Source organism: Halobellus sp. (genome assembly GCF_042218505.1).
Taxonomy (GTDB): Archaea; Halobacteriota; Halobacteria; order Halobacteriales; family Haloferacaceae; genus Haloquadratum.
Window position 1 is genome coordinate 1 of record NZ_JBDGQZ010000013.1, and the last position, 57,671, is coordinate 57,671.

At 60.3% G+C, this 57,671-nt stretch carries 48 protein-coding genes and 1 pseudogene (1 of these 49 running past the window's edge); 26 read left to right on the forward strand and 23 right to left on the reverse strand.

Annotated elements, in window-relative coordinates; all coding sequences use genetic code 11:
- The 3 genes and pseudogenes from ABEI27_RS03445 to ABEI27_RS03455 all read right to left on the reverse strand — a co-directional run.
- A pseudogene (locus tag ABEI27_RS03445) lies at window positions 1-288 on the reverse strand (transposase); the annotation flags it as partial.
- Between the two features lie 27 nt (window positions 289-315).
- Entirely contained in the window at window positions 316-729 is a 414-nt protein-coding gene (locus tag ABEI27_RS03450) for a hypothetical protein (protein ID WP_375798016.1), read from the reverse strand.
- Between the two features lie 94 nt (window positions 730-823).
- On the reverse strand, window positions 824-1,282 hold the full coding sequence (locus tag ABEI27_RS03455; protein ID WP_375798017.1) for a hypothetical protein: 459 nt from the start codon (window positions 1,280-1,282) through the stop codon (window positions 824-826).
- Between the two features lie 2,696 nt (window positions 1,283-3,978).
- On the opposite strand from ABEI27_RS03455, the gene ABEI27_RS03460 reads away from it, so the two are divergent.
- The 8 genes from ABEI27_RS03460 to ABEI27_RS03495 all read left to right on the forward strand — a co-directional run bounded on the left by ABEI27_RS03460 (window position 3,979) and on the right by ABEI27_RS03495 (window position 11,227).
- Complete coding sequence (locus tag ABEI27_RS03460) at window positions 3,979-4,689, forward strand: ferredoxin--NADP reductase (protein ID WP_375798018.1); 711 nt, start codon at window positions 3,979-3,981, stop codon at window positions 4,687-4,689.
- Between the two features lie 354 nt (window positions 4,690-5,043).
- Window positions 5,044-5,457, forward strand: coding sequence for a universal stress protein (locus ABEI27_RS03465; RefSeq protein ID WP_375798019.1), 414 nt, complete (start codon window positions 5,044-5,046; stop codon window positions 5,455-5,457).
- Window positions 5,458-5,847: 390 nt separating this feature from the next.
- Window positions 5,848-6,903, forward strand: coding sequence for a methyltransferase (locus tag ABEI27_RS03470; protein WP_375798020.1), 1,056 nt, complete (start codon window positions 5,848-5,850; stop codon window positions 6,901-6,903).
- 171 nt (window positions 6,904-7,074) lie between these two features.
- Window positions 7,075-7,371 carry a hypothetical protein gene (locus ABEI27_RS03475; RefSeq protein ID WP_375798021.1) on the forward strand — a complete coding sequence of 99 codons (297 nt, stop codon included), beginning with the start codon at window positions 7,075-7,077 and terminating at the stop codon, window positions 7,369-7,371.
- 76 nt (window positions 7,372-7,447) lie between these two features.
- On the forward strand, window positions 7,448-8,860 hold the full coding sequence (locus ABEI27_RS03480; protein ID WP_375798022.1) for a DUF6895 family protein: 1,413 nt from the start codon (window positions 7,448-7,450) through the stop codon (window positions 8,858-8,860).
- A 706-nt stretch (window positions 8,861-9,566) separates the two neighbouring features.
- Window positions 9,567-10,460 (forward strand): UV DNA damage repair endonuclease UvsE, encoded by an 894-nt coding sequence (gene uvsE, locus ABEI27_RS03485; RefSeq protein ID WP_375798023.1) that lies wholly within the window; start codon window positions 9,567-9,569, stop codon window positions 10,458-10,460.
- A 76-nt stretch (window positions 10,461-10,536) separates the two neighbouring features.
- Window positions 10,537-10,860, forward strand: coding sequence for a hypothetical protein (locus ABEI27_RS03490; protein WP_375798024.1), 324 nt, complete (start codon window positions 10,537-10,539; stop codon window positions 10,858-10,860).
- A 121-nt stretch (window positions 10,861-10,981) separates the two neighbouring features.
- On the forward strand, window positions 10,982-11,227 hold the full coding sequence (locus tag ABEI27_RS03495) for a hypothetical protein (protein ID WP_375798025.1): 246 nt from the start codon (window positions 10,982-10,984) through the stop codon (window positions 11,225-11,227).
- A gap of 612 nt (window positions 11,228-11,839) precedes the next feature.
- Here ABEI27_RS03495 and ABEI27_RS03500 read toward each other — a convergent pair.
- Window positions 11,840-13,075, reverse strand: a complete 1,236-nt coding sequence (locus ABEI27_RS03500; RefSeq protein WP_375798026.1) for a nitrate/nitrite transporter — start codon at window positions 13,073-13,075, stop codon at window positions 11,840-11,842.
- Window positions 13,076-13,208: 133 nt separating this feature from the next.
- On the opposite strand from ABEI27_RS03500, the gene ABEI27_RS03505 reads away from it, so the two are divergent.
- On the forward strand, window positions 13,209-15,011 hold the full coding sequence (locus ABEI27_RS03505) for an L-aspartate oxidase (protein ID WP_375798027.1): 1,803 nt from the start codon (window positions 13,209-13,211) through the stop codon (window positions 15,009-15,011).
- 45 nt (window positions 15,012-15,056) lie between these two features.
- On the opposite strand, the gene ABEI27_RS03510 is transcribed toward ABEI27_RS03505, so the two are convergent.
- The gene (locus ABEI27_RS03510; protein ID WP_375798028.1) at window positions 15,057-15,755 is read right to left on the reverse strand and encodes an NAD(P)-binding oxidoreductase; all 699 of its coding nucleotides are present in this window, start codon (window positions 15,753-15,755) and stop codon (window positions 15,057-15,059) included.
- A gap of 102 nt (window positions 15,756-15,857) precedes the next feature.
- Window positions 15,858-16,256, reverse strand: a complete 399-nt coding sequence (locus tag ABEI27_RS03515; RefSeq protein ID WP_375798029.1) for a DUF4864 domain-containing protein — start codon at window positions 16,254-16,256, stop codon at window positions 15,858-15,860.
- 217 nt (window positions 16,257-16,473) lie between these two features.
- On the opposite strand from ABEI27_RS03515, the gene ABEI27_RS03520 reads away from it, so the two are divergent.
- On the forward strand, window positions 16,474-17,097 hold the full coding sequence (locus tag ABEI27_RS03520) for a peptide-methionine (S)-S-oxide reductase MsrA (protein WP_375798105.1): 624 nt from the start codon (window positions 16,474-16,476) through the stop codon (window positions 17,095-17,097).
- Between the two features lie 124 nt (window positions 17,098-17,221).
- On the forward strand, window positions 17,222-18,709 hold the full coding sequence (locus ABEI27_RS03525) for a carotenoid oxygenase family protein (RefSeq protein WP_375798030.1): 1,488 nt from the start codon (window positions 17,222-17,224) through the stop codon (window positions 18,707-18,709).
- A 253-nt stretch (window positions 18,710-18,962) separates the two neighbouring features.
- Here ABEI27_RS03525 and ABEI27_RS03530 read toward each other — a convergent pair whose 3' ends face one another.
- From ABEI27_RS03530 to ABEI27_RS03565, 8 genes are all read right to left on the reverse strand, one after another.
- Window positions 18,963-20,477 (reverse strand): FGGY family carbohydrate kinase, encoded by a 1,515-nt coding sequence (locus ABEI27_RS03530; RefSeq protein ID WP_375798031.1) that lies wholly within the window; start codon window positions 20,475-20,477, stop codon window positions 18,963-18,965.
- A 37-nt stretch (window positions 20,478-20,514) separates the two neighbouring features.
- Entirely contained in the window at window positions 20,515-21,843 is a 1,329-nt protein-coding gene (locus ABEI27_RS03535) for an ABC transporter substrate-binding protein (protein WP_375798032.1), read from the reverse strand.
- A gap of 92 nt (window positions 21,844-21,935) precedes the next feature.
- Window positions 21,936-22,715, reverse strand: a complete 780-nt coding sequence (locus tag ABEI27_RS03540; RefSeq protein WP_375798033.1) for an ABC transporter ATP-binding protein — start codon at window positions 22,713-22,715, stop codon at window positions 21,936-21,938.
- Window positions 22,712-23,509, reverse strand: a complete 798-nt coding sequence (locus ABEI27_RS03545) for an ABC transporter ATP-binding protein (RefSeq protein WP_375798034.1) — start codon at window positions 23,507-23,509, stop codon at window positions 22,712-22,714. Before ABEI27_RS03545 ends, ABEI27_RS03540 begins: the two co-directional genes overlap by 4 nt.
- Complete coding sequence (locus tag ABEI27_RS03550; protein ID WP_375798035.1) at window positions 23,502-25,490, reverse strand: ABC transporter permease; 1,989 nt, start codon at window positions 25,488-25,490, stop codon at window positions 23,502-23,504. Before ABEI27_RS03550 ends, ABEI27_RS03545 begins: the two co-directional genes overlap by 8 nt.
- A gap of 1,153 nt (window positions 25,491-26,643) precedes the next feature.
- A complete protein-coding gene (locus tag ABEI27_RS03555; protein WP_375798036.1) occupies window positions 26,644-27,435 on the reverse strand; it encodes an IclR family transcriptional regulator in 792 nt (263 codons plus the stop codon).
- 322 nt (window positions 27,436-27,757) lie between these two features.
- Window positions 27,758-28,894: a dipeptidase gene (locus ABEI27_RS03560; protein WP_375798037.1), complete on the reverse strand. Its 1,137-nt coding sequence runs from the start codon at window positions 28,892-28,894 to the stop codon at window positions 27,758-27,760.
- A gap of 81 nt (window positions 28,895-28,975) precedes the next feature.
- Window positions 28,976-30,604: a BCCT family transporter gene (locus ABEI27_RS03565; RefSeq protein ID WP_375798038.1), complete on the reverse strand. Its 1,629-nt coding sequence runs from the start codon at window positions 30,602-30,604 to the stop codon at window positions 28,976-28,978.
- Between the two features lie 147 nt (window positions 30,605-30,751).
- Between ABEI27_RS03565 and ABEI27_RS03570 the strand changes: the two genes are divergently transcribed.
- The 5 genes from ABEI27_RS03570 to ABEI27_RS03590 all read left to right on the forward strand — a co-directional run bounded on the left by ABEI27_RS03570 (window position 30,752) and on the right by ABEI27_RS03590 (window position 36,557).
- On the forward strand, window positions 30,752-31,147 hold the full coding sequence (locus ABEI27_RS03570; protein ID WP_375798039.1) for a universal stress protein: 396 nt from the start codon (window positions 30,752-30,754) through the stop codon (window positions 31,145-31,147).
- Between the two features lie 76 nt (window positions 31,148-31,223).
- On the forward strand, window positions 31,224-32,942 hold the full coding sequence (locus ABEI27_RS03575) for a hypothetical protein (RefSeq protein ID WP_375798040.1): 1,719 nt from the start codon (window positions 31,224-31,226) through the stop codon (window positions 32,940-32,942).
- A complete protein-coding gene (locus ABEI27_RS03580) occupies window positions 32,942-33,892 on the forward strand; it encodes a hypothetical protein (protein ID WP_375798041.1) in 951 nt (316 codons plus the stop codon). The genes ABEI27_RS03575 and ABEI27_RS03580 overlap by 1 nt, the downstream gene beginning before the upstream one ends.
- A 142-nt stretch (window positions 33,893-34,034) precedes the next feature.
- Window positions 34,035-35,483, forward strand: a complete 1,449-nt coding sequence (locus ABEI27_RS03585; protein ID WP_375798042.1) for an aldehyde dehydrogenase family protein — start codon at window positions 34,035-34,037, stop codon at window positions 35,481-35,483.
- A gap of 93 nt (window positions 35,484-35,576) precedes the next feature.
- Complete coding sequence (locus ABEI27_RS03590) at window positions 35,577-36,557, forward strand: ornithine cyclodeaminase family protein (RefSeq protein ID WP_375798043.1); 981 nt, start codon at window positions 35,577-35,579, stop codon at window positions 36,555-36,557.
- A 247-nt stretch (window positions 36,558-36,804) separates the two neighbouring features.
- On the opposite strand, the gene ABEI27_RS03595 is transcribed toward ABEI27_RS03590, so the two are convergent.
- A complete protein-coding gene (locus ABEI27_RS03595; RefSeq protein ID WP_375798106.1) occupies window positions 36,805-37,203 on the reverse strand; it encodes a LysE family transporter in 399 nt (132 codons plus the stop codon).
- A 484-nt stretch (window positions 37,204-37,687) separates the two neighbouring features.
- Between ABEI27_RS03595 and ABEI27_RS03600 the strand changes: the two genes are divergently transcribed.
- From ABEI27_RS03600 to ABEI27_RS03610, 3 genes are all read left to right on the forward strand, one after another.
- Window positions 37,688-38,467 (forward strand): IclR family transcriptional regulator, encoded by a 780-nt coding sequence (locus ABEI27_RS03600; protein WP_375798044.1) that lies wholly within the window; start codon window positions 37,688-37,690, stop codon window positions 38,465-38,467.
- Window positions 38,468-38,959: 492 nt separating this feature from the next.
- A complete protein-coding gene (locus ABEI27_RS03605; protein WP_375798045.1) occupies window positions 38,960-40,630 on the forward strand; it encodes a class I adenylate-forming enzyme family protein in 1,671 nt (556 codons plus the stop codon).
- Window positions 40,631-40,701: 71 nt separating this feature from the next.
- Window positions 40,702-41,634: an SDR family NAD(P)-dependent oxidoreductase gene (locus ABEI27_RS03610; protein WP_375798046.1), complete on the forward strand. Its 933-nt coding sequence runs from the start codon at window positions 40,702-40,704 to the stop codon at window positions 41,632-41,634.
- 73 nt (window positions 41,635-41,707) lie between these two features.
- Here the strand turns inward: ABEI27_RS03610 and ABEI27_RS03615 are convergent, their stop codons facing one another.
- The 3 genes from ABEI27_RS03615 to ABEI27_RS03625 form a co-directional block, all read right to left on the reverse strand.
- Window positions 41,708-42,118 carry a Zn-ribbon domain-containing OB-fold protein gene (locus ABEI27_RS03615; protein WP_375798047.1) on the reverse strand — a complete coding sequence of 137 codons (411 nt, stop codon included), beginning with the start codon at window positions 42,116-42,118 and terminating at the stop codon, window positions 41,708-41,710.
- Window positions 42,115-43,290, reverse strand: coding sequence for a thiolase domain-containing protein (locus tag ABEI27_RS03620; protein WP_375798048.1), 1,176 nt, complete (start codon window positions 43,288-43,290; stop codon window positions 42,115-42,117). The genes ABEI27_RS03615 and ABEI27_RS03620 overlap by 4 nt, the downstream gene beginning before the upstream one ends.
- 206 nt (window positions 43,291-43,496) lie before the next feature.
- On the reverse strand, window positions 43,497-44,315 hold the full coding sequence (locus ABEI27_RS03625; RefSeq protein ID WP_375798049.1) for an enoyl-CoA hydratase/isomerase family protein: 819 nt from the start codon (window positions 44,313-44,315) through the stop codon (window positions 43,497-43,499).
- A gap of 113 nt (window positions 44,316-44,428) precedes the next feature.
- Here ABEI27_RS03625 and ABEI27_RS03630 point away from each other — a divergent pair, with 113 nt between their 5' ends.
- Window positions 44,429-45,814 (forward strand): aspartate aminotransferase family protein, encoded by a 1,386-nt coding sequence (locus ABEI27_RS03630; protein ID WP_375798050.1) that lies wholly within the window; start codon window positions 44,429-44,431, stop codon window positions 45,812-45,814.
- Complete coding sequence (locus tag ABEI27_RS03635) at window positions 45,804-46,991, forward strand: NAD(P)/FAD-dependent oxidoreductase (protein WP_375798051.1); 1,188 nt, start codon at window positions 45,804-45,806, stop codon at window positions 46,989-46,991. The genes ABEI27_RS03630 and ABEI27_RS03635 overlap by 11 nt, the downstream gene beginning before the upstream one ends.
- Before the next feature lie 35 nt (window positions 46,992-47,026).
- Here ABEI27_RS03635 and ABEI27_RS03640 read toward each other — a convergent pair whose 3' ends face one another.
- The 3 genes from ABEI27_RS03640 to ABEI27_RS03650 all read right to left on the reverse strand — a co-directional run bounded on the left by ABEI27_RS03640 (window position 47,027) and on the right by ABEI27_RS03650 (window position 50,987).
- The gene (locus tag ABEI27_RS03640) at window positions 47,027-48,163 is read right to left on the reverse strand and encodes an acyl-CoA dehydrogenase family protein (RefSeq protein WP_375798052.1); all 1,137 of its coding nucleotides are present in this window, start codon (window positions 48,161-48,163) and stop codon (window positions 47,027-47,029) included.
- A 70-nt stretch (window positions 48,164-48,233) separates the two neighbouring features.
- A complete protein-coding gene (locus ABEI27_RS03645; protein WP_375798053.1) occupies window positions 48,234-49,223 on the reverse strand; it encodes a C-terminal binding protein in 990 nt (329 codons plus the stop codon).
- Window positions 49,224-49,304: 81 nt separating this feature from the next.
- The gene (locus tag ABEI27_RS03650; protein ID WP_375798107.1) at window positions 49,305-50,987 is read right to left on the reverse strand and encodes a thiamine pyrophosphate-binding protein; all 1,683 of its coding nucleotides are present in this window, start codon (window positions 50,985-50,987) and stop codon (window positions 49,305-49,307) included.
- 162 nt (window positions 50,988-51,149) lie between these two features.
- On the opposite strand from ABEI27_RS03650, the gene ABEI27_RS03655 reads away from it, so the two are divergent.
- The 3 genes from ABEI27_RS03655 (at window position 51,150) to ABEI27_RS03665 (ending at window position 53,903) form a co-directional block, all read left to right on the forward strand.
- Window positions 51,150-52,280, forward strand: a complete 1,131-nt coding sequence (locus tag ABEI27_RS03655; RefSeq protein WP_375798054.1) for an amidohydrolase family protein — start codon at window positions 51,150-51,152, stop codon at window positions 52,278-52,280.
- Window positions 52,277-52,636, forward strand: a complete 360-nt coding sequence (locus ABEI27_RS03660; protein ID WP_375798055.1) for a Rieske (2Fe-2S) protein — start codon at window positions 52,277-52,279, stop codon at window positions 52,634-52,636. Before ABEI27_RS03655 ends, ABEI27_RS03660 begins: the two co-directional genes overlap by 4 nt.
- Window positions 52,637-52,766: 130 nt before the next feature.
- The gene (locus ABEI27_RS03665; RefSeq protein WP_375798056.1) at window positions 52,767-53,903 is read left to right on the forward strand and encodes an amidohydrolase family protein; all 1,137 of its coding nucleotides are present in this window, start codon (window positions 52,767-52,769) and stop codon (window positions 53,901-53,903) included.
- 7 nt (window positions 53,904-53,910) lie between these two features.
- On the opposite strand, the gene ABEI27_RS03670 is transcribed toward ABEI27_RS03665, so the two are convergent.
- Window positions 53,911-54,300, reverse strand: coding sequence for a hypothetical protein (locus ABEI27_RS03670; protein WP_375798057.1), 390 nt, complete (start codon window positions 54,298-54,300; stop codon window positions 53,911-53,913).
- A 46-nt stretch (window positions 54,301-54,346) separates the two neighbouring features.
- Window positions 54,347-55,234, reverse strand: coding sequence for a DMT family transporter (locus tag ABEI27_RS03675; protein ID WP_375798058.1), 888 nt, complete (start codon window positions 55,232-55,234; stop codon window positions 54,347-54,349).
- A gap of 90 nt (window positions 55,235-55,324) precedes the next feature.
- On the opposite strand from ABEI27_RS03675, the gene ABEI27_RS03680 reads away from it, so the two are divergent.
- Window positions 55,325-56,746, forward strand: a complete 1,422-nt coding sequence (locus tag ABEI27_RS03680; RefSeq protein WP_375798059.1) for an aldehyde dehydrogenase family protein — start codon at window positions 55,325-55,327, stop codon at window positions 56,744-56,746.
- 303 nt (window positions 56,747-57,049) lie between these two features.
- Window positions 57,050-57,671, forward strand: the 5' end (the start) of a protein-coding gene (locus ABEI27_RS03685; RefSeq protein WP_375798060.1) for an ABC transporter substrate-binding protein. Its footprint extends 1,070 nt past the window's final position; only the first 622 of its 1,692 coding nucleotides appear in the window; the start codon lies at window positions 57,050-57,052; its stop codon lies beyond the right edge, outside the window.

Sequence of the window (57,671 nt, forward strand, 5' to 3'; positions counted from 1 at the left end):
CAGCGTCAGCGTGTTGTCCGCTGTAATCACCGGTGAGTGCTTATACTCACCAGTCAACTCAACCTGCACGAGCAGATCGACAGCCCGCCAGATCGAGTACAACAGGCAGGCGAATGCGAAGTAGAAGAACCGTAGCCCGAAATCCTTCGACGTTGTCGCAGCTATGAACCGTTTGACCGATTTGTAGCCGCTCTCGATCTCCCAACGATAGCCGTACTCCGTGAGATGCCCGCTCCCGCAATTCGTTATGAACACCGAATACTGCCGGTGGTCGTTATGCTCGGAGTCCTAACCGGACCGAACGTGTCGAATACGCTACGGGAGCGCGAGCAGCCCCTCGTAACGGTGAGTGCCCTCGACGGTCTCGGTGTAGATGTACGCCGCCGGTGGTTCGATCCCCCACGAGCGCAGTCGTTGGTCGATTCCGTCAACGATTGTGATCACGAACGAGCCAAGAGCACGAAGCGTCGGCGGCGCTTGTGTGTGTGTCGACTCGTAACGACATCGCGCAACCGCCCCGGTCGACAGGTGAGCAGTGGGGGCCACCGGCTCAGTATCGGAGTCGGTCCCGCAATCGATATACGTGATAGAGGCATCGGAGTCGACGCGTGTAATCTCGATCCGGAGGTCACCCCGAAGCGTCTCCTGTACTGTCGGTGGAGCGCCGAACAGCAGCGACTCGCCGAAATCGTCGATTGCGTTGAGCGCGCTGTCGGGGATATGGTTCATCGATTCTCGTTAGTGACTTGAAGTGGCGAATCGACAAGGAGCCATCGGCCGTGCCGGCGGACGCGCGTCTGTTCGAGTGTCCGATCCGACCCGGCTAGCCGTCCGCACGCTCGGTGAGTGCCGAGACGGTGTCTGCCATTCGCAGGTCGTCCACAGTGCAGTACACTGCACCGCGAACGCCGTTCGCGTCGTTCTGAACGGGGCGATCCAGTGGGACGAGTTCGTCGAACTCGAAGACGATCACGACGCGCTCTTCGGTGAACGGGTCGATGAGCGCATCCCAGTCGGCTTCTGTCATCGGCCCCGGCTCACCGCGGACCTGCTCGGTCCGCTCGACGACGCGGGCGTAGTGGGTGATCGCAGACACCGGGGCGGTGCGGTAGAACGCCATATAGGAGAAGTCCGCGCGCGTCCGGTCGTACGACCGGGGTGCAGGGTAGAAGCCGGCTCGACAGCGGTCGAAGGTGTCAGGCTGGGTCGCAACGATGCAAGCCTGGGCGTCACCCGGCGCGTCGTCCGATGGTGCGTCCGCGGCGAACTGATCGAGGTCCATACAGCCAGTCAGCACCGAACAGGGAAATATCCGCGTCCGGTACCGGAAGCATCCGGCGGACGCGACCGTTGACAACTTCAGCGACCGCTTCCGGTCAGTGGGATGCCCACTATTACCACGGCTCCGCCACCGATGGTAAACGTAATTAGGCACTGTAAAAATACCACGAATGCGAGAGTCGTCGCGCCGACCGACTCACCGAGCAGCGATACCGAAGCGACGCTCAACTCCAGGTGCGCCAGCGCCCAGCTGATCAGCGTGTAGCCCAACAGTCTCGGGCCGAGTGCCAGCTCCCCAAACAGCAGCCACTCGCGCGCCGGATAGTCGACCAGGAGTGCGCCCTGTGTAACGACGACGCCGAACAGGACATAGTATTCCTCGCGGCGGATTGGCTACCTGAAGGCGACACGGTGGCCGAGAAAATCAGCGAGTCGAAGGACGCCGTGGATGTTCGGGTCCGCAAGTAGAGTGTGAACTCAGTTGGCGAGCAAGTTGACCACTGAGATTCGAGCGGGACAACCGCGTCCAGTCACACCTCCACTTGCAAACGATTCGTCGCCGAGAGCGGCGACGAGTGCAACTGCCGCGGATCCTCCGTATGCGGCAGCAGGTCCAATTTCCAAGGCGAAACGAAGCCCGGCGTATCATATAAACGCGATGAGAGTCGCGTACGCGAATGGCTGTGATAGTACGCGACGCCAGTGACGAGCATCTGTCTGCGATGATAGAGTCCCGTCGCGTAGGGGAGGACCAGAACTGCTTGACCGCAGTTGTGGAGGTTGAATGCCGGGTCGCTCCGATACCATCCCCTGTGGGTCGGCCGTACGATTTGGACGGCGTCGATGCCGGGCCGTCCCACTTGGGGCTAGTCCAATCTTTGCCCTGCTGTGGAACCAGCATCTGTAGAGGAGAGGTGAACCCTGTGTCCACTGCAGGCTAGCCTGAAGTTCGGATTCGGCCTGAGTGACTTCTTGGCTTTTTTATCTCAGCGAAGTTGCCTGCAGGAACAAGTTTCTCCGGCATAGCAGAGGTCGAAATGGCCCCAGTGAATATGACCTATGACAACGCCCTTGCGGAAGAATACTCTTATTTGCAAGAGATTGATCCATCGAGTTAGGCGACGTCTTCTGCTCTGTAATAGTAGAATTCTTATCGGTGTGGCGACTATTATGGGCATTTTCCAATTGAACAAGTTACTCTCAGTGGCTGTTGGTCCACACAGAGCAGATATTCGAGTTGCACACACACTCACGCACCACAGTTCAGAGTGTATCTCGGGATACGGCCCCGTCTACGTATACAACACAAAGTATCAAAAATAATATATTATCTAATTCTGTTATTTCACGGGAGATTCGACGGCCATATTGGATGGGTGTGGGGTGAGCAAGGTAGCGTTAGCACAAAAGTCCGGTACACACGACAAAGGGGACGCACAGGATTTTCGCAGTCCCGGACGTCAGCCGCCCTCTCAGACAAACATACGAAAATTCCAATACATTGTACAGTTTATCATATGAATTAACTGTGATTCCGAGGAAGCGCGTTCCGGGTTGGACCCCTCTTACAACACCAAGTTCGATGATATAGTGGCCACCACCTGAGCGCTGCCAGTGCGAGTGCAGGTCAAGACAATCTGTGTAATCAGACCGTATGAGAGCCTCTTTACCGACCCCGTGCCGAGCGCACCGCTCTGAGGAGAGTATGTATATTGATCAATAGAACGCTGTGTGACGTGGACCCGAGTACGATAAACAAAAAAGTACGAGATTGATAGATTTACTTTGATTGGGAGGGCGTTCAGCGAATACCGGAAGATCTTTGATTTTGATCCCATTGAGCGAGCAGGACAGCGAATTCTCGACTGTCCCGCTGGTTTCTGTTCGTTCGTCGCAGAGGCCGCGAACACGGATTGACGCCGTCGGAGTAGACAAGATGTACGATTGTTCGCCGTCTGCGTTATCGAAAACCTGTGACCACGGCATCAATACAGCGATGAATGCTCTCAACGGAATTGTGGATCTGTACGTGTGGGATTTCTACGACGACATCTCCGAACTCGCGGCATACCGTAAACAGGCGGCATCACGTTTCCTGAATGGTGTTGCTAACCACAGCGGTCGGTATCACTAAACAGATTTACCACCAATGTCATTTGCTGATCAAGCATTTGGGCTTGTCCTTTCTGCTCACTGTTTGTTCCTCGATGACGATCGCCCACCCTACAAGTTCCATCGCAAAGCAGTTCAGAAGTTACTTCGGATAAGCGATCAGACACGAGTGTTCCCGCTTCAGGGGTTCGAGGCCAAACGGTCCGGATATGTTGCAAAATTAAGCAGTGATATCCAGTAACTAAGCCACAGGGGCGAGATTCAGGCAGTGTTCTTCGAGTTGCAGCGGGAAGCAGACGAGGTGTTGGTGATCGAATAGAAGAGAGTTGTGATCTGTTACTCGCTGTATTGTGCAGTTGGTGGCACGAATCGTCAGAAACCGCAAAAATTTCCACGATCCTATCTTGACAATTGTGTGACTATAGTGTGCATCTCATTCGATGGAGAGTCTTATACGTGTCTGTCCCTCACAAATAATTGCAACAGTCCAACAGAATGATGCAGAAAACGACTGACGACGATTCGAGCGATAACCCCCATATTCGGTCAGACACCTGACCGTATCCGTAGGCATTCGTACATAAAATGACACAGAAAGCGACGGTCGTCGACACGTATCAAACGACACCGCGGGTGAGAGCCTTTCGCCTGCGAGTTCCCGATTATACGTTCGAGTACGAACCGGGGCAACATACAACGATCCGATTCAAATCGGGCGACAAAAAAGTCGTCCGGCCGTACACACCGACGAATCTGCCTGGAAGCGACGAACTCGCGTTGACGATTAAACGGTACGACGACGGACTGGCGTCGTCGTATATGCATCAGAAACGACCCGGAGATACAGTCCAGATTGGGCCGATAGAAGGCGCGCTAACGCTCGCGGACCCGACTCGGGACGTCGCGTTTCTCGCATCCGGAACGGGATTGACCCCGATGATGGCGATGCTTCGGCAGTACCTGCGCGAAGGATCTGGTCACGTGCACTTGATTCTCGGGGAAAAACGGGAGGAGACACTCATCCATAGAGAGACGCTCAACGAACTGGCAGCCAACCATCCGAGCCTGGATGTCACGTTCGTCCTATCTGACCCGAACTGGGAGTGGACCGGACGGATCGGATACGTACAAGAGCATCTCGAGGAGTTGTTCGGGACGGACAGTGAGCGCGATTACTACGTCTGTGGGGTTCCCCCAATGGTCGTCCAGACGAAGGATCGCCTCGCAGAGTTGGGTGTCTCCGACGAACGGATCTACAGCGAAGGGTGGGAGGACAGCGTCGTCGCAGGCGAGTGACCATCCACAGGTTTCCGGACTCGAACCACACGCCTTTCTCTACCTGCGTACTGTGCGCATTCCTCGGACATAACTCTGTAATACTTGTTTTACCTGACCTGTCGTCGGATCCCTCCTGTTCGCTCGGAAGGTGAGTGCGCACCCGAGTGAAGGCAGTTCTCCGAACGGGCGGCGGGGATCACGCTGGCATAATACTATTATGCTACTGTAATCCCATCGTCCCGTCTTGCCAAGTGACCGAAGCACCGCAGCGGGACAGTTTTGCGTTCAGTGTTGAGAGAGCGCGGCCGTTCAAATCAGCATTCAGGCCTGAGACGGCGAAACCACTATTGAGCTTTAGCCCGTGAAAATAGTATGACTATCTTGGTAGCGATCGGGGACGATGATCGATTTACCGCAGTGCTTGAGGTCGCAGCGCAGTTCGCCCGGGACACGAGTCAGGATCTGACCATCGCTCATCTGATAGCAAACGAGAACGCGTCGGGGAGCGACCGAAGTCTCCGCGATGAAGTCCGCTCAGTTCTTTCAGAGGCCGACGTCGACGTAGAAGTCACACTCGAGCATCTCAACAGAAGTGGACTCCGCTCGTCGAAGGCGACCGGCAAGCACCTCGTGGACATTGCTGAGGACGTGGAGATAGATCATATCATCATTGGATACCGATCGAAAGCACGGCTGGCGGAACTCCGTGATGGTCACACCGGGTTTGTCGTCGCTCAAGAGGCATCCGTTCCTGTGACCATCGTCCCGGAGAGGGTCGAGCCGTAAATCGACAGGAGCGGTCGAATGGTTCGGGACCCGAGGTATCCCGTTACCGCTGGAGACGGCCCGATTCGGAGCAATCTCGGGAAGCATTGCGTCGATGACCCGCTCATAGAAGTCCACGGTTCAGTGCAGTTTGCGTTCTACAAGTTAACACAGTCGTCTCCCGTCACGTTCGACGTTCGACGAGATGCCGAGGCGTGCAGAAAGCGGCCGGCACTCGTTGCGCCCGCGAAACCCCGTACTGTTTCCTGCGGGGAGGCCGGCCTTCCGTCTCTGACGTTCCGTTCGATTTGGGTGTCAGCAGGCCTCGAACAGCGAAGACTGCGCACGACGACTACAGTTCAGTCCATAGACTTTACTGAGTAATTACCATATTACGGGTGGGTCGATCCGATGCCAGACAGTTCGTCCGATCCCTCGTCGGGATCAGAGCAGGTCGATGCGGCAATCGCCACTTCCCTCATCCAAGAACTTCAGAGCGGCCAGTTACTCTACACCGGGGCGAAACTGGGAATGTTCGAGGTACTCGATGAATGCCCGACGACAGCGACCGACGTCGCCGCCGAGTTGGGCCTACACACTGAGAACACGTACCGCCTCCTGCGCGCCCTGAGCAACTACGGTGTCCTCGAAGAGAGCGATGACCGAGAGTTTTCCTTGACTGTCGTGGGGGAACTCTTCTTACCGGATCATCCGCGGTCAGTGCGTGATACGCTGCTCTTCGACCGATGTCCGGAGTGGGTGTTACCCTATCTACACCTCCCGGCCCTCGTCCGAGACGGACCGCCCGATGGGTTCGTCCGCGAATTCGGACGCGACATCTTCGAGTACGTCGAAGCGAATCCCGAGTACGGCGCGATCTTCAGTTCACATATGTCGGCACGGTCGCGTCGCGAGACGGACATACTACTGGAGACACTCGCCGATCGTGATTTTTCCCGGGTTTCGCACGTCTGTGATGTGGGCGGTGGTCACGGTCACTTGCTGTCTCACCTCCTCGATTCATACCCACACCTCGACGGGACTGTTCTGGACCTCCCGAGCGTAATCGCGGAGACGGATCAACTCTGGGCACCGAGAGTCGACGTGGAAAATCGATGCACGTACGTCGGCGGGGATATGTTCGAAGCGGTTCCCCCCGCGGACGCGTACTTCCTGAATTGGGTTCTCCACAACTGGAACGACGAGGAGTGCGGACAGTTGCTTTCAAACATCACGGAGGCGGCACCGCCCGACGGGCGCATATTCATTATGGAGGCAATCGTGCCGGGGCCCGAGGCAAACCACTATGCGAAACGACTTGACATCGATATGATGGTACACACGGGCGGTCGAGAGCGCACCGTAACAGAGCACGAGACACTCCTCGACAGCGCCGGGTGGGAACTCGTCGAACGGTGGGACCCAGACGGAAGTCCGATCAGTGTTCTCGAAGCCGCGAAGGTCTGATTGGGTCCGTCAGTCATATTATGTTAGTTGAAATACTATTACTATAACTCTCGATACCCGACGCGTTAGTGCAAATTTCACTCGGTAATGCAGCCTGTTATAATATATAGAATAATTCTTCTTTGATTCCATAATCTTTATTCGTTAATAGACAAATAATCTAAATGTACTATGACTGGTGCACAGGATCCTGAGGCGGTACTGGAACTAGCACAGAGTGAGGAATTCCAAGAACTGGTCGACACCGACGAGATTTCGATGGCTGACCTGATCGATCTGGTCGAAGGAAGCGACATCGATGACGACTTTGGTCACGTCTGCGGGTGGAGAGCATTCCTGTTCATCACCCCTGTGGGAGAGACGAGTGATCCAGCACCGTACACACCAATTGCAGGCGTATCTGGTGATGCGGCTGCCGAGGAACGGCTCCAGGCCCTCGCCGAACAGCGGAGTCGAGAAGACGACTGACAGTGTCCGTCGCGCTTCCGGGCGGACGTCGGTCACCAACAGTATTAATTTGTGCGCCGCTGACAGGTGGGCCTATGTGGCGGGGAGATCGGCCTCGATCGGGAAGGAGTGGTTCCTCGCGATGAGCGACCGGGCCCGCTCGAGCGAAACGTCGGTCTGGGAACCAGTCGATCTCCCGGAATCAGAACCGCTGGAAGACCCCCGATCGACGCTATCTGAGATCGAAACGATCGCGGACGAATGGATCATCGATAATCTCGATCAGTTCGATCCGTTTTCGTGGACCGCACTCTCGGGGCGCAACCTCCGGCGCAAGGCGTTCACCGAACTCGCGCTCCACCTGTACGTCGCCAGAGGAGTGGGCGAAACGTACTCCTCATCGGAGCCACACGACCTCGTCGTCGACCGCGCGAACGACCGTCGCTACCGAGACCTCGTCCGACGTAATCCCCGGGAGTTGCTGAAGTACACTCATCCGCTGACCTACGCGAAAGTGAGCGGTGATCTCGATGGGGCGACGGCCACCGCAGTCGACTCTGTGTTAGACCAGCAGACGGTCTGGTCGGTCGAACGGGTTCCGCACCGTCAGATGGACCTGTGGCACTTCTGTCTCGTATACGGGTACGCGGACTGCCCGATTGACAAGGATGCCGTCCTGCCGCTCGGGTCACTGAACCATCCCCCGAACGTCGCGAACGCCGACCTCAGTGACCTGTATGCTGTCACACACAATCTGTACTACTACCACAATTTCGGCGTCGACCATCCCGCATTTCCGGACGACATCGCTCCATACGATCTGACGACTGCGCTGGTGGGAGGCATCCTGCGGTACATCGCTGTGGGGAACTGCGACATCGTGCTCGAACTCCTCCTGGCGGGTGTTCTGCAGCGCCAGGTTCCGCCGGATCTCGTCCGGTTCGCCCTCGCGTGGGTCCGCCATTTGGCCGCGGAACCGGGATATCTGCCCGGTCCCGATGAAAAGCCTGCGGAACTGCCGTCAGGTGACCTCGAGTCGTGGGGTTCCGAGGACCGGGAGTGGGCTCGTCATTACCACACCAACCTGGTGGGGGCGACCGCGACGAAGGTAATCAAGTCCCGGGCGGACTGGCCGGAACTCGCCGAGTCTGGCGACGACTACCGCCCGTCAGCAGAACTCATCGACCGCATCCGTCTCGGGCAGTTTCTGCACTCCCTCTCGCAGTACACCCTCGGACTGGCCGCCCGCCAGTTGAAAGGTCTCGTGGACGCGGATTTTTCTGATCCGTACGCTACCGTGTTAGAGACCGGTGTGAGGTATCTCCGTCAGCAGCAGTCGTCAGACGGACAGTACGGCTTCTGGACGGACGAGGAAGCGGTCTACACCGTCCGTGGCAACAATCGGGATGCGTTCCGTGAACAGATGGTTCAGCCGGTGACAGAGGCCTGCTCGGAGGCGATTGAAAAGTATTCGAACTCCGGGTCAGAGACTGAGGATGGCCCCGGCTGACCGGTTCTTTCGAGAGGGTTTGCCGGCACGTGCCGAGGTGGGAAGAAGGTGATCGGCGCTCCATTCCATTCCAGTCGCTGTGCACTGCAAATGACCGTCGAGCGACTGACGAATGTGCACTGGATGCGGGCACTGCTGGGGCGCCACGGTGAGACACTTCCCGTAGGAGCGTCCGTATCGAAGGCCTCGTAACTCAGCGCGTCGGTCCTACTATACTGGCGATCACAGAGATTTTCCCACGATCAACAGTGCCAGCGCACAATAGTAGCGTTTGCAAGTCTTCGCTCATTCGATCGCACGACTGCGTGCGATCGGCTGTGTAATCAGTTGCAAACGCTACTATACTCTCCGAAGATCATAGCGGTGGGTGGACGCAGTTGTGTGGATACCTGCCGGGGGACGGACCACTGTTCCCCCGACCTGCCGGACACTGTATGCTGGCTCTCAAAGTTACCTCAGTGTCGGTTCCCCCCGCTTTGTGTTTCGACCTTCATCAGGGCCTGCCCGTAGTAAACGCACTGGCAAATGGGCGTACTCACCTTCCATAGCGTCGTCCAAATATAATACTTTACAGGTAATCGCTGTGATAGATACGGGTGACGTCGCCGCTTCAGAGCGAAGAAATCAGGCTCGACTCGGAGAGCTGTTCAGGTGACGCATCGCGACTACCGAACGAGTCTATACGCTCCCCACCGAACAGTGTGTGATGCTAGGATACGCAGCGATGAACCGGACGCTCCGCGAGCACGACCCGCCGCGGCGCTGCAACCGTGATATGCGAAAAAAGACGTGGCAGCGGGATGGAATCGAACGAGCAGCCGAACTCACAGAGCAGAATTTCGAGGATCTCTACGCGATTCTCCAGTGGAATCTCGATCACGGGATCTACCTGTATCGGTGTAGTTCGACGCTGGTCCCGTGGAACTCACAGTTCGAGTTACGGGAACTGCCGAACTACGAGCGGATCGCCTCGCTGGCGGAATCCTGTGGTGACCTCATCGAAGCCAACGGAATGCGGCTGACCTTCCATCCGAGCCACTGGTGCAAGTTGGCCAGCGAGTCGACAGATACAGTCGAGCGGTCGGTCGAATCTGTCGAACATCACGGGCGATGGCTGGACCTTCTGGGACTGCCGCGGTCCCCCCGCTACGGGATCAACGTACACATCGGAGCCCATTACGGCGACAAAGCGGCCACCGCTGACCGGTTTTGCAAGGTCGTCGATAACTTGCCGCCGCGTGCCAGAGCGCGACTCGTCGTCGAAAACGACGACAAGGAGTCGCTGTGGAGCGTCAGTGAACTCGTCGAAGAAGTTGCCGACGAAGTCCAGATTCCCGTGACGTTCGATTACCATCATCACAGTTTCAGCGCTCGGGAGCATTCGTATCGTGAGGCGTTTGCGCTCGCCCGTGAGACATGGGGTGACGTCCGCCCGGTTACCCATTACTCCGAACCGGCTCGACTCCACGGCGACTTCGATGCGCGTCCGCAAGAACACGCTGAACACGTTGCTGCTGTCCCGGCGTGGCTCAGAGCGGAGTCTGACGTAATGATCGAATCACACGGGAAAGAAGAGTCCCTGCTCCGGATCCAGACGTGAGCCACAGGTAGAGTCGCCTCGCTCGCTGATTCACTCATCAGACAACCTGAAACCGGTACGGTCCCACTGACGCAGTATGGGACAGCAGACGCTGGACGGAGCAGACCTCTCGGCTCTTCGTGCGGAGTACGATCAGAAGGTGCACGAAGCCCTTCCGGCGAGGGCGAAACGCGACGGTGACTGGCCGATTCAGTTGGATCACTGCTTCGGTCGCGTGGTGCTCGATAATCTGTGTGAGGATGTGTGGGACGACGAAATCGACGGTCGCCCCGCCTATAAGAGTCTGTCACGAGACGATCTGGAGCGGGCGATCGAGATCGCAGACAGGATGCTCACGAAAGGACGACCCGTGGTGACGGAACTAAACGAGAACTCGCTGAGGTGGCGAAGCGACGAGTGATCGCACTTTCCGGGACATCGCGTACTCCCGCATCGAGGATGCTTCGGTGCCGGAACAGTTGAATCCACACGCCGCCGGTCGCAAGCGAAACGTGGACATCGGTCGGGCAGTAATCGACCCTATGGCTCACGATCGGATACACGCACGAAAGCCGACACACGACCTCGATCGGTGGTCGTCCGGAGAGATCGTCGAAACGGCCGAACGAGACGGCCACTGCGTTGTGACGGTGAAAGCCGAAGACGGCGACATAGTCGAACTCGTCGTGACGCTCGCCATTCGAGACCTGTTCGTCAGTCGCCTGGATATCGGCGAGGAAGCCTCACCCGTTGGAGAGCGCGTGTGGTATCGCAAACGCGGAAACTGATCGTGGTCAGCCCGCGCATATTTCCAAGGATTCGACCGCAACGGACAGTTCTGAATGGATCTGTGCATACCTCCGGCCCTAGCACGGGGTGTCTGACGACGCAAGCCTGTGGGGTGGCTTGCTGTGTCGAACATAGACAGCTGATTCTATCGACGATTCACTGGTGGGTCATTGATCCTGTCGGCTATAACAACGTGAAAGATTTCGACACCCCGGGGTGTGGAAAATCTTCACGCGACTATAGCCGACAGTATGGGGTACACGTCGACGCCGAAACCGGCCGGGAGGTCCCGTCCGGCTAACCGCAACGAAAAATAACGCCCCGATCACTCCCGTGACTGGACGACAGCGACTGTGTGGGACGTGTATTGACCTTCGTGTTCCTTCGCTCGACCGTAGGCGTCGTGTTCGTGTAGTTCCTCGCTGAGGTCGCAGTTATCACACTCAACTCGGTATCTCATACAATTATGTATTGTGTTTATCACTAATAAGTATGCGGGTGGGTAGCAAGAATCATACAAGCGAAAAGCAGGAGATCTAACGCTGTGTGAAACCAGTGCGGAGACATATGTGTGATGACTACTCGAGTCGTCGAGCGGACAGGGGCTGCAGTCAGGAGAGCACCGTGGACTCACCGGACTCCGCCATCTGCCAGACGGTGAGCATCCCCACCACACCGAGTCCGACGGCGAACGTGAACAGAACTGCGTAGGTTCCGGCGGTGGCGACCAACTCTCCGGCGACGACGGGCGCGACGAACGATCCCAGCCACCCGCCGACGCTCGCGAGCGCGACCGCCGTTCCGGCCGCGCTGGGATCGACGAACTCCTGAATCGACTGATACATCAATCCGATCTGGAGTTGAATGAACACCCCGGCGAGGACGAGCATCGCGATTAGAACCGTGATCGTCGTGCTGTAGAACATCGCGACCGCTAGCACAGTTGCACCGACGAACGAAGTGGCGAAGATGGGACGACGTCGCTGGGCCAGAACCCTGTCTGAGAGCCATCCGCCCGTCGGTCGGGCGAGAACCCCGACCGCGGGGAACAGTGCGACGAACGTCCCGCTCTCCGCCAGTGAGACGCTAAACCGGCGGGTGATGTACGTCGGCATCCACGAGTTGAACACCATATACAGTGAGTAACCGAGAACGGTGACCGCGACGACCATCCACACGTTCCGGTTTCGCAACACCCGTTTGAACCCGATCAGTGATATCGGCTTCGTAGACGCGTCGAACCGCGAAACCCGACCGACCGCGATGTAGAGCGCAAACGACATCAGCAGCACGGTCCCGCCGAAGATCGGAAACACCCCTGGCCAGCCGACGGCCCCTGCGAGCCGTGGCGCACCGAGTTGACCGAGCGCGTAGCCAGCAGGGTACCCGGAGATCAGTACCGATGTGGCCGTCGCCCGCCGCTCAGGTGGGAACGCACTCGAAGCGACAGTGATGCTGAGTGTCCACAGGGTGAACATACCGACGCCTGCGAATAATCGTGAGGCGATCAACAGCGAGACGTTTCCCCCGCTCGCGGCGAACCAGTCGCCAATACTACCGACGAGGAGGACGGCCGCCGCAACCGGGACAATCGGGCGGGCCTTCACGCGGTCAAGATAGATTCCAACGGGAATCCCGATGACCGTCGCAGCGACCTGTGGCATCGAGACGAGTGCTGCCGCCGTTGCCTCGCTGATCTCGAGATCGGCCATCACCAGCGTGAGGATGCTCGCAGGGGTAATCAGGTACGCACCGACGAACAGGAGCAGCAGCCATCCAGTCGCGACAGTAATCAGCCGCCACGTTCGGCCCTCCGCGCGGTCACGGTGGTCCGCCTGTCTCGTCACCAACTTATTGTTGCTCGACAGCATCCCGTAATAACGTTGTCTATCGCGGCGCGGCCCGGGACACCAAGTGGCTGTGGTCGCGTGCGCACGCGCGCGAGTCCCTTATCAACGCTCGGCACTGATCATTACACAGATGGAATCAATTGCCGATCCTGAACTGACCGACGCGACTCTGCTGCCGTACGAACAGGTTGACGTCCCTGTGCTCATCATCGGTGCCGGGGCGGCAGGTGCGAGAGCGGCTATCGAAGTCGTCCAAGAGGGAACCGACCCCGAGGACGTCATCGTGCTCGGCAAACGCGGTCACGGCGATGCTCACACGACGTGGGCACGTGGTGGGATCAACGGAGCACTTGGAACCCACGATCCCGAAGACGACTGGACCGTCCACGCTGCGGACACGCTCGACGAGGGTCACTTTGTCAACGACCCGAGCAAGGTCGAGACGGTGACGAAACAGATGCCCGAGCGCCTGCACGAGTTAGACGATTGGGGAATGAACTACTCGCGAACCGACGAGGGCGAGATCGATCAACGGTACTTCGGCGCTCAGTCGTTCCGTCGGACCGCCTTCGCGGGCGATCACACCGGCGAGTCTCTGCTCGACACGCTCGTCGAGCGGGCACAGTCGCTTTCGATTCCGTACCGTGAGAACGTGATGATAACGTCCCTCTTGACTGAAGGAGAGACGGCCACCGGTGCCGTCGGGGTCGACCTGGACACCGGGAAGCCGGTCGTATTCAACAGCAACGCAGTGGTCCTCGCCGCCGGCGGGTACGCGGCTATCTACAACCGGCACACCTCTCGCGACGACGAGAACAACGGTGACGGTCCGGCGCTCGCATACCAGGCTGGCGCGCGTCTGATGGATATGGAGTTCGTCCAGTTCCATCCCACCGGAATGGCCGTCGACGAAACCGACGAGGAGTGGGCGTCCTGGAGCGGGCGACTCGTCACGGAAGCGGTCCGCGGGGAGGGAGGCCGATTGCACAACAGCGAGGGTGAGCGGTTTATGAAGCGGTACTCGCCCGACCAGATGGAACTGGATGCGCGGGACGTGGTCGCCCGAGCGATCGCTCAGGAGGTCGCCGAAGGTCGCGGGACGGAGAACGGCGGCGTCTATCTCGATATCTCCCACAGGGACGCCGAATTCATCCAGAAGCGCCTGCCCCGGATGTACGAGCGGTTTCAGTCTCTGGGCGTCGATATGGCCGAGGAGCCAGTCGAAGTCGCACCGACGAGCCACTACGGGATGGGCGGGGTCGCCGTCGACGAGACCGGCGAGACGGACATCGACGGGCTGTTCGCCATCGGTGAGACAATGGCGGGGGTCCACGGCGCGAACCGACTCGGTGGCAACTCGCTCGCCGAGACTGTCGCGTTCGGCACCGTCGCTGGTCGCACCATCGCCGCCCGCGGCCTCGGGTCACCTGTACTCGACGAGGAGGTCGTAGAGACGCAGGTCGCCCCGGCGCTCGCCACCCTCGAAGAACTGACGAACCGCGAGGGGCAGTACGCACCCCGGGCGGTGTTCGAGGAGTTACAGTCGGTGATGTGGGATCACGCGGGCATCCTGCGGGACGGCGAAACGCTCGAATCGGGCCTGGAGAAACTCGAAACGATCCGTCGGAAGGCACAGGACCTCACTGTCGGCGGACGAACGAGCCAGTCCTTCGAGGTAGCGATCGACATCCAGTTTATGCTCGTGGCCGCAACGGCGGTGCTTCGCGGCGCACTCGAGCGGGAGGAGTCTCGTGGCGCACACTATCGCACCGATTACGAGGAAATAGACCCCGAGTGGCAACAGAACATCCACTTCGAGCAGGCTGATCTCGGCGGAATGGCGACGAGCGTCGAACCGGTCGAATCCCCCAGTGAAGCGGTGCAAGCGGCCATCGACGTGGGGTACGAACTGGACTACCACCAACTGGAGTAGCGAGGGCCCACAGAAATCACACTGCTCGGTCGTGCGAAATCCCCATCATCGCGGGAGCGTCCAGTCGATCGGAGCGGCGCGCTCGTCGAACTGGGGGGTCGAGACGACCTCGAGCGTTCGGTCGCGAGCATCGGGCGTCAGCGGCGCGGCGAGCATCAGTCGCGCTACGTCCGCCCGGGAGATCAGCCCCCAGAGTTTCGCGCCGGGTTCGGCGGCCGTGACCACGTCGGTCCGACTGCCGTTCGTCAACACGCCCGGTCGCAGAATCGTGTGCCGAAGTGGGGCATCTCGGATCGAGGCTTCGGCCGACGCTTTCGCCTTCTGAAGCGGCCCGATGAACGCGTCGAAGGCCGTTGCCAGTGGGCTGGCGGGTTCCGGTCCGACGCCGATCGCCGACTCCATAACGAACGACTCGACGTCGGCGTCCGCTGCTGCCGTAACGAGCGCCCGATTTCCGGCACCGTCGACGAACGGCGGCCCTGACCGAATCGCCACGGGTGACGTGCCGACCGCACTGAGCACTGCATCAGTGCCGGCGACGACCGCTGACAGGTCGTCAGGATCCAACAGGTCGTCTACTACGACCTCGTCGGCACCGGCGGCTTCGAGGTCGGGTGCGGCGTCCGGCGAGCGCGTGAGCGCACGGACGGTGTCGACGCGGGACTGTGCGAGCCGCAGCACTGCACGCCCCGTCCCACCGGTCGCGCCAGCAACGAGAACCGTGTCGAGGCTTTCTGAATGCATACTCGAAACTCGGTCGCAATAATAAAAAGCGCAGGCATCGAGGGGGTCGCTGGACCACACTCGACCGCTGGCCGTCCGGCGGCCTGACCCCATCGCGACCGGCTATTCGAGGGTAACGCGGTCGGTCAGCCAGCAACCGTCCAGTTCGCCGTCGCGGTGCTTCGACAATCCGAAGGCGTACGTCTCGGTTCGGCCGTTGGGGCCGGTGAGTTCGACCCGTTGCTCGGCGCGGCCACCATCTCGGTCAATCGGCTTTACTGTCGCCGCAGTATGGTCCACCATCGGAGCGTACCGCCGTCCCCGGACCATTTGCACGAACCGATCGAACGGCCCTGTTGCTCGTCGGTTCGCCGGCGATGCGAAGTTGTACGCGACGCCGATACCGGCGTCTTCGAATGGATCGTCGTTCGTGGCCAGACCGTCGAGTTGCATCGCAACGATGGTCTCTGGACTGTGCGATGGGTCAGGAGTCGGCAGTCCGTCGATCGGATACTGGTCCATCATACAAACACGTGTCTTACGGTCTCGGCGTATATCAACCACCTGCCCGTCTCACTCGCCCCCAACCCGCGACGCTGTAGACATCCGCCAACAGAGCCGTCGAATGAGAGCCGAAGTGCGCCAGCGCCCGGTATATGTGTCTGGGGCTGTTACGTACAGTGAGATGCGAATCGGCGCAGGACGGGCGGTCCGCGAACTCTACAGACGATTCAATCCAATGACGCTCACACCAGCCACGATACGGGAGTACGACGCAGAGACGATGGACCCTGAGGCGACAGAGACGGCGACCTTCGGACTCGGGTGTTTTTGGGGGCCGGATACGAGATTCGGGGCGATGGATGGCGTGATCCGAACGCGCGTTGGATACGCCGGTGGCACCAAGACTGACCCGACCTACCACTCCCTTGGAGACCACACGGAGGTATTCCAGGTAGATTTCGACCCCGACGTGGTGACCTACCGAGACCTCGTCGAGGAGGCCTTCCAGCAGCACAACCCGCAAACGCAGACACGAAAGACGCAGTATCAGAACGTCGTGTTAGCGGCGACGTCCGCCCAGCGCGACGTGATCGACACGGTACTGGAGGCGTCGGGTCGAACTGCTGAGAGCGTTGAGACGCGCATCGAGCAACTCTCGCGGTTCTATCCGGCCGAGGACTACCACCAGAAGTACAGGCTCCGCTCGGCCTCGTTCTTTATCAGCGCCTTCGAGGAGGCGGGATACACCTCTGAGGACATTCGTGAGTCCCCAATCGCGGCGAAACTGAACGGCTACGTCGCCGGTCACGACGTTTCCATCGACGCCCATCTACCGGCGCCCAATCAGCGGTCGCCGTAGCGGGCGTTCGGTCGCAAATTGGAGGGGATGCTGTATCCATTTCCGTCCACCAGAGTTGAGGCAATAGGCGCTGACCGAATCACACGACCAGTATCGTTTAGCCGCTGCCGCACTGGAATCACATATGGAATCTCGTCCTGGCTTCCACTCGCTCGAAGAAAGTCGGGCCGCTTCGCTCGCAGTCGACGGGTCGCTCCCCGAATGGTTAACTGGGAGCCTCGTCCGCAACGGCCCCGGGGCCTTCTCGCTCTCAGAAGGGAACAGCGTCAACCACTGGTTCGACGGAATGGCGATGTGTTATCGGTTCACCTTCGATCCTGGGAACGAAGCGGGCGGATCCGTCGACGGAAGCGAGGACGCCGTACACTATCGGAACCGGTTTCTCGAAACGGACGCGTACGAAGCGGCACAAGCGGGTGAGTTTAACGGCGGATTCGCCACCGGATCGACGACGCTCCGAGAGCGGCTCAAAACGCTGTTCACCGAACCCTACGACAACACCAACATCATCGTCGAGCGGGTGGGCGACCGCTATCTCGCGTTGACAGAGTCACCTCGGGCGGTCGTGGTGGACCCGGATACGCTCGCCGTCGACGGGCATTTTCAGTACGACGGGTCGGAACCTGCCGGGCAACTCGCGTGTGCACACCTGAAACGGGACCCGTCGACCGGGACGCTGTTCAACGTCGAGACGGAGTTCGGGCGCACTAGCGAGTACCACGTACACGCGCTGACTAACGGCGGCCAGAGGCGACACATCGCCAGCGTCGAGACGGACGCCCCGGCATATATGCACAGTTTCGCGTTGACTCCGCACTACGTCGTCCTCACGGAGTTCCCGCTACGAGTTGACCCCTTAGCGTTCTTCAAACCGGGGCAACAGGCCCCCTTCATCGAGCAGTTCGAGTGGCAACCGGACCGCGGGACACGAGTCGTCGTGGTCGATCGAAGCAGCGGTGAGCTCGTCGCTGATCCCCTCACGGACGCGCTGTTCGGGTTCCACCACGTCAACGCGTTCGAACGCGACGCCGGAACAGAACTGGTCTTGGATCTGGAGACGATCCCGGACGCGACAGCCATCACGGACCTCTCACTCGACAGCCTCCGCAATGGCGATATGAACGCCGTCGCCGGACGTCTCGAGCGATTCACAATCGACATCGGCGGGGTGACCGGGACGGCCCGGTACGACACGGAGGAAGCGACGATCGACCGGGAGATGCTGTACAATGAGGGGACGGCGCTACCGACTGTCTCCCCTGCTCGCTGGTGTCAACCCCACCGTTACGTGTACGCGATGAGTATGGATCAGCCCGCAACCGAGTGGGCAACCGGTGTGATGAAGTACGATACGGAAACTGGCGATGTCGTTGAATTTCAGCGTGGCGGGGACTACTTTGGTGAGCCGGTCTTCGTCCCTCAGGGAGGTGCTGCTGAGGACTCAGGTGTTGTGCTCACGGTCGCCCTGGACGTGGATGCCGACCGCTCACGGCTCCTTGTCCTCGACGGGGAACGTTTCGACGAACGCGCCCGGGTCGATCTCCCACATCCCGCTCCGTTCGACTTCCACGGTCGGTACTTCCCCGAACTCAAAGCGAAGGCGAACGAGTAACCGCTTCTTCATCTCTCGATCATCGTGAATGGAGGTATCGACACCGATGCCGGGAACTATAGTAGCGTTTGCGACTGATTGCACGGCCGATCGCACGCAGTCGGGCGATCGAGTGAGCGAAGACGTGCAAACGCTACTATAGCGCTTGCTCGAGTGATTCAGCGAACGGTCTGACTGTCGACATCACGACGCGGGGGCGGTGAGCAAGAGCGCCGCCGAAATACCGACGCTCAGCGAACAGTCGCAGTCGGTGTCACTCGCGGGCGCGCTCGTCGTACGCTTTGGCGCGGTGCGCCCAGACAGACGACATCTCTTCTCGAATCGACGCGTAGGCCTCGTAGAGCCGCTCGTACTGCGTTGTGGCGCGCTCTCGTGGCTCGTGCCGCCGCTCTGTCGAAATCATCTGCTCGGCCGCAGCGGCGAGTGAGGGAAACTCTCCGACGGCGTTCGCGAGGATGATCGCCGCTCCCTTCGCCCCCGGCTCTGAACTTTCGGGAACCTCGACCGGACAGTCGAGGGTGTCTGCGAGCATCTGACACCACAGTTCCGAGCGCGTCCCCCCGCCAGTGAGAGTCACCGTCGTTGGGTCCGCCGGGAGGTGCTCGACGCAGTCACGCACAGCGAAGGAGAGTCCCTCGTAGACGGACCGAACCAGCGACTCAGTGCCGTGTTCGGGCGTCAATCCGATGAACTGCCCGCGAGCGTGCGGATCGACGAATGGGCCTCGCTCGCCGGTCGTACTCAGATAGGGGTGATACATCACCCCGTCGCTGCCCTGCGGCGCGGACACGGCGATGGCTTCAAGTTCCGCCAGGGAAACGTCGTCCGCGATTGTCTCGGCTGCCCACTCCAGACTGGGCGTCCCGGCGTTCGATCCGATGGCGTACGTCCAGAGCCCCTCTACTCCCAGGCTCATTTGGATGCCCGTGGTTTCGGGCTGTGGGCCATCGACGAGCACCTGCTCGGTGAGGGAGGTCCCGAGCGTCACAGTCGTCCCACCGCGGGTGACCGTTCCGCTCCCAATGGCGGAGGTGGGCACGTCGAAGGCTCCAGCGACGACCGGGAGACCGGCCTCGAGCCCCGTCGCGTCGGCCGCTTCGGGTGTGACCTGCCCGACGACATCCGTCGGCGACGACAACGGCGGCAGCAGTTCTTTCGCTTCCGGAAGGTCGATGAGATCGAAGACGCTGCGGTCGTACTCCTCGGTCGTCTTGTCGAGATAGGGAACCGTCGCCTCGCAGTGGTCGATAGTCCGCTCGCCGGTCAGTTTGTAATTGAGCCAGTCTTTACACGAGAGGACCGTATCGATGCGAGCGAACTGTGTCGGCTCCTCACAGGCGAGCCACGCCAGAAGCGGGAGGCTCATCCCGGGATACGGGTTCGATCCGCATTGATCGGCGATGGTTGCAAGATGCCCACGCTCGTCCCACTCGTCCAAGATCACGGACGCCCGGCTATCCGACCAGAGAATCGCATTTCTCGCCGGGTCGCCGTCGGCGGTCACTGCCCACAGGCCGTCACCCTGTCCGGTGATACTGACGCCGAGTGGCGTCGCGTTCGCCGGGAGTTCGTCGATGACCTCACCGATGGCCGCGCTCGTGCAGGTCCATACTGTCGACATATCTTGCTCTGCGTGACCGGTGGCCGGTCGGTACGTCTCGATCGCCCGCGTCTTCACCGCGATCTCGGCACCGGTCGTATCGAAGGCGACCGCTTTGATCGTCGAGGTGCCGGCATCGACAGCAACGAGAACGTCGTGGCCTGTCATAACGATCTACAGTGGGTGTGTTGCGTTCACTGGTCTTTCAGAAGGTGCATCCCGTGCGTTCGCAGGGACGGATCGCCGCTGAGCCGGACACCTTGTTCTGGAGTTCGACCGCCGGAATGGACTCACCTTCGACGATTTTCCCCGTCCACACGGGGTTGACAGCCTGATGATCGCACTCCCGAAACCGTGACGTCCCGAGCGCCGTCGTGACGTCGAGTCCCTCCATCGCCATTCTGACCGCTGCGGGGTCAGTCGCGCCCGCTTCTTGGATGCCGTTCGCAGTCATCCGGACGGTGTCGTACCCCACGCGTGCGAAACTACCGGGCACGCTGTCGTACTCGTTGCGGTAGGCGTCGACGAACGCGCTGTTGTCACCCGTTTCGAGTTTGTGATTATACAACGTCGACGAGTACGTGCCGACGGCGTCAGAACCGAGCGCCTGCCGGCTCACCCGGGCGAAGAGCGCCGTGCCGATGATGTCGACATCTTCCATCAGACCCGCACCTCGGGCTTGTTTCATAAAGTTGACTAGATCCGCCCCGGTCTCGGGGAGTGCGAGGACGTCGGCATCGGAGTTCGATACCTGGCTGATCTGTGGTCCGTAGTTGCTCGTTCCCTTAGCGGGCTTCGTCTCGCCGACAACCTGGAGATCGAGGTTCTGGGCCTCGATTCGACGCCTGATTTGGTTGACCGCCGAGTTCCCGTACGTGTCGTCAGTGGTGTGAAGCCAGAGGTTGCTGCCGAGTCGCTGGGCGGCGAAGTCGGCCAGGCCAGCCATCTGTTGTGCGGCGTTCGTTTCGGTGCGGAAGGTGTTCTGGTTGCAGGATTCCCCCGTCAGTTGGATTGTCGCTGCCCCGGACGTGTAGATGACGTCCTGCTGGCTAACGAAGTCGGCCACAGCGAGGGCAACGGAACTTTCGAGCGCCCCGAGAATATACTGCGCTCCGTCGTCCTCGACGACTTTCCGTGCTCGCTGGAGACCAGTTGCGGAGTCCGTCTGTGTGTCTTCGTACACCGGATCGATCGTGAAGTCGAACGCGTCGCTCTCGTTGACGTACTGGACGCCCAGTTCTGCACCCTGCCGCTGTGCCTGCCCGAGCGGCGCTGACGGTCCACTCGTCGGGACCAGAATCCCCATCGTCACGGACTCCGAACCGAGGTTCCCAGTGGTCTTGCTCGTGGTCGTCATCTCGCCGCTGCTGGTGTCGCTCTCGGACGTGCTCGTGGCCGTGCCGCCATCGTCAGTTTGTTGAATACAGCCCGCCGTCCCGAGTGCTGTTGCGAGGGCACCGCCTCCGAGTGCCCGCAGTGCCCGTCTTCTATCAACTGCCGCTTGCGCGTCCGACGTCTCATCTGCTCCGTCCATAGGGTTCGATATTAAAGTGTGATATATAATTCTGCGGGGTAAGATCGAGAGACACTGCAACACTCAATGGGGATTTGACACGTTCCGCTCGCTCAGTGCTCCTCACTCTCACGAAGGCTGACGCCGAGGTACCGGTCGAGAACCGCTGGCTTCGTTTCGAGATTCCCGCTCGCGTCTTCGTGGACGATATGTCCATCTTCCATCACGTAGATGTAGTCACAGATATCGAGTGCGAGATGAACGTTCTGTTCGACGAGAACGATCGTCAGACCCGCCTCACGCAGCGACTCGATTGTCTCGACGACGCTTTCGATGATGTACGGTGCGAGACCCTCTGTCGGTTCGTCGAGTAGCAAGGTTTGCGCGTTGCCCACCAGGGCACGACCGATGGCGAGCATCTGCTGTTCGCCGCCACTCAGGGTGTTCCCAGCCGCAGATCGCTTCTCATCGAGATTCTCGAACCGCTCCAGAACGGCGTCGATACGCCACCTGTCGTCCCGGGTGGTCACACCGACTGTTGCGAGTTCGAGATTCTCCCGAACGGAGAGGTCGCCGAAGATTCGACGCTCTTCGGGCACTAGAGCGATGCCCCGTTTAACGGTTTCTTCGGGCGTTGCGTCGGTGATGGCCTCACCATCGTACGCAATTGTTCCCGCTCTCGGTCTGATCTCACCCGTGACCGTCCGAAGCGTGGTCGTCTTTCCGACCCCATTCCGGCCGACGAGACCGACGACCTCGCCCTCGCCCACGTCGAAACTCACTTCCTGTAGCACCGTGGTCTCTCCGTACCCCGCTGTGACATTCTCCACCCTGAGCAGGGGGTCGTCGAGTCTTTCGTCGCCAGCGTTCGAGATGTCGCCAGTCCGCGTCATTGAGTATACCCTCCGAGATACGCGTCTCTAACGTCCGGATCGGACGCAATCTCCTCCGGTGTTCCGGTCGCGATCACCTCGCCGTTGCTCAGCGTCGTGATTCGATCGGAGGCTCGCAGGACGAGATCCACGTTGTGTTCGACTAGGACGACGGTTCTGTCGGTGAGCACGTCGTCGAGTAGCGCCATCGTTTCGGATGTTTCGTCGCTACTCATTCCGGCAGTCGGTTCGTCGAGTAGCACCACCTCCGGATCCGTCGCTAGGACGAGTCCCACCTCGAGGCGCCGGCGATCGCCGTACGATAGATTGCTCGCCTGCGTTTCCGCGACGTCGGTCAGCCTGAGATCTTCGAGAACCGAGGCCGTGTGGTCGTTGATGTCGTCGAATCGACTCGGCTTCGAGAGGAGTCGCCGCACGGACGACATTTCGGTAAACGCTTCCGCCTGCGCCGCGAGTCGGACGTTTTCGCGGACGGACAGTCCGTTGAAAACCGTCGTGAGTTGGAACGAGCGCGCCAATCGCTCGGATACGCGTTCCGCGGGAGAAAGACCCGTCAGATCGGTGGTGCCGAGGCGGATCGACCCCGCCGTCGGTTGCAGTGCCCCGCTAATCAGGTTGAACAGCGTCGTCTTGCCCGCTCCGTTGGGGCCGATGACGCTGTGGAACTCTCCGCGTTCGATCGACAGGTCGACGTGGTCGAGCGCGGTGAACTGTCCGAACCGCTTCGTGAGACCCTCAGTCTGGAGGAACGCTGTCTCTCCTCTCGCGGTCTGGCGGGCGGATGCATCAGTCATCGGACTCCACCTCCGTTCTCTCGTCGTTCGGGAGCGGTTGCCCATCAGTTCGTCGCTGGGGAAGCGTCTGTAGGGTCGTCGGCAGCGAGATCAACCCCTTCGGGAGGAAGAGAACGACGAACACGAACAGGCTGCCGAGCAACAGCCGCCACCACGGAATCGCAGACGAGAGTTGCTTCTCGACGAGCGTGAACACGGCCGCGCCGATCACCGGCCCGTAAAGCGTTCCGGACCCCCCGAGAACGACCATAATAATGCCGTTGCCGCTATTGATCCAGTTCATCAGATCCGGCGCGACGAACCCGTTGTTCAACGCGAACAAGACTCCAGCGAGTCCAGCAATGGAACTGCTCAGCACGAACGCCTGCCGTTTGACCGCCTGCACGGGGTAGCCGACGAATCGCGCTCGCAGTTCGCTCTCACGGATCGACTGGAGGACCGTTCCGAAGGGGGCGTGCATAATTCGGCGAACACCGAGATATGTGACGACGAGGACAACCAATGACAGATAGTAGAACAGCGAGTCACCAGTGAACGCGAGCGGTTCGACGCCGATCAACACCTCGTTGAAGCGGACCCCGATCGGCCCGATGCCGTACACCGGTTCGGGGGCTCCGAACAGCCCGCTGTTACCGCCAGTGACGTCGAAGTTCACCACCAGTTGGTAGGCGATTTCCGCGAATGCGAGCGTGATCATAACGAAGTATACGCCCGAGACGCGAATCGCCAAATGCCCCACGACCCACGCGACGGCCGCTGTCACCACTATTGCGATGGTCGCAGCAACGAGTGCTGACGGTGAGACGTACAACAGCACCAAGATCGTCGTGTACGCGCCGAGTCCGTAGAAGAGCGCGTGTCCCAGCGAGATCAAGCCGGTATACCCAAGCACAATGTCCAGACTCAGGGCGAAGAGCGCCCAGATGAACACGGTGATCAGCAGTGAGACGACGAAGTCCGAGTACAGAATCCCTTTGAACACCGGAACCAGCGTCAAGACTGCAACCACACCAATGCCTGCCCGCCGCCGCCACTGGGCAGTCAGTACGCCCCCGCCGAGTCCGCTCACGAACTCACTCGGTTCAGATCGATTCGCGCTCATCTGGTCCGTCGGCCGACCGAAGAGCCCGCTCGGACGGACGAGCAGCACCCCGATCATCAGGAGGAAGATGACGAGGCCCTGGATCTGCGGAACGTACGTACTGACTGCGCTTTGGATCAAGCCGACGAGCAATCCGCCGACTACGGCCCCTCTGAAACTCCCCAGACCGCCGAGGACGACAATGACGAACGCCGGGATGATGACCGCATTGCCCATTCCAAGGCTGATGTTCTGGTACCCGCCGAGGACGATGCCACCGAACGCAGCCAACGCCGCCCCGAACCCAAACACGAGCGTGTAGTACTTGTCAATGTCCACGCCGAGGTTTCGAACCATCGAACGGTCCTCTGACCCGGCTCTGATAACGAGGCCAAACCGGGTGTAACGGAGTAGCGCCCAGATAGATATCGCGAGCAACCCACCACTGACGATGATGAAGTAGTTGTATCCGGAGTACGAGAAGCCGAAGACAGACACCGTCTGATTGATCAGCGATGGCGGCGAGAAGAACTTCGGACTCGTTCCCCAAATAAACCGCCTGAGGTCGTAGGCAATGAGCAGGAGGCCGAAGGTAAGCAGTATCTGTGCTAACTGCCCGCGTCCGTACACCCTGTTGATGAGTTGTTGTTCAGTGACGGCTCCGATGACACCCACCACGGCCGGCACTGCGATGAGCGCGATCCAGAATCCGCCTGCCTCGAAACCGGTGACGAGGGAGAAGGCGAAGTACGCACCGAGCGCGAGGAACTCCCCGTGTGCGAGGTTCAGCACGCCCATCACACCGAAAACTACTGACAGCCCTGCGGCGACGAGCACGTAGACCATCCCGATCGTGAGTCCGTTCAGGAACACGTCCAGAAGTTGTGTAGCCGGCACCATCTTGGGTTTGCTATGTGGGGGCGAACAGTCCTGCTTCGATAAATGTGTCGGGAGGCCCAGCCGTATGGCGTCTATGAGCGGGGAGCAGGCGGGCTCCGGTTCGTAAACAGCCGGTGTTCGTGTGGCGGTGGATACTCAATCTATCCAATACACTGTCATACTGGTATGGGGCCTCACTCAGCCCGTGGCGCGATACGCCTCGCTCTCACGTGTCACCTATGCTACAGTGGGAGGTCGCCGTCCCGATTCTCTCATTCGCGTACTCTACGGAGAAGGATGGTCACTCGCAGCGATAGCGACGCAATTCAGCGGGGATCTCGAATGACCGAACCGGCAACTGCGCCAGGTGGTCATCTCTCGAACGGCCGAATTGGGGGAGACTAACGTATCCAACGTGAGTGTTGGAATAGATTCTGCTAGATATGTACGTTGGTTGATCGTAGTGTTGCATTCGCATTATTAACATATATATTATACTTATACTATCTTACTAGAATTCTTATACTACTTGCATATGTAACAGACAGAGACTCAATATACATATGTGAAGTCCACCGCATAGAGTTGTTCATCAACTACATTTCTATTTGGTTCAAGCGTTCATTTTGGCTCGGTTGGAGTCGCGATAGGGTATCGATCTACTGTAGCGTTGAACCTCACAAGATCTTCTAGAAAAGTCAACGACGGGATTCAAAACGCCGCAAACGGCGTACATCGCTTTGATATCATTGATGATCGGATCGACCTCCAATGAACTGCCTCTTTCGAGGCGCATTCTGTTGACGCAGTCAGACCTGTACGATAGTTCAAATAGTAATTTACTACAACTATCAAGATCACCATTGATTAGTAGTTAATCATATGTACGTCGGAAGTATTCACTGAAAAAACTACTATGTGAGTTGGTACATTGTGCTCTTCCGCTCAAAACTGTAGAATAGCCGATGAGACGAGATTTGTAGAATTCGCTCTGTCGACAGAACAGCGGTAATCCCAATTTCTACGCATCTGGAGCAAGTGTTCAAACGCACCGAGCCAGATTATAACAAGCGTACATTTGTTTGTTAGAATCCATTTACGCATCTGAAGCTCGCTGGGTTGAGCCTATGTATAAGAAGACTTATATTTATGCAAATACCGAATCAAATGTGGACTAGTACTCAAGCTTCAGTTCGATTGTGTCCACGGCCTCGAGGATCTTCGAGGGGATCGATTCGGTGAATCGAGTGCCACTCAGTCGGTGTTTAGGACCGGCAATACCGACGGCACCGCGGACCTCGTCGTCCCAAATAATTGGACTCGCCACCGCTCGGACCTTCTCAGTGGTCTCGCCGTCGTTGATCGCGTATCCCTGCTCGCGGATCGTTTCAAACTCTTCGTACAGCGTTTCCTCCTCTGTGACCGTATTCTCAGTCCGCTTCGGGAGACCGAAACTGTCGACGATGTCCTCGACACGGGACTCCGGCAGGTGCGCGAGAATGGCTTTTCCTGCCGCAATGTCGTGCATCGTCGTCCGCCGCCCGACTCTGCCTCGGGTACGGACGGCGTTTTCGCCACTGCTTTTCATCAGATACACCGCACGACCGTGCTCCTCGACGACGACCCAGGCGACTTCTCCGGTATCCGTCGAAAGTTGTTCGATGACTGGTTTCGCGGCGTGCGTCAGCGAGAGTTCGCTCCGGGCCTGAATTCCGTGATCGAGGAACTTCAGACTTGGCCGGTACGTCGTCCCGTCCTTCACGACGTATTCGTGATCGAGGAGGGTCGCCAGATGGCTGTGGACCGTACTCTGGGCCATTTCCTGGTTCTCAGCGATTTCTTTCACACCTGACCCACCGTTCTCGAGAAGGAATTCGACAATTCCGAATATTGTGTCCGCCGTTTTTACGGAGCGTTTCGGCGAATCGTTGAGGCCCATACACCTATGCAGGGTCTGTAACGGCATATATGTTTGTGATAGACTAGCGGATACCCGCCCCCGGCCGGGACGCGAAGGTTCGATAAGTGCATAAAATGATTAATTATTATGTATAATTACTGAGTGTATGGGTCGAGGTCGTGTATCTTCGTGTGTGTACCGGTGGGGCACAGCCCCTCGCACTGTGATATGAGAGTAAAATCGTATATCCGCTATCAGTTGGGCGTTTGCCACTCGATGAAAGCGAAGTTCGCGTCTCGAATCCGCGTGTGGGCTTTGACTGTGTACGAGAACAGATTCGACTGTGCCGAGACCGATCTTGTGCTGCCTTTCACCGACGATTCAGGCGTCAGACCGCACGCTCCCAGTAATTCAGGAAATTCCCGCCCAAGATTCCCTCGACTTCGTCAGAATCGAGCCGCTTGCGGAGTTTCTGAGGGATCACCGGCCAGTCCTCGTAGGTCTCGAACCGTCCAATGCCGTCTGCAATCGTTCTCGATTCGACCTTTTCACGGTCGAACCCGAGACCGATGATGAACTCCTTGTAGTAACTCAGCAGTTCCTCGGGGAACTGCGAGTCTGCGGGGAAGAAATCGGTTCCAATGCCGACGTTGTCGGAGCCGAGAATCGAACTCGCGTGTTCTAAATGGTCTGCAAGCACGTCGAGCGTTGGATTCTCGTCACCGGGAGCGATGAACCACGGGAGACCAACGACTCCCATATATCCGCCAGCCCGGGCGAGCGCCTCGATCTCCCTGTCGGACTTGCCGCGGTAGTGGTCCGCGACAGCCTGGCATCCGGCGTGGGTCACAGCGACGGGATCGTCTGAGTATTCGATGGCATCGAGCGTCGTCTGCTTCCCACAATGTGAGAGATCCACGATGCCGCCCAGTTCGTTGATCCGATCTACCGCCTCCCGGCCGAACGAAGACAGTCCACCTTCGGACGGATCGTTACATCCGGTGCCGAGGAGGTTCTGGTAGTTATAGGTGAGTTGGAAGATCCTGACTCCCTCGTTGTAGAGAACGTCGATGGTGTCTATCGACCCGTTGATTGCGCCACCGACGTTCTGCGTGTTCAGAACGACACCCACTTCGTCAGTGCGTGCTACCTGCCGCATCTCGTCGGGGGAGGTGATCTTCCGAAGCCAGTCGGCCGCGTTGAACCGTGATTGCCACCGAGAGAGATCGCGCCGCTGCCCCACGTGTTCGGCGACACCCTGCTCGTGAACCCAGGGAGTGACGCTGATGACATCGACTCCTGTCGTCTGATAGACCCGCTGGACAGCCTTTCGAAACTCCGGATCTGTCTCGAACCGGTCCACTTCGTGGTCCCAGATCCGCTCCCAGCACTCGTCTTTCGAGAGGCCGTCTGCGACCAGTCGTCTGATCTCCTCGTTGAGTTCCTCACGGCCCCCATAGGCCCGGATCACCTGCTCCCACGGTGCGGATGCTGCGTAATCGAAGACAGGCCTCTGCTCAGACATACTGAAGTAGACACCAGCGAACAATATTAATAGTTCGGTCGTGAGCGCGCCGATAAGACGACGAGGAGCGTGACGGGTTCGTCAGTCGTCGTCGCTTATCGCGGTACTCTCGTCTGGACTCACGCTCTGTTCCGGTTCACTGAACCAGGAGAACCCGGATTCGAACACTATTGGCGTGTGGTCCTGTCCCAACCGCACGAGGAACAACGCGAAGGCGAGCAAGCACACGATGGCGAACGGAGCGCCGGTGACGATAACTGAGGTCCGCAGCGCGCTGGCCCCACCGAGCACGATGAGGATCGACGCGATGACTCCCTGCAGAACGCCCCAGAACAGGCGGTTAACGCTCGATGGATCCTCCTTCCCACCCGTAGTCAGGAACGCGACCGCGAGCGTCGACGAGTCTGCAGAGGTCGCGAAGAACGTGATGACGAGGATCAGGAAGATCGCCCCCCAGAGGTCCCCGAGCGGGAAGGACTCGAAGAGCACGTAGCCCGCGACACCGTCGCCGTACTGACTGACTGCACCGAGGATATCGACAACGCCGGAGTTTTGCAGCCACATCGACGTGCCACCGACGACAGTGAACCACACGAACGAGACGCCCGTCATCGTAATGAGGGCCGTGAAGAGCACCTCCCGGATGGTGCGACCCTTCGAGATCCGCGCGAGGAACAGGCCCACGAACGGCGCCCACGCAATCCACCACGACCAGTAGAAGACGGTCCAGAACGATGTCCACCCTGCACCGCCCTCGGTCCCGGACCCCGTGAAGAGGCTCATCTGACCGATGTTCTGGACGTAAGTCCCGAGCGCCGCCACACCCGTGTTCAGGACGTTGAGCGTCGGTCCCAGCACGAGCGCAACGAGCAACAGGACGACCATCATCACGATGTTGAAATCAGAGAGTCGCCTGATTCCTCGGTCGACGCCGGCGATGAGTGAGAGCGTGAAGATCACCGTGATGCCGACGACGGCAATGATCGTCTCGACGTCCCCGAACTGGATTCCAGTCCGATACGTGACACCGGCAAGCAACTGTTGAGCAATGAACCCAAGTCCAGTCGCGATTCCGCCGAGCGTCGCCACGACTGCCAGCGTATCGACCGTCTGGCCGACGACGCCGTCGAGGTTCTTCTCGCCGAGGAGCGGAGCGAGCGCTGTCGACGTCCGCATCGGCATCCCGTGGTTGTACACGTAGTACGCGACTGGGATCCCGATTGCGAGGTAGCCGCCCCACGCGTGGATGCCGTAGTGGAAGATACTGTACGCGAGGGCCGGCACCATCGCCGCCTGGGAGTTTGCTTCGACCCCACTCGCGAACAGGGGCGGTACGCTACTGTAGTGGGTGAGCGCCTCGACGGGCCCGAAGAACACGATTCCTGCGGAGAGGCCCGCCGAGAAGAACATCGCCACGTACGAGAAGTAACTGTACTCGGGCGAGCCATCGCCGAGTTTGATTCGCCCGTACTTACTCAACATCAGGTACACTCCGACGATCAAGAGTGCACTCATCGAGCCGAGGTACATCCACGCGAGCCCCTGCCCGAAGACGTTGAACGCCGTACTCAACTGTTGACTCATCCACTCTGTTCTGAACCCGGCCACGAAGACGAAGGCCAACGTCACCAACGCCCCAACCACGAATGGGATCGGGTCGATCTCGTCGATGAATTCGCTAATGACTCCTGTGTCTGGGGAACTGGACATACTATGTCTACTGAATCCTTCTTAGTTTTTTGTACTTATAATTTGTGATGGTATGGCCCGCGCGCTGGACACATAGTTCCTCCAGCGACTACCGAGACTCAAAAACTACCCATAATTTTATGTTTATACATCGGGGAGCCGCAAACGATGTACGACGTACTCGTACCAGTCGACACGGACGAAGAGCGAGCCGGACATCAGGCAGAGTACGTAGCCTCGCTGCCGAGCGCCACGGAATCGGTACGAGCGACAGTCCTCTACGTGACCCCGCGCGAGGAGTACTCTGACGGACCGCGCGATTTCGAGGAGGTCGATTCCGCGGTCGCGGCCGCCGACGCACTGGACGCTGCGGGTGTCTCCCTCGACCGTGCAGCCGCGGTCGGGACGGTTTCACGCGAGATTATCGACCACGCCGACGAGATCGACGCAGACCAGATCGTGATGGGCGGCCGAAAGCGATCGGGTGTCGCGAAGGTGTTAGTCGGGAGTAGCACACAAGACGTGATCTACTCGACTGAGCGGCCCGTGGTCGTTACTGGCTGATCGCGCGTCGAAACCGAACGACCCCGTTAACGATACCCAATAATTTTAAGTGAAGGAATAGACAACAGCGTTCTGAATGCCAGTGAATAGAGATACGGATGGATTCGAGGCTGGGTCGCTCCGCGATCCGTCGCAACTGATGCAACCGGAGCGACTTGCCTCCCTCAAGCAGACGCGATTGAGTTTCGCGCGACTGCTGATGGACAAGATGACGCGAGAACAGTGGGAGGTCGAACGGGCCCAAGGAGGATACGACGAGCACGGCGTCGGGCGCGCGGTGTACCGGGTCGACACGCCATCGCGCCGGTTTTCTTTCTGTGTCTTCTCTCATCAGGCTGGTGAAGGCGACCACACCGGCCGCATCGTCGCTGATGACTGGGATATGTGGGGCTTTCTGTGTGAGGGCGAACCGTCTGCGGAACTGATGGAGGCACAGTACGAAGAACTACCTAAAGTTCGCGAAGGGCGCGCGACGTCGGACATCCTGATCTGGACGCGTGGGAATCGCAGCACTCGCGTCTTCGACCACGTCGTCGAGTCGCTCGCGGCCGGCCACCAACCCGACATCGAGCGACTGGCGAAGGGCGGGTATCTCACCCGTTCGTCGGGGTACTACGGGAACGGGCTGAACGGGACGAAGGAGTTCAAAGCGATGGACGACGACCATCCGTTGGGCGGGCCATACATCGCGCAGATGCTCACGATCTGGCTGCTCCGCATCTACGGGTTCGACGCCGCCGAGGAGATGGCAGCGAGTCGAAGCGCGGACGCAACGACGCTGGACTACGAGATCAAACGCTATCTGGGCACTGGCAACTCCTCGGGAATCGGCATCATCCATTACGTCATCAACCATCCACAACTGATCCACACCTGGATCCGGGCCCGGGAAGTCGCGATAGCCCGCGTGAAGACCATCGAGCCGACGACGGAGGAGGTCCGCCGGTTGGAGAGCCTGCTGGCGGACGCGACGCGGTGGTTCCGGACGGACGAAAGCGAGACGAAGGAGTTCTTCCAATCGAAGGACCAGGTCGCCGATGAGTTGGCGCTGATCGACGAGCGGCTCGCGGCCAGGGAGGAGTCCGCAGGTGAGCCGACGCTCTGGGCCGACCTGTGTGAGTGGGCGGCGGAGACAGTCGGGACGGAGAGTCAGGAAGTGTTGCACTCTCTGTTGCTCGACGTGTATCCGGAGGTCTGTCAGGGACTCGAGAACACGTTGACTGTCAAAGAAGAGAGCGACATCGTGCCCGGGATGACGCTGGACCGACTCCAATCACAGGTTCTCGAGAGTTACCAGTGGGCGCTCGACATCGACCTGACTGCGCCGGGGTCCCAGCGGTACTTCTGGTATCGGTCAATCGACAGCGAGGAACCGCGCCTGGGAATCAGGGGCGAACACGAGTACGAGGATTATGGGCTTCCGATCGACATCGCACGGCAGGTTCAGCGGCTCGAACTCGACCTGCAGCCGTACGGACCGACCGACACCGTCGCGGAGTTCCTCATCGAGCATCCGGAACACCGCAGTATCGTCGAACGCGTCCAGACCGTTCACAACCTCCCGTACGCCGAAGTTCGGGCCAACCCGCTGGGCAAGGACTTCGTTCCGCTGTCGTTGATTTCGTGTCTCAAAGCGATCTGGGGAATCCAGAAGGCACATCCGAAATCACAGGGGTGGGTTCGGGGCACGTTCTTTCAGGGCGCGCCGATCCCGGTCGACGTCAAGCACGGTGATGAGTCCTACTGGCTGTATCCGGAGAAGCCCGAGCGGGCGGACAAATGGAGGCAGAACTGATGCACCTGAGTGTGCGGGAAGTCTTGCAACTCGCCGAGCGGTGTTTCCGCGTTGCCGGGTTCGACCAGGGGCCAGCCAGGGCCAACGCTGAAACGATCTGGTGGATGGAGGCGTATCGAGGGACTGGCTTGTCGACGCTTCATAGAGTGCTGGAGGAACTCGACACGTTCGACCGGACGGCCCTGTCTATCGACGTGTGCGGCGAGGAGATCTCCGTGATCGATAGCGGTGCTCAACCGAGCATCGTCTCTATCAACCCAGCCGTGGATCTGGGGTGCTCGCTGGCGGAACAGAACGGAGTCGGCATCGCCTGTACGACCATTGCTGCCGGCGATGCGACCCTGGACGCCCTGGGTCATCAGGCCTACCGAGCAGGGAAGCGTGGATACGTCGAGATGACAGTCTATGCGGACGAGAACGGATCGGGGGCCGTTCTCGGCGTCCCGGAAGAACCGTATCCGACCGTCGTCGAGAAGCGTCTCGACGGGCCGTCAGCCACTCAGACAGAGATCACGAATATCATCGACGCGGGACTCGAAGAGCGCCGTCAGAGTCCGCTGGTCCAATCGCTCTTGACTCGCGCGGTCGACGAGCAACTCGCTGCCGAAGAGCATCTGTTGACGACGCTCCTGCGAAGTTCGCTGGAGCCGTCCGAGTGGGCTGAACTCGACGGTGACTCCGGATTCATCACGATCTGTATCGATCCGAATCACCCACGGTACGCCGGCGGCGCACAGAACACCGTCGAGGAGTTCGTCGAATCGCGAGAAGCCGAGTTCACCGAGACGTTCCACCCGAGCGGCGTCGGCCCGCGTGTGGAGCGACTGCTGAACAACGGTGTCCAGATTGAAGAGTCAGCCTTCCAGGACATCTTCGAGTACAGCAGCGAGATCCTCGCCCCGGAGTTCGAGGGGTCCTACCAGGGTGCGGGATCCGGAATCAACGAGTGAGGGGCAGTATCGAAATTCTTATTTAATGAAACGAAAAAATTCTTGCTACTGCTGCGCCGATGCGGAGGTCCGAGCGGACTTCCTGACACACGCGGGTGCCAGCAATTTGAGTCGGCACAGCGTCCATCACGACTGACAGGCTATGACTGATACGAAATACCAGCACATCGACGGTGCGTGGATCGACGGCGAAAGCGACGAACAACTCACCATTCGTGATCCAGCGGCCCCCGACGACCCCGTCATCACGTTCCAGCAGGCGGACAGGCAACAGGCGAAAACCGCGGTCGAGGCAGCCAGGGCCGCCAGCGACGAGTGGGCGGCAACGACGCCTGACGAGCGGGATGCAATCTTCTATGACGTCGCCGACCGCATCGAGGACAACCTCGATTCACTCGCGACGACGCTCACCCGCGAGGAGGGGAAGCCGATCTCTTCGAGTCGCGCCGAGGTGTCCAGAGCCGCGGAGATTTTCCGCTTCTTCGCGAGTTACGCACGGACCGCGACGGGCGATACGGTGCCCTCGAACGACCCGGAGACGTTCACCTACACCTTCCGGGAACCGCTGGGGGTCGTCGCGCTCGTTACACCCTGGAACTTTCCTATCGCGACGCCCTCCTGGAAACTCGCCACGGCGCTCATAACCGGCAACACAGTCGTGTTCAAACCCTCTTCGGAGACGCCGATGATCGCAAAGCGACTCGTCGAACTGCTCGAGGAGGCGGGCGTGCCGGACGGCGTACTGAATCTGGTTGTCGGGCCGGGATCGACTGTCGGTGATGAGATCACGACCAACGAACAGATCGACGGGATCTCGTTCACCGGTTCGACTGGGACCGGCCAGCACATCGCCGAGTCCGTTGCACATCGTGGGATTCCGGTGCAGACCGAGATGGGTGGAAAGAACCCGCTCGTGGTACTCCCGGACGCGGACTTCGAAGCGGCCGCAGACGCCGCAATCGCCGGGGCCTTCGGGCTGACCGGACAGGCTTGCACCGCGACGAGTCGCCTGATCGTCCACGAGGACGTCGCCGCCGAACTGACAGATGCAGTCGTCGAACGGGCCAAATCGCTGTCGGTCGGTCCCGGGATGGACGATCCGGATATGGGCCCCGCGGTGTCGGCCGATCAGGACGAGACCAACTTCGAGTACGTCGACATCGCCGCCAACGACGGGGCGACGCTCCTGACCGGCGGGAGTCGTCCCGATGGCGTCGAGGCAGGCTACTTCATCGAGCCGACCGTCTTCGGTGACGTCGAGTCCGAAATGCAGATCGCTCAGGACGAAGTGTTCGGTCCAGTGCTCTCAGTGATGGAAGTCGGTGACTACGAAGAGGCCGTCTCGGTCGCTAACGACGTCGCCTTCGGCCTCTCGGCCAGCATCTTCACTTCGGATATGGCGGCCGCACGGAAGTTCACCGAGCAGGCCGAAGCCGGCGTGATCAAAGTGAACGGGACGACCACTGGATCGCAGATTCAGATGCCGTTTGGAGGGATGAAGGCCTCCTCGTCGGAACAAAAGAAAGAGATGGGCCAGCGCGCCTACGAGTTTTACACCCACGAGAAGGTGGTGTACCGAACCGATCCGTGAAACCCGGTCGAGTGACCGCTCGCCGTCTCGGTGCTGTCCGATCGGACTGACGCGACCCCTGGAACGACGATCAACCCGACTCACTGACAGACGATGACTACCAAACTATACGCCAAAGAAGACGTCCGTGCTCACCTGGATCTCGCCGACTCGTTGGCGACGGTTGAAAAGACGTACGCTGAACTCGCCAGAGAGCGTGTATTGAACCCCCCGAAACTCACGATGCATCTCGGCGACGACGGGGAGTGGCCCGATCGTAACGCGTTCTCCATCGATATGCCCGCGTACGTCGACTGGCTCGACGTCGCGGGGATGAAGTGGGCCGTTGCGACGTGGGATCTCGACACGGAGATCCCGATCAGTTCGCAGATTCTCCTATTCGACCTCGACACGGGGCGATTCACCGCCGTAATGGAGGGAATGTACGTGACGGGGGTTCGGACTGCGCTGCAATCTGTCGTCGGCTTGCAGCACCTGGTCTCTGATATACCGTCGACGATTGGTCTCTTCGGGTCCGGGTTTCAGGCCGGCTTTCAGGTTTCGACTATCGACAGTCTCACTCACGTCGACGAGTTTCGGGTGTACGACGTGGATGCGGAGTCCGCACGGCAGTTTACAGCGGAACTGAACCCGCAGACCGATGCGACCGTGACCGTCGCAGATTCCGCGACCGAGGCAGCCAGTCAAGCGGCCGTGATCACTGTCACGGATTCCAAGACGCCTGTACTGGAGTCCGAGTGGCTCGACGATGCGTCGTTCGTGATCGCGTTGGGCTCGTATCGGGAGCTCACGGACGAGGCCATCTTCGCCGCGGATCACGTCGTCGTCGATCAGGTGGATCAGTGCTTACAGCGCGGGGCCCTAGCCGATGCCGCGGCGAGAGGCGCACTCACCGAAGACGACATCGACGCCACGATCGGATCGGTGCTCACCGGTGGGTACAGCGGCGAGATCGATCTCGATGACTCTACGCTGTTCGTTCCGATCGGACTGGGTGCGCTCGACATCGCGCTCGCCCAGCGAATCCACAACGGGGACACAGCGACCGACATCAGTGAGTTCTCCTTCATCTGAGACGCACCATACCAGGTTCATCACCGATCGCGGCACCCATCGTCGCCTGTTGCCGCAGAGCCGCAAGAGTGGCCATAATCCCTTATCATCGGACTACGTCGGCCCGCTAACGTGGTTGTTGAAAAGCCGTGCGTCCGAAAACAAATTTGCGGTCTGTACCGTGTTTGCCCGATGTGAATTGAAGACACATAGACGAGTCAAACGAAGCGCGTTCCTCGCTTCGGATTCATCACTCGGTAGTATTCCGCTAGACGATTCCCACTAACCCGACGAGTTGCCAGCCCAGGTAGAGCGCGACAATCCAAACGACGACTGCCGAAACTGTGTTCAGATACCGCATCCATCTGTCAGCGTGCGTCGATGCTCCGAGTGCCTTTCCCGCGACGGCGAGTCCGCTAACCCATCCCCACGAAACCACCAGGCAACCTGCGGTGAATATCCAGCGGTTGAGCCTCGAATACGCCAGTGCATTGGTCCCGATCACACCGACAGTATCCAAGATTGCAGCGGATTCAGCAATGAGACGGACGCTGTGAACCCCACTTGTTCTCGTGTTCCGAGGAGCTCCCCTGTCTGTGGATCCACGTCGGGCGTCGGTGAGAAGTACAGGGCCCATCCGATGTAAAGAAGGAAGACGAACCCACATCCAAACAGCACGGTCTGCAACCACGCAAACTGGAGAACCACGACTGAAACGCACAGAACCGCGAGCATAATTAATAGTATTTCGGAGATGCCCGTAGTGAGTACAGTCGGAAGTGCCCGAGTGAGACTCGGCTGCACTACACCCTGTCAAAAGACGAAGACGTTCTGCGGATCGAGTATAATAATGAGACCGGTTGCGAGAACGATTCCGTGTGCAAATGCAGTCGCAGACATATGCTACTCCGATTAGACAGTTGAATTCGGAGCCCGTCGCGCATACATATGCCTCTTTCCCCGGCCAGAGATTACTGAAAGGGGACTGCTAAACGTGTATCGCTTCATCAGATTTTGACTGTGGCAGATAATTATATAATATTTTTAGTAGCTACGCGATAATATTAAAATTATTACCCTACGACTACTTCCCAGTCCTTCGATATACCACCACCGTGCAAACTTTGGTAGCAGCATACAAACACGAACGTATGGCCGACGAGTCCCCACGGAAAATACAGTCCCTGGAGACGGCGCATCGCATCGCAGAGGCGCTCCAGGAACTGGATGGAGCCGGCGCCAGCGCGATCGCCGATCAGCTAGATATCGGCCGGAGCACGGCGTATCAGTATCTGATGACGCTCCGGGAGGAAGGATACGTAACCAAACGCGATCAGACGTATCACATCGGGCTGAAATATTTGGATCACGGAATGTACGCTCGGGACAACCATCCAATGATCGAGGTTTCGCGGCCCTCACTCCGTGATCTCGTGGATGAGACTGGTGAAATCGGGTGGTGTACGAGCGAGGACAACGGGAAGTTGGTGACGCTGGACATCATCGAGGGCGATCGGAATCTGAATACCAAGTTCCGCGGTCGAATCGGCAATCGGGAATATATGAACGCTCACGCCGGGGGGAAGGCAATATTATCTGGCTACAGCAATACTCAAGTATCAGACATTATCGAAAATCACGGGCTACCCGCGTACACCCCACAGACGATAACTGACAAAGAAGAGCTGTTGTCTGAGATTGAACAGGTGCGCGACGAGGGAGTGGCGTTCAACGATGAGGAGGCGATCGAAGGGTACCGCGCCGTAGGAGCGCCTGTCACATTAGACGGCGAGACGATCGGATCGATCACTATCGGTGGGCCGAAGAACCGGATGCCTGACGAGTACTACAAAGAGACGCTTCCGGAACTCATTCGCGGCGTTATCAACGAGATCGAGCTTCGCGGGTCGGTGTCGTCACCGTGGGAGTAGCGGCCCAGGCGAGCACCAAGGCCACTCGGTGTTCAAGTAACACACGTACAACTGTTATTACTACTGCGATAACGCTGAGTGTTCTCCAGCATACGGACGTCTCCGATAGAAGCGACCCTCGTGTTTGTATATGTCAACAGCTCCCGATTTTTTTAGACGCGTTCGGCCACGAAAACGGTGTAACCAATTGAGAATTTATAACCAGTTCAGTTCTCTCGGGTCTAATCGGCGAATGTGGACCGACTTGGAACTGGTTGGAATCGGGTCTGTTTGCCAATCTCGATGGGATACTCCGGGACCGAAACCCGGTATCAGTCACCGCTCTGTGCCCTCACTCGGAGTAATCGTCGTGTGACATACTTGCGCAGTGTGTTTGTAAAATACAAACAACGGACTCGCACGGCATACTCACATTCAAATGAGTTGATACGGCGATACACTTTTGACGCCCGTTCAGCATATGAGGTACATACGCTGCGGTAGGGGTTCGTGATGCAGGACTTTACCAACGACACCATCGTCTGGGACGATAACGTCGTAACGCACCGATTAGATGCCTTCACCGGAATCGAAGTGACCGAACATCGTGGAAAGACGGTTCGGGCCTTCGAGAACCGGCCGGAGTCGCTGTTCGAACTCTTCGCGACGGCGGTGTCCAAAACGCCGGAGCGGGAGTTCGTCGTCTTCCCCGCCTCGGATGTGCGGGTCACGTACCGAGAGATGGCCGACCGCGTCGATCAGTTGGCGGATGGGCTGCGATCGGAGGGGATCTCGATGGGTGACCGGATCGTCTTCCTCCTCGACAGTCGGCTGGCGTTCGTGGAGTCGCTTCTCGCCGCAGCACGGATCGGTGCCGTCGTGAGTCCGCTGAACACCCGCCATTCCCCCGAGGAGATCCGCGATATGTTCGCCGACGGCACCCCGGACCTCGTTCTCGCTGACGAAGACTACGCCGACAAACTGGAGCAGTCGGGGTACGAACCTCCACACAGTAAGACAGTCATCCTCGAAGCGGGCGGTGCGGGACAGTCGTACGGCGGCCTGATGAGCCATACAAGGAGTGACTTCGACGAGTCCGCGACAACACCGGAAGACCTGTTGACTGTGATGTACACGTCCGGGACCACGGGGCAACCGAAGGCCGTCCCAATCGACAATTTCCACGGCGTCAACGCTGCGTTGAACAACGCTTATGTCCACGATATCCAGCAGGGGAGTCGGCTCCTCGTCCCCTCGCCGCTGTTCCACGTCACCGGACTGGTTTGCGGCCTTCTCACAGCGATTGTCGTGAACGGTACCGGGGTGATAATGCGAGAGTACGGTCCGCAGCGCTTCCTCCGTTCGATCCACTCCGAGCGCGTCAACTACTGTATGGGTGTCCCGACACACATCATCCTGGCAGCCGAGAAGGCTGACGAGGAGGAGTACGATGCGTCTTCCTTAGAGAAGTTTGCGTACGGGGGAGCGCCGATGCCACCCGACGCGATTCCGAAGATTCGGTCGGCGTTTCCCAATCTCAAACTGTATCACTCCTACGGTAAGACCGAGAACTTCGCCGGCATCGCCGCGATGATTCCGGACCGATACATCGACGCCAATCCTGAGGTCGTCGGAATGCCGACGCCGACGACGAAATTCGCCGTCGTCGACGAGGATCGGAACCGACTCCCGCCCGGACAGATCGGCGAACTGGCGATGTACGGTCCCTTCGTCGCCCAGCGGTATCTGAGTTCGCCAGAGGGGACTGAAGAGGAGTTTCACGAGGGGTGGCACTTCACTGGCGATATCGGCGTCATCGACGAATCCGGGTTCATCAGGCTTCGCGGACGCAAAGGGAATATGATGATCCGGGGCGGAGAGAACGTCTACCCGGTGGAAGTCGAGGACGCGCTCCTCTCTGTCCCGGGGGTTCGGGAGGCCGGCGTCGCCTCCTTCCCAGACGACGTACTCGGCGAGCGGATCATCGCTGTCGTCGCGCCAGAAGAGCAACACCGCGTCACCGAGGAGATGCTCATCGCGGCCTGCGAGGAGCACCTCGCGGAGTATAAAGTCCCGGACATCTTTCGGGTCGTCAACGAACTCCCGCGGAATCAGAACGGGAAACTCGAACGACAGGAACTCGTTCCGAAGCCGCTGCAGTTCGGGATCAAATTCGGCGGCTGAGCCGGCAGACTCGGTAGTGTTCCGCACTGTGGGAAAAACTTATTCGCCGGGCAGAGTATGTCATAGACGGAATGTTAGAAGATACGGTCTGCATCGTCGCAGGAGCAGGTCGGGGTATCGGCGAGGAGACGGCGAAACTGATGGCCGACGAGGGAGCAGCGGTTGTCGTCAACGACCTTGGTGCCGACCTCTCGGGCGAGGGTCAGGACGTGGAACCGGCTCAAGAGACGGTCGACGAGATCGTCGACGCCGGTGGAGAGGCGATGACCCACTACGGCGATATCACCGATCTGGAGTACACCGACCAGTTGATCCAGGATACCGTCGACGAGTACGGAGCCGTCCACAGCATCACCAACTTCGCCGGCATCCTCCGCGACCGGATGATCTTCAATATGAGCGAGGAAGAGTGGGACGCAGTGATCGACGTCCACCTGAAGGGGCACTTCTCGCTGCTCCGGAACGCCGCACAGCAGTGGAAGTCGCGCTACGAGGAAGAGGAGTTCGAGCGCCAGCGGTCGTTCCTCGGCGTGTCCAGTTCCGCCGCGATTGGCTGGGCTGGTCAGCCGAACTACGCCGCCGCGAAAGCTGGCGTCTTGGGTCTCGTTCGGAACTGCGCACAGGAACTGGAGCGATACAACGTGCGGGTAAACAGTCTCTGGCCCGAAGCGTACACGCGAATGTACAAATCGATTCCAGAGGAGTACCAACCGGACGGGATGACCGACGAGACGCACGGCCCACAACTCGTGGCACCGCTCCCAGCATTCCTGGCAAGCGAGGCGGCGACGGACATCACCGGCTGCACAGTCGGTATGGGATCGGGCGAACTGTCGTTCATCACCGACCCGGACCGCGTGCGGAAGATCATCAAGGAAGTCCCAGCAGACACCAAAACGGGCGGCTGGACGCCCGAGCAGATTGCCGACGCTTGGGAGAACCTCACCGACGGCTACGAGACCAAGCGGACATCGAAGCCGAGCATCCCGAACGTTCAAAACTGACCCGTTGGCCGTCGCGTGCGTCGTGTGTCGCAGTGGGATCCAGCGGAGGCAATCGAACCCACCGCCAGAGCGACTAGTCGTCGGTCGGTTCGAACACCGGAATCGACACGTCGTCGCTCTCGGTCGGGATAAACGATACTTCGACGTCGGTGCCGATTTCGATTGCGTCCGCATCGCATTCCGCGAGAGTAGTGAGCATCCGCGGTCCTTCGGTGAGTTCGACGTACGCGAGCACGAGCGGGAGGTCGTCCTCCGGCCACGCGGCGACGTTCGTCGAGGTATGTGCGTACACCGTCCCTGTTCCATTGGCTTCAGTCCACTCGACGTCGTCGCCCAGACAGTCCGGACACCGCGCCCGTGGGTAGTAGAACGTGAGTTCGCAGGCAGTGCATCGTCGGAGTAACAAGGTCTCGTCCGCCGCCGCCTCCCAGTAAGGTGCCGTCTCGGGGGTGACAGCCGGCACCGGTCGAGGCTCCCAGATCATCGATCGACCCTCCCGAGTACGGCCGTCGAACCCGCGTGTCTCGTACCCAGATAGCCGCCCGTCCCGTGCGCGAGGGCGACGGAGGCGTCAGGCACCTGTACTGGCTCGTTGGCCTCCCCCCGCACCTGTCGGACCGCCTCGATCACCTTCGTCATCCCGCCGCGGTCGGGGTGGTTCGAACAGAGCCCACCGCCATCCGTATTGAACGGGAGTTCGCCGTGTGGCGCCTGAAGAGTCCCTCCTTCGACGAATTCACCACCGCGACCTTTCTCGCAGAAGCCCAAGTCTTCGAGCGTCTGGAGCACGGTGATGGTGAACGAGTCGTATATCGAGACGTAATCGACGTCGTCGTGATCGACGCGCGCTCGCGAGAGGGCCCGGGGACCGGACTTCCGTGCGGCGGTCTCGGTGAGGTCGATCCGGCCAGCGTCGTGGTGGTTGACCGCCGCGGCGTGTCCGAGAATTTCCGCACACTCGCGGTCAAGTTGTTGTCGCACTGCGTCCGATACGACGACGAACGCCCCGGCGCCATCGGAGATGACACAGCAATCCAGCAGGTGGAGTGGATCACTCACCATCCGGGAGTCGACGACCTCCTCGACGGTTACCGGGTCCTGATACAGTGCGTACTCGTTGTGCTGGGCGTGCTGCGACGCTGCGACCCGAATCTCGGCGAGTTGTTCGGATGTGGTCCCGTACTCGTACATATGTCGCCGGGCGGCGAGCGCGTACTGGGGCAGCGTCTCGGCCCCGTAGACCGACTCGAAATTCTCCTGCAGAATCATCTCGTCGTGCTCCGGATGGGATCGGTCGTCGGTCCGCATCCGCCCCGCGAGCGTGACCAAGGCGACGTCACACTTGCCGTCGGCGATTGCACTCGCGGCCTCCCCGACGTGGTTCACGTAGGCCGACCCGCCGTCGTCGGTCGAGTCGAAGTACGATACGTCGAGGCCGAGGTAATCGGCCATCGCCAGCGGTGGATAGCGACCGACCTGGTAGTTCTCACCCGCTGTGAGATACCCGTTCACGTCGTCCGGCGCAAGCCCGGCGTCGTCGAGCGCGCCAGCGGCGACCTCCGCGTGTAACTGTGGGATGGACTTCTCCGGTGCCTCTCGTGTGGGATGTTCAAAAACGCCTGCAATGTAGGCCGTAGCGTCCGAGCTCGTACTCATTGGTGGTTCGTATCCTCCGGTAACTGCACGACCGCTCATATGGCCGTCTCAGTCACCACTCAATGGTACGAGCGGGAGGTGATTAGTGTTCGGGTGCATCAGGAAGACAAGAGAACGGAGCGCCCAGTTGCGAGGTTCACGCTGTACCTCCCCAAACTCGGTTCTGCCGTCGATAACTGCCGATTGCCGTCGGCAGGCGGTCGCCCTCACTTCCCCTGCCACTCGGGGTCTCGATCGTCGGAGAAAGCCGCGGCACCTTCTTCGTAATCATCGGTATCCAAGAGCGGAAGATACGCTTGGTACTCGTATTCGATCCCGTCGCGGAGACCGACGTTGCGCGACTGGTTGATGGTATCCTTGATCGCTCGGAGCGCGAGCGGCGGCTTCCCAGCGAGTTCGCCTGCGAAGGCATCTACGGCGTCGGAGAGCGCCTCGGCCGGATGGGATTCATTGACAAGCCCTTCCGTTGCGGCCTCGGCCCCGGACAGGAACGCCCCCGTCATACACAGTTCCTTGGCTCGACTCGGCCCGACGAGCAGCGGAAGCCGCTGTGTCGTCCCGACGCCGGAAGGGAAGATGCCCAGGTCTACCTCGGGAAACCCAAGTTCGCTGTCGTCGCTGGCAATCCGGAAATCACACATCAAGGCCAGTTCGAGGCCGCCGCCGACGCAGTATCCGTCGATTTCGGCGATCACTGGTGCCCCGAACGATTCGACGCTGAACAGCGCCTCCCGGAACGACGAGGCGGTGAACGGGTACTGTTCGTCGCCGATCTCGTCGACGTCGACACCGACGGAGAAGGCCTCGTCCCCGGCGCCGGAGATGACGACGCAGCGAACCGAAATCCCACCCGCCTCCCGGTCGACCTGATCGAAGGTTTCGATCGCCGTTGGGAGTTCCTCGAGGGTCCGCGTCGACATCGCGTTCAACGAGTCAGGGCGGTCGATGACAATGCGACCGATGCCGGTCTCGTCATTGAACCGGCATCGGATCGTTTCGAACTGATCGCTGTAATCCGTCGCCATATCGGATTGAACCTGCTGCCCACAGCCACCTAAAACTTCACCAGTTGTCACAGCGCCGTTTCGGCCGTGATTTCGCCGCAATCATTTACTGGTTCGCGCTGCTGTGTGTGCATATGCCAATCGCACCTCCGCCTGAGGAGCTTCATTTGTCTCAGCGTCCCAATCTGTCCGGACCGATTCCCGGTCCACGGTCCGGCGACCTCCTCGACAAACAGGCGGTCACCGAGGCGAATACTGTCGCGTATCCACTGTCGTTGCCGATTGCAATCGACTCGGCGCAAGGTGCGACAATCGAAGACGTCGACGGCAACGTCTATCTCGACTTCTCGGCGGGAATCGGCGTCGCGAACGTCGGACACTCGAACCCATACGTCGTCGAAACCGCGAAAGAGCAACTGGATGCAATCGCACACACGATCGACTTTCCGACCGAGGCCCGCATAGAGTTCCTTGACGCGCTGAATTCGATCGCGCCGGGAACGCTGCCCGACAACAATCGGATCGCCTTCGGCGGCCCGACGGGCACCAACGCCATCGAGGCGTCGATCAAACTGGCGAAGTACAACACGGGGCGAAGCGGGATCGTGGGCTTCGACCGTGGCTATCACGGTGGAACGATGGGAGCGCTCAGTCTCTCGGGGTGGTCCTCGTACAAAAGCGACTTCACCCCGCTGCTCCCGGACGTCGCGCACGTTCCGTATCCAAATCCGCAGAACCACGAGACACCGGAGGAAGCTCTCGAGGCTACACTAGCGGAGGTTCGGGCCGTCCTCAGCGGCCGGGCGGGCGGTCTCGACGAACCGCCTGCGGGGATCTGGGTCGAACCCATCCAGGGATCCGGTGGCGTCATCGTCCCTCCCGAGGGGTTCCTGACGGAAATGGCTGAAATCACCGCCGCGCACGACGTGCTTATGATCGTCGACGAGATCCAGACCGGGATGGGTCGGACCGGCGAGTGGTTCGCCAGCGATCACGCCGGGATCACCCCGGATGCGATGACGGTGGGCAAAGCCATCGGCGGGGTCGGATTGCCGCTGTCGGCGACCATCTACCGGGAAGAACTGGACACCTGGGGGCCGAGCGCACACGCGGGGACGTTCCGCGGACACGTCCCGGCGATGGTGGCGGGGACCCGCGCGATCGAGTACATCGACGAGTACGACCTCCTCGATCGGGCGACACGGACGGGGTCGTACCTCCAGGACCGCCTTCGAGAACTGCAGCAGCAGTGCCACAGCCTCGTCGACGTGCGGGGACGGGGACTGCTTATCGGGGCCGAGTTCTGTGACAGCGAGGGCGCTCCACTCCCGGAGGTAGTCGGGTCGATCCAGACACAGTGTCTGCAGCGCGGGCTGGTCGTCTGGACGGCCGGCATCGAGGGCCACGTCCTCAGACTGCTCCCGCCGCTTGTCCTCACCGACGAGCAGGCGCGTGTCGGAATGGACATTCTCCAAGACGTAGTCGAGTCCGTGACCGAGGAGAGAGAGTATGACGGGTGAGACGATCGGTATCGTGGGTGCGGGAATCACTGGGGCTTGCACGGCGTACTTTCTCTCGCAGCGATCCGACCGCCGGGTCGTCGTGTTCGAACGCGACGAGGTGGCCGCCGAAACGACCGCGAAGTCAGCAGGATACGTCGGCGTTCGGGCCAGCCACACGGAGGCACACAGGGCGCTCCTGAAACGCAGTATCCGTCTCTATAACGAGGTGATTCGAGAAGCCGACGTCGACGTGCAACACCGAATGCTCGGGGGACTCACCGTCGCGACGACGGCTGATGGACGTGCGGCACTCCGCGGCCGGCACCGGTCGCTCGGGGCAGACGACGAGGGCCCCAACTCGGCATTCACCAAGTTCTATGACGGCAAAGAACTGGATGCGTCGCTGCTCATTCCGGACTTCCGACTCGATAACTTCACCGCTGCGTGGTTCTGGCCGAACTACGGGTACGTGACGCCGGCCTCGCTGGCTGCAACGTTCGTGGAACGCGCTCGGGACGCCGGAGCGGTATTCCGGACGAACGCGAGCGTCCACGAACTCGAACGCGACGCCACGGGATCTATCGAGGCAGTTCAGACCGATCGCGGTCGCACACCGGTGAATCAACTGGTGCTGGCCGCAGGCCCGTGGAACCCGACGCTTGCCCAGTCAGTCGGTGTCGATCTTCCGGTCCGCCACAGTTTCGCCCCGGGGGTGCTGCTCGACAGACCGACCGGGAACCGACACCCCAGCCTCACACATCACGAGTCGGGAGTCTACCTCCGACCGCACGGCGAGCATCAACTCTTCGCCGGTCACTATCAGGGCGACTACGACGACGCCGCTGCCGACGTGGCGGATCCGAAGATCCCCGAAGCGGTCCCGAATCAGCTTCGTCAGGAGATCCTGGATGCGGTTGGGCGACTCGTTCACGGCCTCGACGATCCCACAGTCAGCGATCAGTGGGTCGGCCTGCGGAGTTTGACGCCCGACGGGAATCCGATCGTGGGTTGGACGGATGTCGAGGGGCTTTTTGTCGCGACGTACAATGCGACAGGAATTCAGCACGCACCGGCGGTCGGACACGTTCTGAGCCGGCAGATTCTCCAAGGCGACCCGACGCAGCACTACGATTCGGTCTCCATCAGTCGGTTCGAGGGCCACTCGGACGTTCACGACGGCAGTGTCTCGATTTAGCGTCGCAAAAAAACGGGCTGAAAGACGGGCGCACCCTATTCGTCGAGCACGGATTCGGCGATGATGCTCCGCATTACTTCGTTCGTCCCGTCGTAGATCTGTGCGATCTTCGACCAGCGGAGGTACTCTTCGACGCGGTACTCGTCGATGAGGCCGTAGCCGCCGTGTAACTGGATCGCGTCGCTCGCCACCTCCTCGGCCAACTGCGCAGCCAGCAGTTTCGCCATCGCTGGCTCCTCGGCGAGTTCGACGTTCTCTTCGAGATCCCGCGCCGTCTTGTAGGTGAACGTCCGGAGTGCTTCGAGTCGGGCCTCGTAGTTAGCGATACGGTGGCGGACGGCCTGGCGGTCCTTGACCGGCTTGCCGAACGTCTCGCGTTCGGAGATGTACTCGATGGTGTGATCGAGCGCCCCACGCGCGGCCCCGATGGAACTCGCAGCGATTTCGAGGCGGCTCCCGTTCATCGTCCGCATCGCCTGATAGAAGCCCTCTCCTTCCTCACCGACGCGCGCTTCGACGGGGACCCGCGCCCCGTCGAGCGTGAGTTCTCCGAGCGCCATCGCTCCCGGACCCACATACCCCTCGACCGGTTCGCGATGGAAGCCGTCGGTTCCGGCCTCGACGATAAACGAGGAGATCCCACGGTGCGGCGGGTCGGGATCGCTGGTCCGAGCGAATACGAGGACGGCGTCGGCGATGTGGCCGTTCCCGATGAAGATCTTCTCACCATCGAGGACGTACTCGTCGCCGTCCCGCCTGGCCCGTGTCTGGATGTTTGCGAAGTCGGATCCACCACGCGGCTCGGTCATCGCCGCGCCCGTGATCACCTCGCCGTTCGTCACCGGTCGAACCCACCGCTCGGCCTGCGCTTCGGTTCCATCGTCCGCAATAATCTCGCACCCGAACATCGATCCCGTAATCGCCTCGGCAATCCCGGGGTCCGCTGCGTACAGTTCTTCGCGCACGAGCAGGCTTCCAGTGATCCCCAGCCCACCACCGCCGTACTCTGCCGGGAGCGACGTCGTTGTCAGCCCCTCTCTGGCGGCCGCTCTGACGATATCTGTTGGGTGTTTCTCATTTCGTTCGTGTTCGACCGCCGCCGGCTCGACGTGCTCGTCCGCGAACGTCGCGGCTCGTTCCCGGAGTTCGGACTCCGCATCGGACAACCTCATAGGTGAAACCGAGGGTCTGGACGCAAATATAGGTATGGGACGGCCGGGTGAGGCTGCCGTCGCTGGGAACTCACGCGGCGTCGAACGCGTCCGGGTTCACGACGCCATCGACCGCCTCGCCCTCGTACGCAGCGGCAGCAATCTGCGACCCGCGCCGTCGAACCCGCTCGACCGCCCCCGGCGAGTACCACGCCGCGTGTGGCGTCACGATCGTATCGGGGTGATGAAGCAACGGGTTGTCCGGTTCAGGCGGTTCGGTCGCGAGCACGTCGAGGCCGGCCCCAGCGAGCGGTCCGTTGTCGAGGGCGTCTACGAGCGCCGCTTCGTCGACCAGTTTCCCCCGCGCCGTGTTGATCAGGATCGATCCCCTGGGCATTCGATCGAACACCGAGGCGTCAAATCGCGCTTCGGTCTCGGGCGTCAGCGGGGCGTTCAGCGAGAGCACGTCCGAGTTCTCGACGAGGTCTTCAAACGAGACCGGTTCCGCCCCGAAATCCCGGATCTCATCGGCCGAGAGGTACGGATCGTGCGCGACGATGTCGAATCCGAAAGCCCCAGCTTTCGTTGCCGCGACGCGGGCCTTCCGTCCGAAAGCGAAGAATCCGAGCGTCTGGGTCGTTGCCGTCCGGACCGCGTCGGCCGCTCGCCAGTCCCACCCGCCGTCGGCGGTGTGGTTCTCGAACTGCGGCAGGCCGCGGCGCAGCGCCAGCGCCAGCGTCACGATGTGCTCGCCGACCTCTTCGTCGCAGTACTTCGGAACGTTCGTCACGGGGATTCCACGCTCTGTGGCCGCCTCGATGTCGACGTTGTCGACGCCGGTAGCGTAGCACGTGACGACGGAACATCCCGTCGCGTCCATCGCAGAGGCCGGAACTGCGGCGTAGTGTGTGAGAATGATGTCGGCCGCCTCGACGTCGTCGGCAATCGACTCACCACCCGTATCGACGGTCTCGAAGTCGATTGAGCCGAGTTCTGTCGCCAGCGTCGATCGTTCGATCGTTACGTCTTCGAAGCCGTCCGGGTCGATATGGACGATTCGAACAGGTGTCTCTGGAGCCATCACCTGAACACTCAACAGAAGGCTACATACTTCTTTGGTCAAAATCCTCGCTAATCCAGGCAACAGTGGCCCAGTCCCGTTTCAGTCGCGGACGGGGACATCGACCACGGCCGGATCGTCGGCGTCGACAGCGGCGGAGAGCGTCTCCGACAGGTCGGCCGCGCCCTCGGCACGGTAACCGCTCGCGCCGTGGCTTTCCGCGTTCGCTGCTAGGTCGACAGCGGTGTCGAAGTCCATCCCGACGTACTCGTAGTCATCGTCCACCCCGCCGTAGATGTCGAGCATCCCGTCTTTCAGAATCCGGTAGTTCCGGTTGTTTGGAACCACGACCGTCAGATCGAGGTCGTACCGCGCCGCGCTGTAGAGCGACTGCGGGTAGTAGAGGTACGACCCGTCGCCGATGAAGCCGACGATGGGGCGGTCGTCGCCGTCCTCCCTGTGTGCGACCGCCGCTCCAACCGTTGCGGGGAGACTGTACCCCAAACCGCCGTTCTTGTTCGAGAGGAACTGCTCAGGACCGGGTTGGAACCGAGAGAGTAGCGCGAACTTGCTGGTGTTGCTCTCGTTGACCAGGAACCCGTCCGGAGCGACGTCGGCGATGTACTCCGCCAGGAGTTCTTTCGAGATGTTCCCATCAGACGGAGTCTCGGCCGCGACACCGAGGAACGAGGCCGCCTCCGAGCGCCGGTCAGAGATGTCCTGCCTTCGGCTTCGTCGGCGTTGCTCGGACACCTCCACCGAATCGGCAATCTCCCGCATCACCGACTCCAGATTTCCGATGACGACGACGTCTGCGGGGTCGTTCTTCGCGATGTCGGCGTCGTCAACGTCGATGCCCACGATGGTCGCCTCCGACGGCACGTACGGTTCGTCGTACGGAATGTACGGCGTGTTCGACGTGCATCCCACGAAGACCAGACTGTCGGCGTCGAACGCCGCACGTCCCATATCTGGATCCGGGGTGAGATACGAGACCCACTGCTCGTGGTCGGGTGGGAAGTTCACCTCGCAAGTGTTCATTTCACTGTACACCGCGGATCCGGTCGCCTCGGCCAGGCGCACGGCCGCCTCAATAGCGCCTGGCCCCGCTCGCGCCACCCTGTCGCCGAGAACGATCACCGGATCGTCGCCGCTCTCCAGCGCTGTCGCCGCGGCGTCGATCTGTGATTTGTCGCCGCGTCCGGGGGCGGGGATCGCGCCCAACCGCTCGGGTGTGTCCCTCGTCTCGGCGCTCATCACGTCCATCGGCAGTCCGAGGAACACCGGCCCCGTCGGTGGCGTCAACGCCGTTTTGACCGCGCGTCTGACCATCGTCGGCACGTTCGAGACGTCGCTGATCTCGGCGCTCAGTTTGCAGTATTCGTCGACCATCCCGGCGAGTTCGCCCGAGAGAATCGGTTCCTCGTGCTGGAAGTCGGTACTGTGGTTGCCCGCAGTGACGAGAAGCGGCGCGCCGGACCACGACGCGTTCTGGACGTTACCGAGCCCGTGCGCCAGTCCCGGCGCGACGTGGAGGTTCACCACCCCGAGCGGCGTAATCGACTGATCGTGGTGGGCCTGATACCGTCGCGCACTCGCGTATCCACCCGCCATCCCGACCGCGATGTCTTCGTGTAACCCGAGCACGTACGCGAGATTTGAGTCGGCGACCGCACGCATAATGGGTAATTCCGTTGTTCCGGGATTCCCGAAGAGGTGGGTGACGCCGTACGACTCCAGCGCGTCCAAGAGCAATGTGGCTCCTGTCGTGTGTTCTGATTGCATGGTTGTTGTCAACAGCAATCAACAGCCTGTGCTCCACTGATAAAAATAGTCTGATCCGACTGGGCAGTCTCGAATCCGATTCGTCAACTGGATGCGGGCCCTGCCGCCGGAAGCGTCGGTTGGTCGCAACACTTTTTATTCGGATTCGCAAACACTATTACAATGACACAGAATCTCAAACAGCAGTCTCTGACGTCGCTCGACGAACTCGAAACCATCGTCGACGCCGACGCCCACGCCCAGGCCTCCTGGGACGACATCCGATCTCACCTCGACGACGGACACGAGCGCTTCGAGCGGTTCTTCGAGCAGTCGCCCGCACCGGGGAGCGAGATGAACCTCTATCACTCCCCGACGCCGACGTACCTCTACGAGGATATGAAAGAGCGGGACGACGGGAGCACCGGGCTCTACGAGGACGCCGGTCTGGAAGATACGGCGGCGGTGACAGAGCGAATCGGCGTCAACAAGGCCGTCGTGAATCCGACGTTGATTCTCAATCTGAATTTCGTTCGGGAGCGCGACTACGCCGTCGCGATTATGCAGGGCTACAACGACTGGCTCGTCTCGGAACTGGACGATTACGACAATATGATGGGGAACCTCATCGTCGCACCCCAAGATCCGCACCGCTCTGCGGAGGAGATCGACCGACTGGCTGACGAAGACGATATCGCCGGGGTCCAACTCCTCGGGACGGCGCTCGTTCCCCCCGCCGGTCACGTCTCCTACGACCCGATCTACGAGGCGGCCGAAGCGAACGGCCTGCCGATCAGTATGCACACAAGCGGCGCGGGAATGAAGCCGTTCCCGGAACAGTCCTACTGGGCCGAGACGTACGCCGAGGATCACGTCACCCAACACCCGTTCGCCCACATTGCGAACGCCACGTCGATCCTGCTGAACGGGGTCCCCGAGCGGTTCCCGGATCTGACGTTCGTGTTTCAGGAGGCGGGAATCGGCTACGTTCCGTATCTCATCAGTCGTCTGGACACGGCCTATCACGAGTTCCCCTCGGAGGTACCGGCGCTCTCGGCACCGCCGAGCGAGTACGTCTCCGACACGTGCTACTGGTGTACGCAACCGCTCGGGCATACGGCCGAGACGCCACGGCATCTGGCGTGGCTCGTCGAACTCGTCGGCCCGGAGAATCTGCTGTTCGCCGCGGACGCGCCGCATCCCGATTTCGACACGCCCGAGGAACTGTTCGACCGAGTCCGTGCGTACTTCAGCGCCGACGAGGTGGCTGCAATGATGGGTGAAAACGCGGTCGAGGTGTACGACATCGAATGACCGATCGATACGCAATCGCTGACGTCGACGAGTTCGATGGGAACGGGTCACGGGTGATCGCCGAAGTCGAAGGGCAGGAGATCGCCGTGTTCCGACACGAGAACGAATACTACGCGCTCGCAAACTACTGTATTCACCAGGCTGGCCCGCTGTGTGAAGGGGCGCTCAGCGGGAGTATCTCCACGGACGAGGACGGCTGGGACTGGGTGTACGACGACGAAGAGCGGTACATCGTCTGCCCCTGGCACGGGTGGATGTTCGACATCGAAACCGGCCAAAGCCCCAAAGACGAGCGCTACGCCGTCCCGACGTACGACGCCGTGGTCGAGAACGGCATCGTCTACGCCGTTCGGTGACTAGCCGCAATACCCGACGATAGCCGCCGAACTTCCCCCTCCGACGTCATAGTGTCTGCTATCCACCGAATCGATACGGGACAGTCCGTCCCGCGGTACTATTATGTGGCCCGGATGGCAACGCGGTACTATGTTGGACAACGCCCTGCAGGTTCCCAAAGCGGATCGACTCGGGAGCGTCGAGGACCTCGATCGGATTGCCGATGCTGACGCGCAGGTACAGGAGACGCCCGAAGCGCTGTTGAACCATATGGACGAGTCTTCCGGCGCCCGCCGCGTTATCTCACTCACCGAACTGCGGCACGATATGATCTACGCCGGACCGTCCAGTTACCCGCTCTACGAGTACAAACGAACCGACGGCGACGGCGATCCCGTCGCTGACGACGACGTGGACGAGACTATCGGGGCCGCTGAGGTCGCTGACCGGGCTAGCGAGGCCGGTATCGATACCGGCGTGGTCAACCCCACGCTGAACCTCGGCCTCGCCGAAGTGAACAACGACCGCTTCGCAGTCGCGCTGGCGAGTGCGTACAACGACTGGTTGCTCTCGGAACTCGACGACTGTCCGAACCTCGTCGGGAACGCCGTTGTGGCACCGCAGCATCCGGAACGGGCGGCCGAAGAGATCGACAGAGTCGCCGGTGAAGACGACATCGTCGGAATCCAACTGCCCGCAAGCGGCCTCCTGCCGCCGCCGGGCCATCGCCAGTACGAACCGCTGTACGACGCGGCCGAATCCAACGGCCTCCCGATTGCGATGAAATCGACGGTCGGAAACAAGAGTTTCGGACAGCAGTACTGGTGGGCGCAGTCCTTCCCGGAGGACTTCGTCTATCAGCACGGCTTCGTCCAGATGCGCAACCTCACCTCGGTTCTCTTCGAGGGGATTCCCGAACGGTACGACGTCGACTTCGTCGTCCAGGGAGCGGGGATCGGGTTCGTCCCGTTCTTTACGCACCGACTCGATGATCACTACCTCGAACTCGGATACGAGATCCCCGCGCTCTCACAACTCCCGAGCGCCTACCTCTCAGAGTCCTTCTACTGGACGACGCAGCCGATGAATCAGCCCGCCGGAGGGGACCCGCAGTTCGCGGCGATGGTGAATATGATCGGTCCCGAGAACGTCCTGTTCGGGTCGGACCTCCCGCACGGAGTCACCGACCTGCCCGAGTCGGTCGTCGATCGGCTGGCGGAGACGGTCACCGCGGAGGAACTCGAAGCCGTGATGGCTGAGAACACAGCGCGCGTTTATGGGCTCTGAGGGGCAATCACTCGGAGGCGGCGTCGACGACGGCGGCCTCGAACGCTGTCGCGGTGATTTCGTAGCGCGTGTTGCCTGCTTCAGTCCGCGTTCGTTCTACTGATTCGGTCGCCTCGCCATCCACGAGAATCTTCCAGGTACCGCCGTCCTGCGGATCGACCGCCCGAATCCGGATATCGACCCCGTGTGTCGATTCCAACCGCTCGATGAGTTCCGTTGTGACCGTCCCATCGGCGAACCGGGGCGGGCGGTACGGGCGCATCTCGTGGCTCTGAAACTCCTCGACGTTGCGTCGCCACCACTCTGGGAATGCGTCGAGGTCGGCATCGTCGTACGGGGCGTCCTCGTCGAATCCAGGGGGCAGATTCGCCGGTCGCGGAGGATCGTCTTCTGTCATTGCCACCATATTCCGGCCGAACGATAATAACGATACCCCGGAAGACTCACAGCGCGGTTATCGCTGCGCCGACGACAGTCAGCACCGCGCTGACGACGGTTCGCGCGGTTACGGTCTCGACGTCGGTTAGGAAGACGAACGCCAGGGCCGTCGTGAAAAGCGGTGACGTGCTCACGAGCGGTGCGACGATCACGACCGGACCGTTCGCGAGCGCGGTAAACATCGCAAAGACGGCGACTGCGTTGGCGAGACCGGAGCAGACGAAGTAGACGTCAGAACGGTCCGGTGTCGTCAGCGCCTCTCGATGGTAGCTCACGGTGTGGCCGACAATAAACGGCAACGCGCTGGTCAGGTTGATCGCCGCGGCTTCAAGCGGCGTCGCAGTGGACGTCTGGAACCCGAAGCGGTTTACTACGTTGCTGATGGCGGCGAACACCGCCGCCGCCAGCGGGAACAACAGCGCTTTCGAGAGCCGGAACTGGACGGCCGAGCCGCCAGACAGCGACAGCAACCCGACGCCAAGAACGATCAGGACGACGCCCACCCCGGTCACCGAGGTCAACTGTTCTCCGAGTACAACCGCTGCGAGAATCGTCGCAAAGAGTGGCTGCGTGTAAAACAGGACGTTACCGACGCTCGCGTCGACCAGTCTGATCCCCCTGAACCACGACAGCCACGCGAGTGAGGTTCCGATGATTCCCGAGACAGCGAAGACGGCGATGTCCACCGGGGGCAGTCGGGTTACCGACGCCTCGCCAGCCCCCTGAACGAACAGGGCGGCCCAGAACACCGTCGCGCCGACGACGAGAACGATGAGCGTCGCTCTTGTCGGCCGACCACCTCGTTCCATCCCGAGTTTCGAGAAGATGGGCCCCACCCCCCAGAACGCCCCCGAAACGAGCGACAGTGCAATGACGAACGACGTGGCTGGCATCGGTTCCTTTGGACGGATCTCTCGGGGTCGGGAAAAACGTTCCGAGGAGGCGACAAAAACTTATCACAGTGTATACCACATTCCACCCTGATGAGGCGCCTGTACATCAACGACGAGTGGATCGAACCGGAGTCGGGGCAGATCAATCCGACGTCACCGGTCGACGGAAGTGCCCTCGAAACGGTCGCTGCCGGCACCCCTGCCCACGTCGACGACGCCGTCGAAGCGACAGTCGACGCCTCGGACACACTCCGCGAAATGAACGTGCATCGACGGGCCGAGGCAATCAACGCAGCGATGGATGCAATCGAGAACCGGACCGACGAAATTGTCAGCACGATGACCGTGGAGGTCGGAAAGACAACGAGCGAGGCCCGCGAGGAGGTCGAGAGCGCCATCCGATCAGGCCGCGAGTACGCGGCCGATGCGGTCCGGCTCTGCGGTGAGGTGACGCGGTCGCAGTACGACGACCGACACAACTTCACCCGGCGGGAGCCCTACGGGCCGACCGGGGTCATCACCCCCTGGAACTACCCGTTCGAGATCCCGACAGACCACCTGTCGGCGGCGCTCGTCACGGGAAATCCGGTTACGTGGAACCCCGCTTCGGCGGCCGCGCTGACGGCTACTCACATCGCGGGCGCGTTCGCCGAAACGTCGCTTCCTGACGGCGCATTCAATTTCATTCCCGGATCCGGGGGTACCGTTGGTGCGGCACTGAGTGGGCATCCGGCGGTCCGACTGCTGGCGTTCACCGGCAGCACCGAGGTCGGACAGCGCATCGCGGCGACCGCAGCAGAGCGAAGCGCCGAATGTCTGCTCGAACTCGGCGGGAAGGATCCGGTCTTGGTGCTGGACGACGCGGACGTGTCGCGGGCAGCAGACGCGATTGTTCTCGGGAGCAACTACAACTGTGGGCAGTCGTGCTCGGGGACCGAGCGCGTAATCGCAACCGAGTCGATCTACGACGAGTTGGTGGCGGCAGTCACCGCGCGCACAGAGGAACTTACCGTCGGTGATCCCCGCGACGCGGAAACTGACGTTGGGCCTCCGATCAACGACGACATCAGGGAGACGACTGAGCGCCAGATCACGGCGGCCGTTGAGGCGGGGGCGCGTGTGACCACTGGTGGCTCCATCGGCGATCGGTACATCGAACCGACGGTGCTGGCGGACGTCGCGCCCGAGATGCAGGCGGCGACCGAGGAGACGTTCGGACCGCTCACCCCGCTCATCTCCGTCGCGGACCGAGAGGAAGCAGTGGCAGTCGCCAACGACACCCGCTACGGCCTGCAGGCAGCCGTGTTCACCGAATCCCTGCAGGATGCACACCGGGTGATCGACGGGCTCCAGTCGGGGGGAGTCGTCGTCAACGGCACGAACAACTTCTGGGAGCATCAACTCCCGTTTGGCGGCTTCAAGCAGAGCGGCAGCGGCGGCGAGTACAAGGGTCGGTGGCATCTGGAGTCGATGACACAAGTGAAGGCAGTCGCCATCGACTACGGGGACTGAATTACCGGATCAAGAGAGCCGCCGACAGTTCATTGACCGTGGATGAGCGTTCTTAGTGCACTGATCACGGTGATACAGCGCTTCAAAGCGGTGGCGACGAATCAAATCACACTCATAAATCGACGTGGCCCGCCGCGTGGAGCGTACGTTTGATACTAGTTGAACATCGTGACTCGACGCGGCGCTCATCATATCTGTAGTGTTTCCGGCGCACGAAATCGAGCTCTCGGGAGGCGTGAGTAACCGCTTGCGGTTCCGGTAGTAGAAACATTTTTATTTCTATGTTCATAGATGGCATACGTTATGCGGCGACGCAAACTCCTCAGGAGAGGCGCACTGTTAGGTGCCGTTGGGCTCGCCGGCTGTAGCAGCAGTCAAGATGGTGCAACAACGGGTCTGGATACCGAAACTGCAACAGACACCGGAAGCGGTGGTGAAACCAGCACTGACACCGGGGACGGGGGAACGGTTAAGATCGGGCTTCCCGAACCGGTCCCATCGATAATGGACACCCGCAAGGCGGCAGACGACGGTGCACACAACTATCGAGTTATTAGCACGCTGACCACATTCGATCGGCAAGGTGCTGTTAAACCACATCTGGCGACCGACTGGTCGTTCGAGAATGACGGCGCTGAACTGGTAATGGACCTGCGTGACGACGTCGTTTTTCACGACGGCTCAGAGTTCGACGCCGAACACGTCAAGTGGCACCTCACGGACTTCCTCGCGAACGGCGGTGGCACGTCGTACATCGTCAGTAGCGTCGATGGCGTTGAGGTTGAAGACACGTATCGCGCTCGAGTGCAGTTCAGTTCGCCGGATCCCTACATCCTCTGGGATCTCGCATCCGCGTGGGGACAGATTCACAGTCGCGAAGCGGTCGAAAAGTACGGCGACCAGTACGGGCAGAGTGGTAAGGTCG

What these genes read in the sequence shown, in the direction of transcription:
- ABEI27_RS03450 (WP_375798016.1), bottom strand. Translation starts at nt 729, where the DNA reads ATGAACCATATCCCCGACAGCGCGCTCAACGCAATCGACGATTTCGGC.
- ABEI27_RS03455 (WP_375798017.1), bottom strand. Translation starts at nt 1,282, where the DNA reads ATGGACCTCGATCAGTTCGCCGCGGACGCACCATCGGACGACGCGCCG.
- ABEI27_RS03460 (WP_375798018.1), top strand. Translation starts at nt 3,979, where the DNA reads ATGACACAGAAAGCGACGGTCGTCGACACGTATCAAACGACACCGCGG.
- ABEI27_RS03465 (WP_375798019.1), top strand. Translation starts at nt 5,044, where the DNA reads ATGACTATCTTGGTAGCGATCGGGGACGATGATCGATTTACCGCAGTG.
- ABEI27_RS03470 (WP_375798020.1), top strand. Translation starts at nt 5,848, where the DNA reads ATGCCAGACAGTTCGTCCGATCCCTCGTCGGGATCAGAGCAGGTCGAT.
- ABEI27_RS03475 (WP_375798021.1), top strand. Translation starts at nt 7,075, where the DNA reads ATGACTGGTGCACAGGATCCTGAGGCGGTACTGGAACTAGCACAGAGT.
- uvsE (WP_375798023.1), top strand. Translation starts at nt 9,567, where the DNA reads ATGCTAGGATACGCAGCGATGAACCGGACGCTCCGCGAGCACGACCCG.
- ABEI27_RS03490 (WP_375798024.1), top strand. Translation starts at nt 10,537, where the DNA reads ATGGGACAGCAGACGCTGGACGGAGCAGACCTCTCGGCTCTTCGTGCG.
- ABEI27_RS03495 (WP_375798025.1), top strand. Translation starts at nt 10,982, where the DNA reads ATGGCTCACGATCGGATACACGCACGAAAGCCGACACACGACCTCGAT.
- ABEI27_RS03505 (WP_375798027.1), top strand. Translation starts at nt 13,209, where the DNA reads ATGGAATCAATTGCCGATCCTGAACTGACCGACGCGACTCTGCTGCCG.
- ABEI27_RS03510 (WP_375798028.1), bottom strand. Translation starts at nt 15,755, where the DNA reads ATGCATTCAGAAAGCCTCGACACGGTTCTCGTTGCTGGCGCGACCGGT.
- ABEI27_RS03515 (WP_375798029.1), bottom strand. Translation starts at nt 16,256, where the DNA reads ATGGACCAGTATCCGATCGACGGACTGCCGACTCCTGACCCATCGCAC.
- ABEI27_RS03520 (WP_375798105.1), top strand. Translation starts at nt 16,474, where the DNA reads ATGACGCTCACACCAGCCACGATACGGGAGTACGACGCAGAGACGATG.
- ABEI27_RS03525 (WP_375798030.1), top strand. Translation starts at nt 17,222, where the DNA reads ATGGAATCTCGTCCTGGCTTCCACTCGCTCGAAGAAAGTCGGGCCGCT.
- ABEI27_RS03530 (WP_375798031.1), bottom strand. Translation starts at nt 20,477, where the DNA reads ATGACAGGCCACGACGTTCTCGTTGCTGTCGATGCCGGCACCTCGACG.
- ABEI27_RS03535 (WP_375798032.1), bottom strand. Translation starts at nt 21,843, where the DNA reads ATGGACGGAGCAGATGAGACGTCGGACGCGCAAGCGGCAGTTGATAGA.
- ABEI27_RS03540 (WP_375798033.1), bottom strand. Translation starts at nt 22,715, where the DNA reads ATGACGCGGACTGGCGACATCTCGAACGCTGGCGACGAAAGACTCGAC.
- ABEI27_RS03545 (WP_375798034.1), bottom strand. Translation starts at nt 23,509, where the DNA reads ATGACTGATGCATCCGCCCGCCAGACCGCGAGAGGAGAGACAGCGTTC.
- ABEI27_RS03550 (WP_375798035.1), bottom strand. Translation starts at nt 25,490, where the DNA reads ATGGTGCCGGCTACACAACTTCTGGACGTGTTCCTGAACGGACTCACG.
- ABEI27_RS03555 (WP_375798036.1), bottom strand. Translation starts at nt 27,435, where the DNA reads ATGCCGTTACAGACCCTGCATAGGTGTATGGGCCTCAACGATTCGCCG.
- ABEI27_RS03560 (WP_375798037.1), bottom strand. Translation starts at nt 28,894, where the DNA reads ATGTCTGAGCAGAGGCCTGTCTTCGATTACGCAGCATCCGCACCGTGG.
- ABEI27_RS03565 (WP_375798038.1), bottom strand. Translation starts at nt 30,604, where the DNA reads ATGTCCAGTTCCCCAGACACAGGAGTCATTAGCGAATTCATCGACGAG.
- ABEI27_RS03570 (WP_375798039.1), top strand. Translation starts at nt 30,752, where the DNA reads ATGTACGACGTACTCGTACCAGTCGACACGGACGAAGAGCGAGCCGGA.
- ABEI27_RS03575 (WP_375798040.1), top strand. Translation starts at nt 31,224, where the DNA reads ATGCCAGTGAATAGAGATACGGATGGATTCGAGGCTGGGTCGCTCCGC.
- ABEI27_RS03580 (WP_375798041.1), top strand. Translation starts at nt 32,942, where the DNA reads ATGCACCTGAGTGTGCGGGAAGTCTTGCAACTCGCCGAGCGGTGTTTC.
- ABEI27_RS03585 (WP_375798042.1), top strand. Translation starts at nt 34,035, where the DNA reads ATGACTGATACGAAATACCAGCACATCGACGGTGCGTGGATCGACGGC.
- ABEI27_RS03590 (WP_375798043.1), top strand. Translation starts at nt 35,577, where the DNA reads ATGACTACCAAACTATACGCCAAAGAAGACGTCCGTGCTCACCTGGAT.
- ABEI27_RS03595 (WP_375798106.1), bottom strand. Translation starts at nt 37,203, where the DNA reads ATGTGGGTTCGTCTTCCTTCTTTACATCGGATGGGCCCTGTACTTCTC.
- ABEI27_RS03600 (WP_375798044.1), top strand. Translation starts at nt 37,688, where the DNA reads ATGGCCGACGAGTCCCCACGGAAAATACAGTCCCTGGAGACGGCGCAT.
- ABEI27_RS03605 (WP_375798045.1), top strand. Translation starts at nt 38,960, where the DNA reads ATGCAGGACTTTACCAACGACACCATCGTCTGGGACGATAACGTCGTA.
- ABEI27_RS03610 (WP_375798046.1), top strand. Translation starts at nt 40,702, where the DNA reads ATGTTAGAAGATACGGTCTGCATCGTCGCAGGAGCAGGTCGGGGTATC.
- ABEI27_RS03615 (WP_375798047.1), bottom strand. Translation starts at nt 42,118, where the DNA reads ATGATCTGGGAGCCTCGACCGGTGCCGGCTGTCACCCCCGAGACGGCA.
- ABEI27_RS03620 (WP_375798048.1), bottom strand. Translation starts at nt 43,290, where the DNA reads ATGAGTACGAGCTCGGACGCTACGGCCTACATTGCAGGCGTTTTTGAA.
- ABEI27_RS03625 (WP_375798049.1), bottom strand. Translation starts at nt 44,315, where the DNA reads ATGGCGACGGATTACAGCGATCAGTTCGAAACGATCCGATGCCGGTTC.
- ABEI27_RS03630 (WP_375798050.1), top strand. Translation starts at nt 44,429, where the DNA reads ATGCCAATCGCACCTCCGCCTGAGGAGCTTCATTTGTCTCAGCGTCCC.
- ABEI27_RS03635 (WP_375798051.1), top strand. Translation starts at nt 45,804, where the DNA reads ATGACGGGTGAGACGATCGGTATCGTGGGTGCGGGAATCACTGGGGCT.
- ABEI27_RS03640 (WP_375798052.1), bottom strand. Translation starts at nt 48,163, where the DNA reads ATGAGGTTGTCCGATGCGGAGTCCGAACTCCGGGAACGAGCCGCGACG.
- ABEI27_RS03645 (WP_375798053.1), bottom strand. Translation starts at nt 49,223, where the DNA reads ATGGCTCCAGAGACACCTGTTCGAATCGTCCATATCGACCCGGACGGC.
- ABEI27_RS03650 (WP_375798107.1), bottom strand. Translation starts at nt 50,987, where the DNA reads ATGCAATCAGAACACACGACAGGAGCCACATTGCTCTTGGACGCGCTG.
- ABEI27_RS03655 (WP_375798054.1), top strand. Translation starts at nt 51,150, where the DNA reads ATGACACAGAATCTCAAACAGCAGTCTCTGACGTCGCTCGACGAACTC.
- ABEI27_RS03660 (WP_375798055.1), top strand. Translation starts at nt 52,277, where the DNA reads ATGACCGATCGATACGCAATCGCTGACGTCGACGAGTTCGATGGGAAC.
- ABEI27_RS03665 (WP_375798056.1), top strand. Translation starts at nt 52,767, where the DNA reads ATGTTGGACAACGCCCTGCAGGTTCCCAAAGCGGATCGACTCGGGAGC.
- ABEI27_RS03670 (WP_375798057.1), bottom strand. Translation starts at nt 54,300, where the DNA reads ATGACAGAAGACGATCCTCCGCGACCGGCGAATCTGCCCCCTGGATTC.
- ABEI27_RS03675 (WP_375798058.1), bottom strand. Translation starts at nt 55,234, where the DNA reads ATGCCAGCCACGTCGTTCGTCATTGCACTGTCGCTCGTTTCGGGGGCG.
- ABEI27_RS03680 (WP_375798059.1), top strand. Translation starts at nt 55,325, where the DNA reads ATGAGGCGCCTGTACATCAACGACGAGTGGATCGAACCGGAGTCGGGG.